The sequence below is a fragment of the Paenibacillus sp. JNU01 genome (assembly GCF_059130585.1).
The window spans coordinates 6,055,502-6,113,172 of record NZ_CP169723.1; the positions used below are offsets into that span (position 1 = coordinate 6,055,502).

A 57,671-nucleotide genomic window follows, 5' to 3' on the forward strand; every position below is an offset into this window, starting at 1 on the left:
CAAGCTCGCAGCCAGTTCCCGGGATGCCCAGGGTAAAATTCAGTCTAATCTAGAGCAGATCATGAAGAAACTAAGTAGTGTGCAGCAAGAGTCGGATCATACGTCTCGTGGAGCACGTAGCCAAGCTTCACGCTCGGCTGAACTGGCTGTATTTGCAACAACAATGGAGAAACTGTCTCTGGATTTGAAGAATCTGGAACAACAGGAATAGACGTTAAAAGCAATAGGAACCTTCCATACCGTTTCAGGCTGTTTTAAGCTATAATGGGTAGACAAACCTGCCGATGTTATGGAAAATGCAGCCGGAGACAGGGGATTTGAAAGAGGTTGAGGTGATCAGATGGCTTCTATCCATGATGTGGCCAAGGAAGCGGGAGTATCTGTTGCAACCGTTTCCAAAGTGATAAACGATTATCCTGATGTAAGTGAAAAAACACGCAAAAAAGTCAATATAGCCATCGAATTATTGAAATATCAACCGAATGTGGTCGCACGTGGACTTGTAAAACGCCGTTCATGGACGGTAGGTGTATTGTTGACGGTCCCATTTACAAACCCTTTTGTGTCGGAATTGCTGGAAGGGATTAAGACTGCGCTAGAGAACAGTGGTTATGATCTGGTCCGGTTGTCTACACGATTCGATGATCCGACGTACTCGTTCATCAAACATTGCCGCAGTCGTAATGTGGATGGTGTGGTGGTATTCGGGGAAGGCAGAGATAACGCGAGTATTCAGGAACTGGTGGATGCAGAGATCCCAACAATGTTTATCGATACGGACCTGTTGGGCAAACGCGCCGGTTACATTACTACGGATAACGCAAACGGCATCTCCATGAGTGTCAAACATCTGTATGAGCTCGGACACCGCAAGATTGCTTATATCTCGGGAACACTCGGACCTGCCGTAGCTAATCTGCGATTGGAAGGATATCGGGAAGGACTGCGAGAATGCGGCATTCCGTATTCTACGATATATCTGGAAGTTTGCGATTACTCATTTGATGGCGGTAGCAAGGCTGCAAGAAGATTGTTGGCACTTCAGGATCAACCGACGGGGATTGTCTGCGCATCAGACATGTCTGCCTTTGGGGCAATTCATGAAATTGAAAAGCATGGACTGAGTGTGCCAGAAGATATTTCTGTTGTCGGATTTGACAACACATATTATGCTGAAGTATTCAAACCGGGACTGACCACGGTGAATCAGAATATCTATTCGATTGGCATTAAGTCCATAGAATATCTGATTGCCATGATTGAGAATCCGTCTTATTCTCCACCCGTTGTGACGGAACCTTCCAATTTGGTCATCCGTCAGACGACAGCGCCTTTAAAAGTGTAATGACGTTTCACACGTAGCACAGCGAACAAGCTGTGCTTTTTGTCGTTCTATATTATGGTGAAGATTTTAGAAGAAGTCCTATAGTTTAACGGGTAAACAAAGTTTGCTGGCAATCGTATAATGAAAGTGCTTACAATTTCTGTTGAATAATGTCTATCCAATCCTGCCCAACGAACTTGTGAAGGGCGGACGCATGACAGAACAGAGGTTACTCTTCACAAACAACCAAGGAGGAGATCGGATGCATTTGAGAAAATGGTGGAGCTTGTGCTTGTCGGCGGTATTGATCTTCAGTTTGTTCCCGAGTGTGGGAACAGGAGGGACACGTGCTCAAGCGGCTGCTGACGTTAAAACGGGCGATGATGAAGTGCTGTTCGAGGCTAATTTTGAAGATGGTGCGTTGGGACAATGGCGTCCACGGGCGAGTGAAAAGCTTGATATCGTAGCGCAAGGTCACGACAGCACACGCAGTCTGAGAACCTCTTCCCGTACCGAAACGTTCCATGGACCCTTAATTGAAGTAATGGACCATGTACAGAAGGGCAGCACGGTTCATATTTCGTTTTGGGCCATGTACGATGAAGGACCTGACAGTCAGGTCATTAACGGTTCACTGGAGAAAGAGTACAATAACGACGCTTCAACTCGTGAATATGCTACATTTGCCTCTGCAACCCTGAATAAAGGACAATGGAAAAAAATCGAGGCGGATGTGGTGATTCCAGGGGAAAATAGTGGCATCACCGGATTCCGGATGTATGCAGAGACACCCTGGAAGACGTCAGCGGAAGTGACGCCGGCAGATACAATTACTTTTTACGTGGATGATGTTCTGATTACCGAAGCCGAAAAAATAGAGATAGAGCCGAACATTCCGAATCTAGTGGATGTCGTGGGAAAAAACTATGCCATGGGAGCGGCAATCGACCAGTCTGCACTGGATGCAGAAGATCCGCATTCCCAGTTGTTGACCAAACATTTTAATAGTATTACAGCCGGCAACTTTATGAAAATGGATGCGATGCAACCAAAGGAAGGGCAGTTTGTCTGGTCAGAGGCAGATCGTCTGGTGAACTTTGCCGAAGCAAATGACATGGAGGTAAGAGGTCATACCCTGTTATGGCATAGTCAGGTGCCGGACTGGTTCTTTACCGATCCGAATGATGCTTCCAAACCTGCCACGCGTGAACAGTTGCTTGCACGGATGAAAACTCATATTCAGACCATCGTGACTCGTTACAAAGGAAAGGTTCATACATGGGATGTCGTCAATGAAGTCATCTCGGATGGAGGCGGCTTGCGCAATCAGGCGAGTGGTTCCAAATGGAGAGATATTATTGGGGATGTGGACGGTGATGGAGATGACAGTGATTACATTGAGCTGGCTTTCCGATATGCACGCGAGGCTGACCCGGATGCTGTATTAGTGATTAATGACTATGGAATGGAGGGCAATGGAAACAAGGTGAATGATATGGTGAAGCTTGTAGAGAAGCTGCTTGCCAAAGGAACACCGATTGATGCGGTTGGATTTCAGATGCATGTGTCGATGTACGGACCGGATGTAAAGCTCATTCGTGAGGCTTTTGAGAAAGTGATCGCTCTTGGTGTGAACGTACAGGTTACAGAGCTGGACGTTTCGATCTATTCAAGTAATTCTGAGCAGGAGATGCCTGTTACGGATGAATTAATGTTGCAGCAAGCTTATCGTTATCGTGAGCTGTTCGATCTGTTTGACGACCTGGGAAAACGTGGTGTCATGGACAGTGTTACCGTATGGGGACTTGCGGATGACGGTACATGGCTTGATAATCATCCAGTCAAAGGACGCAAAGATGCACCATTGTTATTTGATCGTAAATTGAAAGCAAAACCGGCCTATTGGGCACTGGTGGATGCTACCACGCTTCCGATCTATCGTAATGAGTGGACAGCACTGAAGGCCAGCCCTACTTTTCCAAATCACAAAGGACAGGAAGATGTTCTATGGGGTGCTGTGAAAGGGCTTGGAATTAATCATCTGGCAGATGGTGTATCCGCAGTTACGGGTGAGGCTCGTGTAATGTGGGATGCCAAAAAAGTGAATTTACGAGTGGAAGTGAAGGATACCACACGTCGCAAAGGGGATCAGGTGCAGGTTTTCCTCGCGGAAGAAGTAAAGAGTACAGGCGCTGCCACTTCTGAAGCTGATCTAACTGCCAAGAAGAAAAATCCGCCGTCTGCAAATGGTCAATATACGTTCAAACGGGAAGGCGGTAAAGGCAAGGATAAGAATGCATACAACGTACAGGAGACAAAAACGGGTTATGTTGTATATGCATCCCTGCCGATGTCAGCTGCTTTACTTGCTGAAGGCCAGGTCTTGTCTTTAGATTTTCGGATTACGGATGAATATGCTGCGGGCAAGACAGCTACCATCGTCTGGAATGATATTTCCAATCAACAGCCTGATAAACCAGCCAACCGGGGGAAACTGAAGCTGGGTTCTGTATTGAAACAAACGAAAGTCACGTATGGCAAACCTGTAATTGATGCGAAAAAGGATGACGTATGGAAAAAGGCTGCATCTATTAAAACGGATGTCTGGGTCATCGGAAACTCAGGTGCAACGGCGACTGCACAGCTGTTATGGGATGAAAAATACCTGTACGTATTGGCAGATGTGAAAGATCCTCTGCGAAGCAAATTAAGTTCTAATGCACATGAGCAGGATTCTATCGAGATTTTTATTGACCAGAACAAAGATCAGACTACTTTCTATCAGGAGGATGACGCTCAGTACCGGGTTAACTTTGATAATGAGGCTTCTTTTGGAGGAAATGCACGGAAAGAAAACTTCAAATCAGCTACCCGATTAACAAGCGGAGGGTACACCGTTGAAGCGGCAATCCCACTAGATAGCGTTCGTGCTGAAGGGCAACGATGGATTGGATTCGATCTTCAAGTTAATGATGATGGCGCGGGGGATGGCAAGCGAAGCAGTGTGTCCATCTGGAGTGATTCATCAGGTAATTCTTATCAGGATACTTCCGGTTTTGGCAGTCTGTTACTGACTCGCAAATAGAATATTGAGCTGTGTATCAGAATATGAGAATGTCAGCTATTAAACCTCGTTTTTCTGGAAATAAGTGTTGATTTTAAAGGCTGGGACGTTTAGACTATATACATTCAAATAAACGGGTTCCAATGTATGACAACGGCTTCAACTGAGTCTGTGGTCACGAGTCAAATGATGCGGAGGGAGTGCCTGTCATCCAGACAGCGCACTCGCTTCTTTTTTACATTTTTGCATACATATGAGGCATTTCCCGGTTGAAAGGACAGAGTGAGTGGAGCACCTACATGGTACGTACAACTTAGAACTTGTTATTTTATCCTATATTATTGCATCGTTAGCTTCGTACGCAGCCCTTGACCTTGCAGGCCGTGTAAGTCAGGCTAGCGGGATGGCGCGGAACGTATGGCTTACCTGCGGTGCAGTCTCGATGGGGCTGGGGATCTGGTCCATGCATTTCGTAGGTATGCTGGCTTTTGTTCTGCCTACGCAAGTCTCCTATTCCACCGGTAAGGTTGTTTTATCTGTTCTACTTGCTATTGTCGCATCGGGGGTAGCCTTGAACATTGCGGGAAGACAATCGGGCAGGATTAGCAAGCTCATGATTGCTGGAGTGCTTATGACAGTCGGAATCAGCTCAATGCATTATGTGGGAATGGCAGCGATGTCGACTCCGGTTACATATGAACCTGGCAGAGTGATGTTATCCATTCTGATTGCAGCACTTGCTTCATTTGCGGCACTATGGCTCATGTTTTTCTTCCGATATCATCAATCCAGACATACCTGGGTTTACAAGATGGGCAGCGGTCTTATTATGGGTGTTGGAATCTCTGGCATGCACTATACTGGGATGTCAGCCGCACAGTTCCATCATTCACATGCCTCGATGGCAAGTTCAGGGATGCAGATTGAACCCGGTATTCTCGCCTACCTGATCGCATCGGGCACATTTATTGCCTTGGGCTTGACGTTATTCGGCATATTTATCAACCAGCGTATGTCCCAGAAGGATCGACGGATTCATGAGAACGAGCAATGGTATCAGGCCCTGTATCATAATCATTCGGATGCGATCATTTCAGTAGACAAGGAAGGCATTGTCAAAGGCATTAATGCTGCGGTAACAACAATCACCGGTTATCCTGAAACAAGGGTCATGAATCGTTCCATTGATGAGATTGTTCAGCAGATCGATATAGAATGGATCAGTGAATTCTATTCCATTGATTGGGATGATCATGGGATGGAGCAGATGCATTACATGGCCAAGATGAGAGACGTGCGGGGTGAACTTCTGGACCTTAGTATTGTTGTAGTCCCGGTTGTCATTGATGGTAATCATGTGGGCAGCCACATTCTGATCAAAGACATTACGGAGGAGAAGCAAGCTCAGGAGAATATTCGTCACCAAGCTTTGCATGATCCGTTGACGGGGCTGCCCAATCGGCGCAAGCTGGATGAGGTGCTGGCATGTACAATCCAATCTTCAGAAGAAAAAGGACATTCGTTTGCTGTTATGGTGATGGATATAGACCGATTCAAGATGATAAATGACTCTTTGGGACACTCCGTTGGAGATGTATTTCTAAGAGAAGTCAGCAACCGGATTATGAAAGCCATAGAGGCTTCTGATCCCTTGGCTATGGAGAATGTCATGCTGGCCCGCATGGGTGGTGACGAGTTCACACTCGTTGTGACCCATGATCAAGCGACAGAGGTAAGAGTGGCAGAACTTGCTAAACAGATTGTTGAAGCCATTCAGTTACCCTACCGCTTGAAGGAAAATGACTTTTACGTGACCGCCAGCATTGGAATTGCGATGTATCCCCATCATGGAGTGGGCGTCGATGCTTTGCTGAAACATGCGGACTCCGCCATGTATGAAGTGAAGAAGAATGGCAAAAATGGCTTCCAATTTTACACGGCCCAACTGGATTCGGAACTTTATGAACGCATTGAGCTGGAAGGATACCTGCGTAAAGCGTTGGAACGCGATGAGATGGTTCTGTACTATCAACCGCAGATTCGTACCGAGGATAGTCGTATGATTGGTGTCGAGGCTCTTATACGTTGGAACCATCCACTCAAAGGGCTGCTTGCACCCAATGTGTTCATCCCGCTTGCAGAAGAGACAGGTATGATCTATGAGATTGGGAAATGGACGCTGCGCGAAGCGTGCAGGCAGATGAAGCTCTGGCATGCCAGCGGTGGGCCGCTCATTCCGGTATCGGTAAACTTGTCCAGCCAGCAGTTCCATCAATCCAACCTGGTAGAACAGGTCAAGAATGCACTCTTGGAGACAGGACTGGAGGCACGTTATCTGGAGCTGGAGATTACAGAGAGCATGATGATGGATGCAACGGTATCTACAGCAATTCTGAATGAACTTAATGCACTGGGTGTCAAAATCAGCTTGGATGATTTCGGTACGGGATACAGTTCCCTGAGTTATCTGAAGCATTTCCCGATTCACAAGCTTAAGATTGATCGTTCATTCGTGACGGACATTACAGAGAGTCACAGCGATCAGGCGATTGTGGCGACCATTATATCGATGGCACAGAATCTCAAGATGGAAGTGATTGCCGAAGGCATTGAGACGAAAGGTCAACTCGATATTCTGATGCAGAATGACTGCCGGGAGATTCAGGGATATTATTTCAGTCGTCCACTGCCCGCAAGTGAAGTGGAACATGACTTTTTTGTGCCGCTGCGATTGCAGGGGACTGGTTCACCAGCGTTACCTTCCTAATTTTTTTGTATGCCAAGCGGCAAGTTCCCGTGTGTGTTGGGAACTTGCCGCTTTTTTAGTCTTATTTTTTATTAATCATTAATTTCATCCGTGATAAGAACATTTATATTTTCGTTTCCAATAATGATAATCCATAACCTCACATAAACTTGCGGTGATGCTTCTTACCATCATACGTAAACCAGATCGGTTTATCTTCCACACGTGTCTCTACATGTACCGTACGTCCCCAAAGGCGATACAGATAAGGCAGCGTGCGTTCCATGTATTTTAAATCCAGCTCGATGCCCTCATATTGATGTTTCAGTACGAGTTCACCGGTCCGCAGATAGTCAGCATCTTGCACGACCAGATAAGGTGATCCCCCGTTGACACGTGAAAATACGAGCTGATCCCGAATGTTCTCCCAGGACTTGTCGGTGATTTTCCAGTCCGGTCCTTTTTTCTCAAATACGTAGAGGTCGAGATCCTCGGTCAATTGCTTGGTCATGTAATTGCGGATAAAGGAGGTGTCGGAATCGAATTCACGTACCTCGAACATTTTGGCACGACCTTGCCCTGGTTTGCGGCCCCAACGTTCCTGTTCTTCACGGGTGGGGTTATCCCAACGCCGTTCAATATCCTCGAAAATCTTCAGTCCCAGATAATACGGATTCAGACTTTGTTTGGATGGCTGCACGACAGAGGAGTTGAGCTTCGCGAATTCAATCGTGTCTTCACTGTTGAGATCGAGTTCACGGATAATGCGTTGATGCCAGTAAGATGCCCAGCCTTCATTCATGATTTTGGTTTCCATCTGTGGCCAGAAATATAACATCTCTTCACGCATCATACTCATGATATCCCGCTGCCAGTCGGTCAATACTTCCGAGAATTCCTGAATAAACCACATGACATCCTTCTCCGGTTCGGGCGGAAAGTGATGAACCTGAATACCTTCGGCGGGTGTTTCTTCGGTCTGCACATCATCAAGTGACCACAGATCATCATAGCGACCTTCCGGCCGTGGTGCTTTCTCACCGCGCTGCTCCCGCATTTTCATCTCCATATAGCGTTGTTTGTCCAAATGGCGGGGTTTAATCAGCTGTGGGTCTACATGCTCCTGAATGGCAATGACAGCATCGATAAATGCTTCAACAGCTTCCGTTCCATACTCCATCTCATAATTGCTGATCCGGTCGGCCGTAGCGGCCATGCTTTCGACCATATTACGGTTGGACTTGGAGAAGCGGGCATTGTTTTTGAAAAAATCGCAGTGGGCCAGGACGTGGGCTACGATCAATTTGTTCTGAATCAGGGAATTGCCATCCAGCAGGAAGGCATAACAAGGGTTGGAATTGATGACAAGCTCATAAATTTTGCTGAGTCCAAAATCGTATTGCATTTTCATCTTATGAAAAGTTTTGCCGAAGCTCCAGTGACTGAAACGGGTCGGCATGCCATAAGCTCCAAAGGTATAAATAATATCCGATGGGCAGATTTCGTACCGCATGGGGTAATAATCCAGGCCGAATCCATTGGCAATCTCCATAATCTCGGCAATGGCGTATTCGAGGTCGCGAATCTCATCTGTCATCTAACGCTGCCTCCTTCCCTTTTCTGGAAAAAGCTGCGCAAAGCTTTGTACACTTCGCCTTTTTCTTTGATCACATAATACATGAACTGATCCATCTTGATATGACGGTAAGCTGACATCAGTGTGCTGCTGCGGTTGTACTGATTCACCTCGCCGTACCCAAACATGTTGCTGCGTTTCATTAACTCCCCGATCAGCTTCACACACCGTTCGTTATCCGAGGTTAGATTATCCCCGTCAGAGAAGTGGAAAGGGTAGATGTTGTAGCTTGAAGGTGGATAACGGCTGTCAATAATATCCAACGCCTTCATATATACAGAGGAGCAGATGGTGCCTCCGCTCTCGCCACGGGTAAAGAACTCTTCTTCAGTAACTTCCTTGGCTTCCGTATGATGGGCGAGGAAAACAATCTCGACTTTCTCATACTGACGGCGTAGAAAACGGGTCATCCAGAAGAAAAAGCTACGCGCGCAGTATTTCTCAAACGAACCCATGGACCCGGATGTATCCATCATGGCAATAATAACGGCATTGGATTGCGGAATAATTTTGTCTTCCCATGTCTTGTAGCGGAGGTCATCTGGACTGATATGATGGATGCCCGGGGTACCGGTCGTTGCATTGCGACGTAGATTCTCCAGAATGGTACGTTTCTTGTCAATATTGGACTGCATGCCTTTTTTGCGAATATCGTTGAATACCACCGTATGTGTCTCAATCAAGTCTTTATCTTTCTGCTTCAGATCGGGTAATTCCAGCTCAGCGAAGAGCATATCTTCCAATTCCTCAATACTAACTTCGGCTTCCACAATATCATGACCAGGCTGATCGCCAGCCTTTTCGCCTTTGCCGGGTTTCTGCGAAGCAGAGGGATCACGACCGATGACGTCTCCGACCTGACTGTCACCGTCTCCTTGACCGACATGTTTTTGCTTCTGGTAGTTATACACAAAACGGTACTCATCCAGACTGCGGATTGGTACCTTGATGATTTGTTTTCCATCAGACATGATGATGTTTTCTTCCGTAATCAGATCAGGCAGATTCTGCTTGATGACATCTTTCACCTTTTGCTGATGGCGCTGTTGGTCCTGGTACCCTTTGCGGTGAAGCGACCAATCTTCCTTCGACACGACGAACGAGTAAGGCTGGTGTGAATTTGACATGTAGGCACCCCCCATTGATTACGCGGCACAGTTTGGCCTGTCGGTAATTAAGTATATTCACGGGCGAGGACGATATGTGATGAGAGTGGATATAAAATGATACAATTACACAAGTTCACCTCAGAGGTAAGGTGTGTCGTCAGAACAGAACGGCTCCATTTTTTACATAAACAGTGAACAAGTGTGATATCCTTCCTTTACAATAGGAGAAAGACATTGATCTGGCATCTGATAGAAGTATTTAAAAAGTCCACTTTTGATTCTCTAAACACAGACTATAGAGATGCATGAAAAGGAAGGATGTATGTGAATAAAAAGGCGATCAAGGCTTGGATTATGTATGATTGGGCCAACTCGGCATATGCGACAACTGTGCTGGCAGCAGTACTGCCTGTATTCTATGCTTCGGTTGCTGCGGCTACGCTGGATACAGATACGGCCGCATCCTACCTGGCCTATACCCATTCCATTGGCATGTTGTGCGTAGCTCTGCTAACACCGCTGCTTGGCACGCTGGCTGATTTGTCAGGACGGAAGGGCGACTTCCTGCGTATATTTGCAATCATTGGTGTCCTTGCCACATTGGGATTCAGCGCAATCGGAGAAGGGGACTGGTTACTTGCTTCCGCATTACTGGTCATATCTACGATTGGTTTTGCAGGTGGTAATACCTTTTACGATGCCATGCTGCCGGATCTGGTACGTGTGGAACGAAGAGACATGATATCTTCCAAAGGTTATGCCTATGGTTACATTGGAGGAGGTTTGCTATTTGCAGTGAACATGCTGATGATTCAGCAACCGGGCTGGTTCGGGATGAGCAGTACATTGGCAGGCACAAGGCTAGCTTTTATCTCCGTGTCGCTGTGGTGGTTTTTGTTCTCAATACCGATCTTTCGCCATGCTCCGAGACGGCCAGCATCACCAGATCTGCCCGGCACGTGGAAAGGGTATGCTGCGGTGGGTGTTCGCAGACTACGGCAAACCTTTCGTCAGATGAGGCGTTTTCCCCAGTTAATCCGCATGTTGGTGGCTTTCTGGTTTTTTAATGACGGCATTAATACCATCATTCTGATGGCTACGATCTACGGGACAAGTATAGGCATAGGTACATCCGACTTGATGCTGGCGCTACTGTTAACCCAGTTTATCGGTTTCCCTTGCACCTTGTTACTGGGAGCCTGGGCACAGCGCTGGGGAGCGAAGCGGGTATTGATCTTCAGTTTATCTGTATACATATGTATCGTAATTCTCGGTTATTTCATGACACAAGCGATTCACTTCTATATGCTCGCTGGATTGGTTGGTGTCGTGCAGGGTGTAAGTCAATCCACAGCTCGTTCCATGTTCAGCAATCTGATGCCAGCTGGCAGAACAGGTGAGTATTTTGGATTCGTGAATATTACAGGCAAATTCTCTTCGATCTTCGGTCCCTTTGTGTTTGGTTATGTTGGGCAAATAACAGGTTCTACACGTTGGGGAATTCTGTCCCTCATTTTCTTTTTCGTCGCCGGAATTGCAGTATTGTTAACTGTAAACGTACAGAAGGGAATGCAGGATGCTACTTTTGCAGATGAGGAAGAAGGGCGTAAGGGGAGTGTCGGAACTCTGCTAGGCAAAGTTCAAATGTAGGGTCTACTGGTTAGTTTTTTGATAGGTGTCATATCCAACTTCTCGTTGGAATACTCATGGCTTCAGGCGTTGTTCTTCGCAGAACATGTCTGAAGCTTATTCGCATTTATGCAACTTTATTAAGATTGATAGGATGAAGTGATTAAACGACAGACAGCAGAATACAGTGAAAGAGTAACAATTTATGAAAAGGTGAAAATAAAAGATTGACATGATACATTTTGTATCATAGAGTAAAACTATGAATACATACTGTATCTGAGAGTTGTCGAATACAACCATGTGTTTTGCTTCATTGCCGTGTAAGATTCCGCCGGAATATTGCAAAATACTGACCAATAGCGTGCATGTTACTCGTTTTGCCAAACACAAAGGTAGAGTCTGGTCTATCCCGGCTACATATTTATACTAATGAACAGAGGAGAGGCTGCCATTGATCGATGCTCAAGGTAACGGACTTGTTTTCTTACTATGTGTTCCCCGCAGTGGTAGTTCCTTATCCACCGTCATGCTGCAAAATCACAGTCGTATATTTGCCACCCAGGAAATGTGGTTTCTGATGAATCTTGTCGATTTGCCCAAAGGTGATTCACGCGCTTATGGTGGTAGCTCCATCGTTCGTCAGTTCTACAATGCCATGGTACCCGAGGATGTCTTCGAAAAGGCGTGCCGAAGTTTTGCTCTCGAGATCTACAATGGATTCCTGGAGGGTAGCGGAGCAGACTTCATCGTAGATAAATCTCCACGGTACTATTACATGCTTGAATGGCTGGATCGTCTGTTCCCTCAGTCCAAGCGCATTCATCTCCAGCGTAATCCTCTGGCCATAGCTGCATCATTCAAAAAGGTAAACCGCCATACAGGAGAAGGATTCGACCTGATTCATAGTTTGCAGAGCCCCAAATTAAATATGAAATCTGTGGATCTCACACTTGGGATGCTCCGCTTGAATGATTATTTTGCCGAACCACACTCCAATGCGTATGAGTTGCAATATGAACAATTAGTTTCTAATCCTCAGGAAGAACTTGAGAAACTATGCGCATTTCTGGGAATTCGATATGAACAGGGTATGGAGCAATATGGACAGTTTCTGGACAGTCCGAAGTCTGACATGTTTTACAGTATGGGCGTGGGTGATCCATTTCTTTCTTCGCATCAAGAGGCACATCAGGGTTCTGTTAACAACTGGAAAAACATATTGGAGCCGGGTGAAGTTGAATTGTATTGCCGTGTGATGGGGGCAGATCTGTTCCACCGGATGGGATACAGTGAACAGCTCGCAGAAGCCGAACAATGGACGGGAGTCCATTATGATGCAAGTCCTGATCAAGAGGTTATCGACCGGATCACGCATCAGTTGACAGCAGCGACTGGTTGCCAGTGGCAACCGCAATACCGAATGCAGCCAGCAGATTCTGTCGTTCATGCTCCGCCTGGGACTCCTGATGACCAAGTTGTCGAAGAACCTGAAAAGACAGACCCTACACTGGCTGCACTGGTCACGATCAGACAACTGCAAGCTGCATTACGGGCGGCAGATCATCGTCTGGAACGGGGATACAGTGAGCGGGAACGCCTGAAAGTTCAGTTGGCTTCTGCTCAAAGCAAAATACAGCGTATCAAATCATGGGTACCATTTGGTCATCAGATCAGCGCCTGGGCTTCACAGCGCAAGATTCTACGGGGAGGAAAGTCATGAGCGCCATAGCGGGAATTGTTCATAACGATGGTCAACAGGCGCTATGGGAAGACAGCTGGCGCTTGTATGCAAGCCTGGGGCATGTGCCTGCGGACACAACAGGAGTGTGGAAAGGCAACGAGGCTTTTCTTAGCTGTCATGCCCAATGGATTACACCGGAATCGGTTAGCGAGAAATTGCCTTTATATGATGAGGAAAGTGGCCTGACGATCACGGCAGATGCCATTCTGGATAATCGGGAACAACTGGCAGATCAATTACAGATATCCAGAGCTGAACTGGCTATGTTGGCTGATAGTGAACTGATCTTGCGTGCCTATCAGCGCTGGGGAGACGATGTAGCTGTCCGATTGCTGGGGGATTTTGTATTCGCCATATGGGATGAGCGGAATCGCAAACTGTATGCAGCGAGAGACATTACAGGCATGAGAGCTTTCTATTACCGACACGATGGTTCACGATTTGCTTTCTGCACACTCATGAATCCGTTGCTCGGGCTTGAAGGGGTACATAAAGAACTTGATGAGACCTGGCTATCTGAGTTTCTTGCCATTCCCGACATGCATGATTCAGCAGATATCAATTCGACCGTATATCGTGGGGTAAGCCAGCTGCCTTCTGCACATACACTTGTCTTCCGTGACGGCAGGCTGGAGCTGAAGCAATATCATCGTTGGGATGAAGTGGAACCTCTACGGCTCAAATCCGACGGTGAATATGTAGAAGCGTTCCGAGAGGTATTCGCTCAGGCAGTCGGATCACGATTGCGAACGCACAGGCAGGTGGCTGCCGCATTAAGTGGAGGACTGGACTCGGGGGCCGTGGTAGGTTTTGCTTCCGGAACACTGAGAAGTCAGGGCAAACGCCTGCATGCCTATAGTTATGTTCCCGTACCGGATTTCACTGATTATACGTCAAAAACGTTGCTAGCCGATGAGAGGCCCTTCATACGTTCCACGATTAATCACGTCGGCAATATTACGGAGAACTACCTTGATTTTGAAGGCAGAAGCCCACTTAGTGAAATAGATACGTGGCTCGACATTATGGAAATGCCCTATAAATACTTTGAAAATTCATTCTGGATTCGCGGATTCTATGAAAAAGCAAGCCAGCAAGATGCAGGTATTCTGCTCACAGGCGCACGTGGTAATTTCACCATCTCCTGGGGGCCGGCTCTGGATTATTACGCCAGTCTGCTGAAAAGTGGCCGATGGTACCGCTGGTTCCGTGAGATGCAGCAGTATAGTGAACGGACTGGCATGCCCTTCTCCCGTATAGCCAAGATTACGGGGCGAAAGGCATATCCGGAATGGTTCAAGGCTCAGTCCAAGGGAGCAAGCAAGGCTGCATCTGTACAGTTGATCCATCCTGATTTTGCGCAAAGAACGGGTGTGCTGGAACGACTCAAATCTATTATTGTTCTGCAAGGCGGCGCGCAGGCGGATGCACTAAAGGTTCGTGCCGAGAAATTCAATAACCTGGCCATTGCGAATAAAAATGGTGCCGTAGCCACAAAATTTTCTCTCCGTTATCGGGCTTGGGAACGTGACCCGACCAGTGACATCAGAGTTATTCGATTCTGTCTGTCTGTACCGATTGAACAATATGTGAAGCACGGAACGGATCGTTCATTGATTCGCCGGGCGACTTCACCCGAGTTGCCCGACAAGGTCAGACTGAATCAGCGTGTACGGGGGGTACAACCGGCGGATTGGCTACATCGCATCATTCCAAATTGGGAGGCGTTTACGGCCGAGTTGCGTGCGTTGTGTTCTGACAGCAAGGTCGCTGGCATATTAAACACGGAGCGCATCCAATCTGCCCTGGCCAATTTTCCGAGTCCGAGACCGGAGCTCGCTTCACATCCGGATCTGCGATTGATGATGCATAGTCTGATCGTGTACCGTTTTATTCGCAAATTTTGACCATGTGCACATGAAGGGAGGTGAAAACAATGCAAAACGAAAAGAAAGAATGGCAAGCTCCAGCTCTTGAAGTGTTGGAAGTCAATCAAACGATGGCCGGTACTGGCTACAGACAAATTGACTGGGTAACTGATCACGATGCGGATCTGTACGATCCAACTTCCTAAGTTGTTAAGTTATTAAGTTTTAACCAGCGTCATCATACTTAAAGGGCGGAAATGGAACCAATCCAGATTTCGCCTCCGCCCTTATATTGAGCAACATGAATATAAGGGCTTTTTTTACATTTAATCACGAAGGAGGCGTCGTTCATTGTTGCTTGTGCATTATGTAGCGTATGGTCTGCGCTGGTCGAGCCAAATTCGAATGCCTGAACTTCAGATTGCACCCAAGCATGCCGAGACGGATTGGGATGTAGCGGATGTACACATCGAGTCTTCAGATTTGACCCCATTGTGGGAGGACTGGGATGTAGGCAACGACAACTTTGTGGCACGAGAGGGCAGCCTTTTTTTCAAAATCGAAGATACAGGTCTGTTTCTAATAGAGCAAGGAAAGCGCATTGTCGTGTCCCCTATATCGGGTGCAGATGAGAAAAAGGTCAGATTATTCATTCTGGGCACGTGTATGGCGGTCATAATGATGCAGCGTGGCATTCTTCCATTGCATGGCAGTGCAGTGGTTATTGATGGTTGGGCTTACGCATTTGTCGGACATTCGGGAGCAGGCAAATCAACACTCTCGGCCGCCCTGGCATCACGCGGATATCCGCTTCTCACCGATGATGTCGTTGCACTCACCTGGGGTGCCGGGGGAAGAGCCATCGTATCGCCTGGTTATCCACAACAAAAATTGTGGCAGCCCAGTCTGGATGGTTTCGGCATGAAGGAACAGGATTATGCAACGGTTCACGCGGAGATTACGAAGTATGCGATACCTGTTCAGCACTATTTTCATGAGATGGCCGTACCACTAGGCGGAATCTTCGAACTTGCTCCACAACCGGAGGCAAACTATTCGTCCGTTCAACTGGTTGAAGTGAAGGGGCTGGAACGATTGCATCTCTTATGCTCGCATACGTTCCGTGGTGGACTCGTTGCAAGACAGGGATTGGCACAGTGGCTGTTTGAGACGGCTTCAAGACTTTCAGCGAGTGTAGAGATTGGCAGATTGGTCAGAACGGGTGCTGAGTTTACAGCGTTTGAGATGGTAGATCGGATTACAGATCATATACGTAAAGGAGTGCACACAGGATAATGACAGCGACTACGCCGATGAATGTGGAAGACCGGGTAACCCGGAAGGAAGGCAATCTGGTGAGTGACATGGGCAGTGAGAAAGTCATGATGAGCATTAGCTCTGGAAAATACTATAATCTCGGAAGTACCGGAGGACGAATCTGGGATCTGATCGCAGAAGAACGCACGCTGGGTGAAGTTGTAGACGTACTCGCTGCGGAGTATGAGATTGAGCCGGATATATGTCGTGAGCAGGTAGTGCAGTTCCTGGAACATTTGTCCCGTGAAGGTCTGATCGACGTTACTCGCGGAGTGTAGCATGATGTTGCAAAAAATAAAGGCTTATCTCTCGCTCCCCCGGGCGATGCGTCGACTGATATGGGAGGCCTATCTCTTCCTTGGCTGGGCGCGCATACAGAAGGCTATGCCATTCGCCAAAATCGCCCCAGGTCTGGGTACACCCATGGTTGAAACGCCGATGACAGGAATTGATCGCAGCGAGGTCATCGCTATCCGGAATATTTCCAAAGCGATTTCGCTTGCTAGTAAATATACGTTATGGGAAAGCCGCTGCCTTGTAATGGCGATTGCCGGGATGAAGATGCTTGAGCGACGCAAGATAGAGAGTACGTTATACATGGGGACTGCGCGGAATAAGCAAGGACATATGATGGCTCATGCCTGGCTGCGAAGTGGTAAATTGATCGTGACCGGAGCTGATACTATGGACCAATATACGGTTGTCGGCGTGTTTGGCAAACGGTGTCCGGAGAAGGGATCTGGGGAGATTGTCTATGATACATGAAAGTGAACTCTATTCATCAGGGTTTCCGAAGGAACTTAAGCTGATTTTGAGCATCATTAGAGGTGATCTGACGGCTCTATCCCCTGAAGAACTCAAGGTGGGTTTACAAGGAACGGATTGGCAGCTCTTTCTGCGGCTGGTCTATCATCACCGCTTATACTCTGTCCTTTATTTGAAAATGAAAGAATTGAACACTGCGATCATTCCAGCAGATGTTATGGAGAGCTTGAGACAACAATACACGGCCAATACGTTCCGCATGTTACATCTGACAGCTGAAATGGAACAGGTGTGTGGAGCTTTCCGTGAACACGGCATCCGTAATATTACGCTGAAGGGGCCTGCGCTGGCCCATGATCTATATGGTGATGTATCCATGCGAACCTCCAAAGACCTGGATATTCTGATTCCGTTCGATGATGTGGAAGCGGCTGAAGGCATTCTGGCTACCCTTGGTTACGTATCCAAGGAAGGGGAGCGGGCACCTACGGTTCGCAGCTGGAAATGGCGGGAACATCATATCTGTTACATCCATCCGGTCAAAAGGACTCAAGTGGAGATTCATTGGCGTTTGAACCCGGATTCGGGCAAAGAAACCGATTTTGAATTGTTGTGGAAACGGAGCCGGTTCAGTTCATACACACAGACACCTGTTCGTATGCTTGAACAAGAAGATCTCTGGGCTTATTTGGTAACCCATGGAGCACGTCATGGCTGGTTCAGACTGCGTTGGTTGCTGGATATCGATCAGATGATTCGAAGCATGCCACTCGATGTGAAAAAAGTAGAACGGCGTCTGAAAGCGGAGGGACGTTTGTCCATTGGTTCACAGGCTCTACACTTGGCATCAGATCTGCTGAACACGCCACTGGATACAGAGTACAGGTCCTTGATGTCCTTGAGTGATCGTACAGGCAAACGATTAGCGAGTGAAGGCGCAGAGTTCATGAATGATATGCTGGAAAGTCCGGCTGATATGAAATCGTATCCGTCGTATCTGTTTAAACTCCGAAGTACGAAACAGAAGTGGTTTTTCTTTATTGAGCGGTTATATCCAAGTACATGGGATGTGGATCAACTGCCGCTTCCGCGTTCTTTGTTTTTTCTGTACTTTCCGTTACGTCCGTTTCTCTGGTTCTGGCGGCGAATTAAAAGGTATACGGTCACGGAGAGGGGTAAAGTATGATCTCGGAATTAAAGTATTTTATGCGAAAGCTGCATCATGTCACGGGGCCCATTTTATATTGGAATCTGCTAGGGATGATCTGTATCAGTCTCATGGAAGGGATCGGGATCTACATGCTTGTTCCGATGTTGAGTCTGATCGGTATATTTGAGATGGGCTCCGCTGGGTTGAACATTCCCTGGATTGGACAAATGTTGAATCGTTTTCCTGAGAATGGCCAATTGTTACTCGTATTGTTCACCTTTGTATTGATTGTCTCCGGACAGGCCTGGATGCAGCGTCTTCAGACGATCCGTAATACTCGAATCCAGCAGCAATTTGTACGAACGCTGCGCATGGAAACCTATGGTGCCATTATTATGGCGCAGTGGTCATTTTTTCTCCAAAAACGAAAATCCGATTTTAACCATATATTAACGACTGAGCTTGCACGTGTCAGCCAAGGCACAGGCATTGTACTGCAAATGACAGCCTCCCTGATCTTTACGGGCATACAGATTGGTCTGGCTTTCTGGTTGTCTGCGAAATTGACAGCACTTGTGTTGGTCTGTGGATTGCTGCTCTTTATGGTCTTGAGAAAATTCGTCAAGCGAGCCAAACAGATCGGGGATCAGACTTCTGAATTCTCGCAAAGTTATTATAATGGCATAACCGAGCATTTTAACGGAATTAAGGATATTAAGAGCAATATGCTTGAGCGATCACACATGAATTGGTTCGAGCGTATGTGCAGACAGATTGAACGCAATGTCATTCAATTTAGCCAATTGAACAGTGGAACACAGCTGATTCATCGGATGTCTGCGGCGATCATTATTGCGGCATTCATTTATCTTTCTCTTCGTGTAATGACGGTGCCACCTGCAAGTCTGCTGCTCATCATCCTTATTTTTTCCCGCTTATGGCCTAGATTTACAGCGATTCAGTCCAATCTGGAGTACATCAGCTCCATGCTGCCTGCGTTCCGTGTGGTAAGAGAAATGCAAGCTCAGACGGCGAAAAGTCGTGAGATTAGTGAAGAAGTGGCTTCAGCGGGAGAGACGGGGTCTCATGTGATTCAACCCATGGTATTTCAAGAATCGATCACATGTGAGGATGTCTGTTATCGTTATGAGGGAAGTGATACGTACTCCTTGAGGAATGTGCAGGCTTCGATTCCCGCAAGTGGCATGACCGCGATTGTGGGTAAATCTGGAGCAGGCAAGAGCACACTAATCGATCTGATTATGGGTCTTGTAAGGCCAGAGAGCGGTCGTATTCTGATTGACGGTGTTCCTCTGTCAGAAGAGCGTTTATTGAGCTGGAGAAGTTCTATCGGATATGTCTCCCAGGACCCCTTCCTGTTTCATACCAGTATTCGTGAGAATCTGCGTCTGGTTGATCCCAATGCAAGTGAAGAACAGATGTGGCAGGCTTTGCAGTTTTCCTCCTCTGCGGCTTTTGTACGGAAGCTGCCTCAGGGTCTGGATACGATTATTGGTGATCGAGGTATTCGTCTATCCGGTGGCGAACGTCAGCGATTGGTGCTTGCCCGGGCCATGCTGAGGAATCCTTCGGTATTGGTACTGGATGAAGCAACAAGTGCGCTCGATAGTGAGAATGAACAGTATATTCATGAGGCGCTGGAACGACTGAAAGGACATGTGACCATTATCGTGATTGCACACCGATTATCTACGATTCGAACAGCAGATCGTGTCATTGTGCTCGATGAAGGACGGGTGATTCAAGAGGGCGGGTACCAGCAGTTATCTACTGATCCGGTAGGCACGTTCAGCAAACTTCTGAATATGCAAGCGGGTGTTGTAGGACAGTAAGTAAGTTTTTCTGTATATTCGTTTATCGAAGGATAACCAGCAATTATTATGTTAAAAGGCGCGCCACTGCGGGCGCGCCTTTCATGTAAGTGGGCTAGTATAATGACAAGGATTAATGAACAAGTGCTGTATTGGAAGGGATCGGAAGCTGAAGAGCGCCGATCTGCTTCAAATGTTGTACAATCTCTTGCACGGCTTCCTCAATGGACGATTGCTCTGTATCGATGATGAATGAAGGAGATTTTGGTACATCATAGGGGGCCGAAATGCCTGTGAAATGCGGGATATCACCGTTGCGTGCTTTTTTGTAAAGACCCTTGGGATCACGCCGCTCACATTCTTGAATTGAACAGCGCACATAGATTTCAATAAAATCATCGGGTTCAAATAACTGTCTGACCATCTCCCGATCCTGTGCATCTGGAGAGATAAAGGCTGAAAGGACAAACAACCCGGCATCTACCATTAACTTGGACACTTCGCCAATACGCCGCAAATTTTCTTGACGATCCCCTGTTGTAAAACCGAGATCACGGTTCAGTCCATGACGAACATTATCCCCGTCCAGAACATAACAGCGTACGCCTTGGTCATAGAGATATTGCTCCAGGGCAAATGCAAGGGATGACTTTCCTGCACCTGATAACCCGGTAAACCAGATGGCACGACTACGGTGCCCATGTTGTTTCTCCCGGTCTTGTCTGTTGATGTTGGATGATTGCCAGGTTATATTGCGCTCTTCCTTCGACATGTGTATCCCGCCTTTTCCCTACCATGATATGTATAATATTTTAACATATTTACAAGATTATAGCACCTTACAGATTTCTTCAAAATAAGCGTGAATCGACAAAATATCGGGTATAGATGTAGTACATACATAAGCACTATGCATATATCCAAGGAGTATTTTGCATGAAATGATGTAGAGTGCTCACATCGCAGGAGGAACAAGGCCATGAACGAAAACATACAAAACATACAAGTTGGATTCAAATGCCCGGATTGCTATCAGGATGTTCGAGTGGAATTTATAGATGAACAGGTCAGCACTGTTCGTTGCAAAGGTTGTGACAGAGCATATACCCTGTTGAAGCCAACCATTGGTGATGAGATTCTTCTGGATTGGGAACAGGAGGCATTGTATCACAAGCTTAGGGCAGAACGCTCTGAACTGGATAATCACAATATGTCCGCCTTAATTATCAAAGTTATCGAGCTGCTTACATGGCGTGATCGGGGAGATGGACAGACTCGTGCCATACAGACCGTGAGGGAATGGCTTGCTTCCAGTGGCAAACCCCAGACCTTGCTTGAATTGTTCTATCAATCTCCGCCACAACCTGAAAATAAACGTTTTGATCGTTGATAATTTACATACATTAGCCGTTCCTGTGGCATATTACCTGAAGGTGTTCGTGTATGCAAACGACTAACCGAATTTTCAGGAACAGGAGCGGATGGAATGAAGCGAATGGTTCTATATATATTGGTGGCACTGTTATCCATCAGTATGGTACCGGCACAGACTGAAGCATCACCGGTTACCGGAGCATATCACTTTGGCTTCAAAAAGAGTCAAAACGGTCAGCTGCCCTCCATTGATCAGGAAGGCTTCAAATCGATCTTACAACATAACGATGCCATTTTCCTGGGGGATACAAAGCAAAAGGAATTGTATCTCACGTTTGATAACGGGTATGAGAATGGATTCACGCCTGCCATACTGGATGTTTTGCGTACCAAGAAGGTGCCAGCTGCTTTCTTTGTAACAGGTCATTATCTGAAAGATCAGCCTGAGTTGGTCAAACGCATGGCGGCTGAAGGTCATATCGTCGGTAATCATTCATGGAGTCATCCGGATATGACCCGTATCTCCAATGAAAAGCTTAAAGTGGAACTGGAGAAGGTCAAATCAGAGGTGAATCGTCTGACAGGTCAACAAGCGACCTTTTTGCGCCCACCGCGCGGAATCTTTAACAATCGCACGCTTGCAGAGAGTCATGCTCAGGGTTATGTGAATGTGTTCTGGTCTGTTGCCTATAAAGATTGGGATACCAATGTGCAACGTGGTGCACAATATGCTCATCAAGAGGTATTGAAGCAACTTCATCCAGGGGCTGTCATTTTGCTTCACTCGGTATCCAAAGATAACACGGAAGCACTCGGCTCCATTATTGATGAGGCACGCAAGCAAGGGTATGTATTTAAAAGTCTGGATGATTTGCGAACCAAAAGTTATTGATTCACGTCACATAAAGAACAATGGACCCCATGTGGGTCATTCAAAAGTGTAGCAAAATATGAAAGGGCATCCTGAGCGATTAAGCTCGGAATGCCCTTTTTGGCTATATCGTATATATCGTATGCCCAGTCCAAGTAGTGGATGTAACCATATTCAGATCCAGAAGAAAGGATTGGATAATACGATACGATGGTGCGTGTAATACTATAAAACAGTGTTATAGATGATTCCAATTGTTTTCGGGCCGCAGTGACTGCATATTACACACCCAGCCGTGGTTAGTTCCACCCGGGCCCCCGTCTGTTCCTGCAAAGATTTCTGCAAGTCCAACGCATCCTCTTCGGCCATGGTATGCACAACGATCAGCAGATCTGGATCGATCTGATCCTTCTGGCTAAGTGTATTAGTTAGCATTTGTTCCAGCGCTTTCTCCCGTTTACCGCGTACTTTATAAGCAGGTGCCATCTTGCCATCCGTTACCCGGATGACAGGGCGAATCTTGAGCAGGCTGCCAATCAGGTTCTGCATGCCCGAACAGCGACCGCCTTTATGCAGATACTCCAGGGTATCGATGACAAACTCGGTGCGTACATTTGGTTTCATCGCCTCAATCAGGTGTGTAATCTGATTCAGGTTTTGTCCTTGATCGGCAGCATATACAGCTTTCATCACCATCAGTGCAATTCCCGATGAGAGATTTTGTGAGTCAATAACCGAAATTCGACCTTCGGGGAACTCGGAACTCGCTAGTCGTGCATTTTGATAGGTAGAGGAAAGTTCAGAAGATAAGCTGATATATAGAATCTCATCCCCTTGATCTATGTAAGGTTGAAATGCCGTCATGAAATCAGCGGGGGAAGGTGCAGCCGTTTTGGGAAGACGCCCATCTTGGCTGACACGTTCATATAGCTGTTCAGGCTTGATCTCAGCACCATCTTTCAGTGATTCATCACCGAACACCACATATAAGGGGATAATGCCGATATCGTGCTGCTGGATCCATTCTGGAGCCAGATCACTTGTGCTGTCCGCAAAAATTTTGATTCGTGACATGTCAATCTCCTTTGAAAACAATGATTTTGGCAAAAAAATATAGATTATACTTATGTGTAGACCCATTCATTTTAATTATAAGGAAACAAGGCGCTGATGCAAACCGTTACATCATGTTCATGCCTATCACAATAAGTGCAACGAATAACAGAATCATCATTCCATTTAATATGGTTCCGATTATGGCAAAGACTTTCTTTCGATTCTTGAGGACAAGACCAATAATTCCAAGGATGCCTCCGGCGAGGTTGAGAATCAGACCGACCAAAATGGCTAATGAAGCCAGAACCACTGCTGGATGTAAGGCTATCTCTTCTGCCTGCAACGGGGTGAGCACTCCGATGGACTCGTTTATAGCCATGGTGGCAATAAAGAATATCAGAATGTAACCCAAAATCGCAACCAATCCTATGACAAAGCTGGCGATACCAGGTCCGGAATGTTTCAGTGGTACAATCGGTTGTCTCTCATGATCTGGTGGGTATGGATCATAACTGTTGTTATTGTATGGATCTGCATGGCCAGGGTTCTGATCCGTATTGTTATAACCTGAATTATAGGAATCGCGATTATCCATAATTGTAACTTGCCTCCCTTAAACATCTTATGAGTGTTATTAACCTAATTGATGAGTAATTATTAGCTTGTTCCCATCTTTCCGGTACTGAAACACCAACTTTTTTGGACTTGCACTTAAAATACAACGATGACATACCTGTTTACTTTTCCATAAATATCGATAAAAATCAAGGATTTACGCTTGTTTCCTACAATTTATAGGGCGGAGATAGAATTGTTAAGTATAAACAGACATATGATCTTTGAAGTCTCGTCCCGACTGGCAAAGGAGGAGTGGATTCGCTACAATGATAGGAGTGAAGAGTAGTTGAAATAAGGGAGAGAACTTACATGCAACGAAGATGGATGATGCTTGGAGCTGTAATGACCATGCTATCGGTGGCGATCGGCGCATTTGGTGCTCACATGCTCAAGGATACGATTGGGCCAGCGGCCATAGCTACATATGAGACGGGTGTGCAATATCACATGATTCATGCATTGGGCTTGCTCATTATTGGCTTGACGGCTGGTCAGCTTGGGGCATCGACGAAACTAAAGTGGGCAGCACGTTTGTTGTTTATCGGGATTATCGTGTTCTCGGGTAGTTTGTATGTGCTTAGCATTTCTGGTATCAAGATTCTAGGAGCCATCACACCGATTGGTGGGGTAGCCTTCATTGCTGGATGGTTGTTATTGGCATTAGATGTATGGCAGCGAGGTAAGGATCGCTCCTGATCGGGCCGAAGGAATCTCGGAGAGTTCAATCCTACATGAACCATCGAACTAAAAAAGCAACTTGCGTTAGAATGTCCCGTCATTCTAACGCAAGTTGCTTTTTGTTTTATTCCGATGAAGTAGGTTACAGAAACTCATCGATTTCATTGGTTCGGAACGTATACACCTGTTTTTCATCGACATGGTATATGCTCACAATACTAGTATCCCGATCAAAATTCAAAATGCGGCATGGAATGCTCTGATGTTTACCGTTCTTATTATTGACCACAATACGGGTAAGTCGATTCTCTTTAATGAGCGTGTCAATCCACGCATCAAACGAATTTCCTTCGGAAATATTGGATGTTTGAGTAGAGGTCTTTTTCTCAATAGCAGGTGTTTCTTGCTTGTTCTGTGTTTTGGCTGGAGCAGTTGAGGTAGGTGTCTGCGTAGAACCGGACGCCTTCTGTGCCGCGCTCACTTGTGATTTTTTACGTTCATTGTGAAGTGTGACGAAAGAGTCCTTCTTGGACTGGAGTGTCGCTTCAATAATTTTGCCTAGCTCTATGCCGGATTGAATCCGAAAGTCCGCAATTTGTTCCTCTTTGTTTATGAACTCCAACAGGGACTGCAGTGCCAATGCATTTGAGCGGCTCTTAATAAGTATATCGACATTAAATAAAAAGCCGATTTCCTCTTGATTGGATAAGGTTTCTTTCATTCATCCCAGCCCCGTTAAAAGATATGTCAGCTTAAAAAAACGCTTCAATCCACTATATCATTAAAAATGAATTTATCATAGTGCTAGAGAAGGGGAAATATGCCGATTTGAAATGAATCAAGACCCGGATTGCCCTTTAATTTCTCCCCATAATAGAACTAATATTCTTCTTTTTTCATCCCCTGATCATCCTGTTCACCTGCGTCAGTCGCGCGGGTCTACTCTATAATTTATTTAATCAGGACAGGAAGCAACAGGGGGAATCGGGAATGGGCAATGCATATCAGGATCGATTGAGATACGTTTATAAAATTACATCTTCCAGAATTAGAAAAGCGGATTATGATCTGCATCTTACTTATCAAGAAGCGACAGTTAATGGAGAAGTGGCATCTATTGGAAATCATCAGGTGTTTCGTTTCATAGATCGTATTCGAGGCTACATGGAAAGGGAACAGAATCTGGCTAGAATCAAGCTGGATATAGAGCAATTAAAAGTTTTGAAAACCAATGCCGAGCATAAAAGAACAATGAAGAAACGACATGAAGAACTGAAAAATCTGAAATTTGTCGATGATTACCTGCTGGTGGTCATTGAAAATAATAAAGACTACGATCGGCTGAATTCATCGAAAGCTTTCTCCATCAACGGTAAGAAATACAAGCGGCTATTGGCGACAACAGGTGGGGCCAAAAGTTCGACGGTCATCTATGTGAGTGAGGATATTCACCCGCTTTTGGAGAAAAGATTGAATAATGGCAGAGATCCCAATAAAGAACTGGTTCCTGCCAAACTGGAGGCATACAAGGCCTTGGCTTGTAGTACAAGCACCCCTGTATCACATCCTGAACGTGTGTTGGTTGTTCATGATTGTATAACCGAATTTGGAGCGGACATTATTCAGATTGATGATACCGAGACAGAGTACCCTCGCATTGAGCGCAGGAAAAATGAGTCTATTCAAATGAACATGAGTGACGGATTCGGTCTTATCTCTACTGCACTTAGTGAACGATGGGCAATCGAACTGGGGCATGCATATATCCCGAGTGGATTTTGTATTCGTAATAGCTTCTGTAAAGGAATGGTATTTACATTTGATTATCACGAATTTGCGGATCAAGTTGCAGGCAAGTATATGGTGGACGATGCCTGGGGTAACCCTGTGGATATCCGAGAAGTAGATCTGATCCTCACAACGTCGATGCTCAAACTATGGAGCTCGTATAACAGTATTGATGATTACCTGTTATGTTGCGGTTATTATGGCTACACGTTCAGCGTTACGAAAGTTACACCCGGAGAATTAGAGGATGAGCGTCATTTAAACTACCAGTTCATTCAGTCGCTTCAATTGGATGATAACGAGATTGGTGAACTCATTCGTCCCACTATTGACTCGATTACAGATGTACTGGGCGAGGACCATCGCAAGGCACTGTTATTTCTCAAAGGAATTCATATTCATGAGAATGACTACAGAAATAGTCCGGATGATTATATTAAAGGGCTGATGGTAGACCCGCGACTTATAGATGATCCTTTTGTGCGAAGCAAAATTCATACCTTAATACGTAAGCGAATAAATGAAGCAAAGATCGGGGTTCTGAGAGTCAAAGGAAATTTCAGCATTATATCTGGCGATCCCTATACATTGTGTCAGAGCATATTTGGCATGCCTTTAACTGGATTGCTAAGTTCAGGAGAGTTTTACTCCAGCTATTGGAATGAACGCCATGTGGACAGGGTGGCTTGCTTCAGGGCTCCAATGACTTGTCATAACAATATCAAGGTACTTCGTTTCAAGAATACGGATGAAATGCAACATTGGTATCGCTATATGAAGACGGTCACGATCTTGAATTCATGGGATACGACGACGCATTCTCTGAATGGTGCAGATATGGATAGTGATCAGATCTTAACTACGGATAACAAAACGATTCTTGGGGCAATTCAGGAGTTAGATGCGATTGTATGTGTGCAGAAAACTTCAGCCCAAAAAATTCCGGATGAGAAGGATCTAATCCAGGCCAACAAAGACAGCTTTGGAGATCTGATCGGTTTTACAACCAATAAAATCACGTCGATGTTCGATGTATTAGCCAATTATGAGGAGCATAGTGCAGAATATCAGGAAATGATGTACCGAATTCAATGTGGTCAGCATTATCAGCAAAATGCCATTGACCAAGCCAAAGGGATTGAATGTAAAAAGATGCCGAAACACTGGTATGATATTCGCGCTGCGGTAACGGATGAGTCAGCCTTGAAAATGGTAGCGCATAAGAAGCCTTATTTTTTCATATACAATGACCCGGAGCAGAAAAAAGAATATACCACCTATGTAGAAAAAACGAGTCAGAAGTGTTTGCAGTTATTTGGCTTGACTGTTGATGAATTGTATTCGAAGAAGGAACTATCACCGAATCAGGAACAGTTCCTGGCACAGTATGAACAGAGAATGCCTGTATCCAAGGCACCTTCCGTGATGAACCGGTTATGCCTTCAAGTGGAAGACGAGTTCAACAAGTTTAAGTTGAAACAGACCGCAAGGCCGTTTGATCATACGATATTGATGAGTACCAAAAAATACTCCCAAGCTCGTTATAAAGAGATTCAACGATTATATCAGATGCATAACGAAGAACTACGTAGCTATATGACCAATTTACGCAAGAGCAAGGTGAGGAAGGAAGAAAGATCAGCCCGATGGCAGTTGTTTGTTTCCCGCTTTAAGGAGCAGGCGCTGGAGATCTGTAATAATGAAGAAGATCTGTGCAATATGATTGTGGACATGTGTTATCGAAATGCCGAGAAATCGAAGCAATTTGTATGGGATGTGTCGGGAGATCAGATTATTCGCAATCTGTTGCATAGCAATGATCACATCATCCATTATCCGGTGAGAGACCCGGAGGGCGATATTGAATATGCCGGGAGAACCTTTAAAATGACTCAAATGCATGTGAAGGAGCAGCGCCCTTGAAAATCATTCTGAATGAACGTCAGCATGCCGAGCAGGCCATTGCACATGGGATCATGGATAAGAAGCCAACCAAAACGTTGATTTGTTTAGCTAAATATGGGCTTGAGAAGGGGAAGAACGTCGAAGATACGTACACGTTATTAAATCAGTTTATGACCCGATACTACCCAGACTACAATGCTGTCCAGTGGGATACATTCCTCAATCGTATCATTAAGCAGTCGCAGAAGTATATCAAGATAAGGGAGGATGCCAACAAGAGCACCCTAATCGAGATTGATCATGTACCAGTAATGCACGAAGAACTTCAAAAGATCAAACAACTCAAAAGTAAACGACTTGAGAGATTGGCCTTTGTTTTACTGGTCTATAGCAAGATCAACAATCAAATCAATAAAAATGATACGTATTGGATTAATAATCAATGGAAAGAAATCTATGGCGATACCCAAATGGCAGTAAGCAAAAAAGATCAGGGGCTATTAGTGTACAAACTTATTCAGTTAGGGTATCTCAAAGAAAGTAATCGCGTAGATTCGACTAATGTACAGGTTTTGTTCGCTGTGGAGCATGGTGAGGTCGCCTTCCAGTTAGTTCGCTTCGATGACTTTGTGTTGGAGTACTCCCGCTGGAAAGGAGAGAATATTAAAAATTGTACCGTATGCGGAAAACGGATGCTGGCAAAATCGAACCGAATGAAATACTGCAAGGAATGTAAAAAAAACGGCATTAATCCCATTAGAAAACTCCTCTAAAGCTAGACACAGCAATGCTTCGCATGGTTGTTCAAGAATTTCTTTAATGATAAGCCAGAGACAGGTTTCCTAGTTAGGGGGAGGTATCAACTTGGAAACTGTCTTACAAAGAAAGCTACATAACGCTTAGGTAGGTGAATTATGTCAAATGGGATAACTTTAGCACACGTAGAGTCTTTAATTAGAGAAGCAGTGAAACATAGTAGCCCAGGGCAGCCTGGGGAATCTGGCGAAATTGAACTTGCTATCAGGCGGGCACTGGATGCTGCTAGCGAAGCCATGCAGGCTGCCGGAAAAGCAAAAGAGGCTTATCAAACAACTCGACTTGTTTATCAGAGTCCAGTTGCTAATTTTGAGGAGCTAAGTATGCAGTACCCTTCTCCTGAAATAGGCTGGACGGTACAAACGTACAAGGATGGCAAACGATATCGTTACGATGGAAAGACATGGGTAGAGATTGATGTATTTGGTCAAAACCTTCAGGTGGTTAATTCCGATTTGGATGGGCTCATGAGTACAGCTGAACATCTGAAATTAAATGAGATTCCGTTGGAAGTACAGGATCGCGTTATGGTCTTTTGCAAAGAATCACGGGTGTACACGGAAGTACTGGGAATTTTAGCCCCCTTTCCATTCGATGGCGAGATTGTACATGTAAAGGGCTATTGTGGGGTTTCTGGAGATACCGCAACTGAGATCAGAATTGAACATTCCAAGGATCTCATTCACTGGCAGGATGTGATGGGAAGTTCACTGAAGTTTGAGGCACTTCAACATCAAGATGATGGTAAGGCTACATTTGAGATGAAAAAAGTGGAGGCTGGAGATATTTTCAGAATCAACATCATCGAAGCAGGTTCAAATATACAACATCTTACGATTCAATTAACAATCAGAACATAAATCAAAGGAGATGGATTATAATGACACAACCGATTATTTCATGGATGGATGCTACACATAGTAATGAGATTAGTGCACCGTTCGACTACAAGGTTATTGATGCAGATAGCAAAAGTGATATTTTTATCTTCAATGTATGGAACAATAAGAACGGTGCTTCGGACGTATCTAAAATGGAAGATTGCACGATTACTACGCGAGATATGACTGGTGGTACTGGTGACACAGAGGCTCATGATGTAGAAGTGGTGAAGAATAACTGGTTCCACGTTCAGGTTGACTCCTTGGGGGAGACAGACCTGGAAGAAGAAAGTTCACGAATTGGCAAGGATTTCTCTAAACCCATCGGAACAACAGGCAAGACAACTAAAGACCATACAGGAACCGCTTATGCAACACCATTTGCACCCGGGCCGAAAGAAATCTTGGGCGTGAGTAATAATGGAAATCCTCAAGATGCGGCTGGTAACTATGTGACCCTATCCATTCAATGTGTAGTACCGCTGAATGCAAAAAGTGGCAAGCAACAATTCAAAAAACGTATCTCTTATCGATACGTGTAAAAAAGAAACAATCATGAGGACAGGCTATTGCAGCCTGTCCTTTTTATTAAAAGGAGGAAGTCCTGTGATTCTAGGTAATACACAATTTACGCGCGCACCTGTATCTCAAGCTTATGTATGGATTGCAGATTATTATGATGGTACTTATTTAAGCGAATTTGATCTGCAGACTCAACAATCAAACAGTTTTTATAATATTAACAAAGAAAAGTTGGTCTCTTTCGGATTGATCGGGCAAGGATCTCACGTGTATCACAACGTTGCCAACGGTGTTTTTCATATTAATGCGGATCGGTACTCTGTATCTTACGTATGTGAAGAGCAAGAATACCCGCTAACGGGCAGGACCTTTCTATACAATGACATCATTCAATTCAAGAATGTTTCTTCAGATGTGAATATGAGTGGGCACTCAGGCCCTGGGAGTTCGGGGGCTTTCAATAATACGATTGAATGTTTTAACTTCGGATACAAAAAAACAATGAATTTGAATGATGTGCAGATTAACTTTCAATGTATTTGTTCCCTGCCTTTGAAAGAAACGGCCTTTCTCCAAATTAAAATTACCTCCAATCAGGACCTGCCTGGGCAATTGGTTATTCGTAAAAATGGATTTGTCATAGATCAAATCGTAGCTCCTCTGAAGGCGAATCATGCAGGGATCATAAACTGGGATATTCGTTGAGTTGGATTTTGACATGAGATAGGTGGTGATATTATGGCAATTCAAGAAATTGCACTAGAGATAGATCTATCGGTTGGTGTATTTCAAGATACCATATATGAGGATCAAAAGTTGAAACTAAGAGAGTTGAGCCAAGATGAGGACGGGAATTCAATCTATCCAGCTAATGGATCTTGGGAATCCACTCCCATTCGGATTCAGGATAAGATCGCTTCGTTTAAAGGTGTAGCTGCAAGTGTAGACGTAATGGGTGGAGCATCATACAAAATCTACTGGAGCACATCTGAGGATGGTTTTGAGTGGGGGGCGTATGAGGAGATCGTAACAGATGTAACTGCTCCTAAATCTCCAGCAAAGTATGCGAAGTTGAAAATTGAGATTGCAGCTGAGAGAGAATATTCGAATTTCTACATAGACGATTTCAAGGAGAAGGGAAAATACAGTAATCCTTTTATTGAAAGTGACTCGGGTTCACTAGGCTTAAAGAGAATATATCAATTGAACATGGAACGAGCAGCGGATACTCCAACAGGGATGGTGCTAAGTCAGAAGATTGAAAAAGCGAAATTTAAAAAAGTGGATAGAATCAGAGTGAGCAAGGGGTGAATTTATGGCAGTTCCAGCCACGACAGGGCAGTTGAGAGAGCGTGTGGAGGACATGGAGATTGGGGATTATATCAAATGTGGTGCAGTCAGAGGAAGTACTATCGCACTAACTACAGTATATAATTTTGGGTCTGGCGCTCCTGCGAATAGCGGAGAAATACCATTAGCCGGTTTAGGAACTACAGCAGGAGTGGGTGGAACGTTTTACTTTATTAAGGTAGACAAGGGATTACTCATTTCCGATAGAATGATTTTCAACTCTATCACATGGGATCAGCTCAACTCTAAAAATTGGATAGAAGGCGTTACATTTGAATCGGGTTCGATTCGCTCTTTAAGCGGAGGTGTATTATATGCCGATTCAAATGGAAATAAGTCAAATGCCGATTTGGGTTTTGGAGCCTTTCCCACAATTAATGAGTGGGACAAGTATCTCATTAATTTTCCTGTAAACAAGATTCTGTCAGGAAAAATTCTAGATGATGTTTTTCATCATTTAAGTAATTATAGCTGGTGCAAAGAAACACCGAATTATGGCACATGGAGAGACAAAGCTGGAAATTCGACTATAACAGCATCTAATAATCAGCGCATTGGAAGAGGTAGTAATACGAGAGCACAGTGGAGTGACATAAACTACTCTGCAAGTGGTGGTTCATATGCGACATGGGGATTTCGTCCAGTATTTGAATATAAGGAGGTGAGCAGATGGCAGTATTAGGAGATCAATTAGCTGTACCAGAAAGTGGATGGAGACGATATGACGATACACATGCAGGATTGAATTATACAGGAAGTTGGTACAAAGTAACTGGAGATAAGTATTTCAATGGCAGCGTGAATGTAACAACCAGAGCCGCAGATAACAACTATGTTTCATTTAGTTTTTATGGAACGAAGGTCAGGATCATATCTGACATTGCACAAGATAGACATTCTGATAATACGATTACTGTAGATGGTGTCACTGAATCATTTAATACATATAAATCGGGGACTGCTATATTAAATGCAATGGTCTATGAAAAAACGAACCTACCTCTTGGATTACACACAGTTACAATTACAGTAGGGCACAATCGTACCAATTTCATCATGGATGCAATAGATATTGATGAGTCAGGACATCTATATGGATATGCTCTAGCCACACCTGAAATTGGATGGCAGCGGTATGATGATACGAATGACATGATTGTGTACACAGGTACATGGTCAACAGAAACACTTGCTGGAAACTATAATGGAAGTGCAAAGTATACATCGACCAGTGGCTCAACGATGAGCTTTACTTTCTATGGAACGAAAGTAAGAATTCTTGGTGGTTTGTATACAGGTAGAACGACAACAGCTCAAGTTATTATTGATGGAGTAAATGTTGGAATAATTAATGAAGATTCAATAACTTCAAGAACGAAGGCTTTGGTCTTTGAAAAACTAGACCTGTCCCAAGGTAAACATGTCGTTCAAATTAAAACAGTAGACAACAAAACACTAATTCTCGATGCTGTTGATGTAGGTGAAGATGGTTATATGGCAAGAATCATTGGAGTCCCTTTAACTTCGCCTGATACAGGATGGAAGAGATATGATGATTCAAGTTCAGAGATAACATATGATGGATGGTTAAGATACCCTACGGGACAAACTGGCTCCTACAACAATTCATTCAGTGCTTCAAATAATACAGCTAACAAGAAAGCTACCTTTACATTTAAAGGCACTAAACTCAGGCTGATAACTATGACTCATTCAGACTCAACCACTATTGGAAAAATATCTATTGATGGTACTCCTTACGATGTTTCTTTTTATAGTAGTTCGGCTATAAATCAAGTTCTTGTTTTCGAGAAAACTGGGCTTGAAGATTCTCTTCATACAATTGAAATATATTCTCCTGAAGCCAAAAACATCAGAATAGATGCTGTAGACATTGACCTTGATGGACGAATGTTTCATCCTGATGAAGTAACTGATCCGATAGATCTCACTATTGGCAAACGGATTCGCTGTTACTACTCTACAAATAATGGAGTGGTGGGGAATTTTGCGTTCTTTGGTCAAGAGACAGCGCCATTTATTACAACTTCTGCTGGTGCAGGTGGAGACTTGTATTTTATTTGTGTAGACAAAGATCATGCTGGTCGATTGAAACTTATTGCAGATCGAAACATTCAGCATAGTATTAGCTGGGATACGATAAATGCAAGCGGTGTTGCTTCTGGTAGTGGAGTTCCACTTCCGAAGAAAGGATACTATATTAGCATGATTCCAACAATGACATCCAATACAACTCCCCAAGGTGTAGCGGCGGCAAGCACAACTTACAGTGCATCCCTTGAAGCATGGAAGGCTTTTGATAAAAACACCACTGATGCAGGATGGCTCATGGAGAGTGGCAAGTGGAACGGAGCTTGGATCAGCTATACATTTCCACAAATAACAGTTGTTAATAAATATGGCATAAAAGGTCCGAATTCTAATGCAAGTACGGATGGCGCTAAGAGTTGGAGGTTCGAGGGATCTAATGATGGAACTAGTTGGATTGTGCTAGACACCAAGACCAATCAACCAGCATGGTCAGCAGGAGAATATCGGGAGTATGTGTTTACGAATAAAGATACTTATAAAACATATCGCTTAATATTCACTGCAAATAATGGTGGAGCATACGTTCGAACGATGGCAGTTGATATGTTCCAATTGATCGAAGAGGACTCAATACCAAGTTTAGATTCACCAATTCTTCGACTTCTCACAGGCGGTATTAACACAACAGATAAGGACAATGAATGGGATAAATATATTGTTAACTCGACACTGAATGGAACGATCATTGCTGGTGACGACAACGTGTGGAATTATAGTGGTGGGTCTTCATGGACTTCCACAACTCATACCGCTGGTTCGGCAAACAGAACTGGGCGAGGTGCAAATGGCAATGCAGGAGCAAGTGGATATAATCCAACTTCTTATGTAGCGGCTGCAACTGCTACTGGATTCAGACCATTACTTGAAATTGAAATTCTTCCAATTAGCAGATCTTTCATCCATCATGATGGTGCGTATAAGGAATACCAAACTGAAGTTTTAACTTGGAATACAATTTCAGAAACTTTGCCATCAGAAGATACTTTTATTAATGATGGGATGGACGATTTATCAGTTCTAGATAGGAAAAAAGAAGATTTCATTCAGAATATGACTGCCAATGGATCAATAGGATCAGGAAAGCTATTCAAAGGAAGTATCGATCTGAAAAAATATTTCGAAATAACAAATATAAATGTGAAGTAGAAGAGTAAAATGCTCTACATCTTTTTGTTTATAGAATAATGATTTAATTAGAAAGGAGAGTTTAAAGATATGCATATATCGTGGAGAGCGTTTGACAATGTTTCTTTGAGTAACAATAATTTAACTGCCACATTACCTACGCATTTACAATCTACGATAGCAACAGGTAATGGAGTGTCTTCGGGGAAATGGTATTGGGAGGTGTTGGTTCAAAGTACAGGTGCAATTGTTGGAATAACTAGTACTACAGCAAGTGGACAGATATGGAATACTGTGAATCATAGAGGTTACTTTAGCGGAGCGGCAAAGTGGGGAGGAACTTCCGGTAGTTCTTATGGAACCACTTTTAGTATAGGAGATGTCATAAGTATACTATTAGATATGGATGCTGGAATAATAGAATTTTGGAAGAATGGTGTAACACAAGGTGTAGCTTTCACTAACGTTAAATCTCTTGGAACTGTATATCCCTTTTACGGAAACCCAACAGGAACTGGTATACCGTCAACTGCAACTGCTAGATTTGAAAGAAAAGCATTCTCTTATCAAGTTCCAGATGGATATTTACACTATGATATTAAAGATAAAATCTTTCTTTCATCTGGTTATAAAAACTATTGCCTTGAATATGTAGTTAGCAGAGAAAATGCTGTGCCAGTTATGACATCGGCTTCAAATATTAATGCAAAAGTAACTGCAAGTGCTTACAACGCTTCTGACTATCCTTGGTATGCGTTTGATGGAATTGTAAACGCCACAGCTAGACCGTTTTGGTATACAAATTCAACCTCACCAGAAGGAGGACATTGGTTACAAGTTGAATTTGAAAACCCAAAGGTAGTTTCAGGAATATCTTTAGTATCACTACTTATAACTGGGAGTTCATACTCTATCAAAGAGTTTGAATTGTATGGATCTAATGATGGTGCTGTATATGAGAAGCTATATATGAACACACAACCTAATGGAGGAACGAAGATATATTACGATTTTGAGAATACTAAAGCATATTCATCTTATCGACTAAACATTTTGAGTTCTTATCATTTAGTCACTACAGTTGGGGTAAGTGAAATGGAAATATTTCAGAAGAATAATGAGATTATGTACGTATTGGATACAAGTGATGAAATTAGCTTTAACAAGTATGGCATGAAAAGTAATAAATCATTTAATGGTGCGGTTGATAAGATCAAAGATGTCATTAAAACGAATTTTTCCTTAGATTCAGGTAAAACCTTTGAACACATAATTGATATGTTAAAACGCCGAGTAGATAAAATCACCCTCGGTTAATCTAGAACACCTCTATACGATGTGTTTTATTTATTTTTGGGAAGGAGATGCTCCATTTATGGAAATAATCCCAGTTACATTAAACCCAAACGATATGGGTTCAGGGTTCACTCTATCTAATGGTAACCTTACCATAGTCACCTCAACTGATTATCGTGCTATTCGTGCTACACACGGTAAGTCAAATGGTAAATGGTATTGGGAGGTTAAAAATGATGCTGGAGTAAAAAACGTCCATATTGGGGTTTCCAACAAATCATTCTCTTTAACAGGGAATATTGTTGCAGATAGCTCAATGTGGAGAACTTATTATGGTAACAGCGGGAACAAGTATCCAGAAAATACAGTATACAGTACAGTATGGGATGTTGGGACAGTTGTAGGTGTCGCACTTGATCTTGACAATGGAACATTAGAGTTTTTTAAGAATGGTGTTAGTATGGGCATTAGTCACACTAATGTAAAGGAATTAGGAGAAGTTTATCCTACTCTAGGCTCATTTAGTTCAAACAGTAAAACAGTGACAATTAATTTTGGTGTAAGACCCTTTGTACATAATGTTCCTTCTGGATATAAAGCGTACAACGTAGTTTACTCTAATAAATTTTTAATTTCATCAGAGGGCAAGCACTATAGCATTACAAATAAATACAAAGATAATGCTATACCTGCAATGACATCTAACACTACTCCATCAGGTGTTGTTGATGCAAGTTCGACTTACACAACATTTTATCCATGGAAAGCATTTGATAGAATTGTTGATCCGAATGGATGGGTTGCCGCTAGTGGAACTTTGGTGGGATGGTTAAGCTATGAGTTTCCTCAGGCCAAAGTGATATCTGCATATTCTATTAAAGCTGGAACAACTCCAGTCAACAGACCTCCAAAAACGTGGACATTTGAGGGATGGAATGGTACGAAATGGGTTATCCTTGACACCCGAATAAATGAGCCTAACTTTACTGTAGAAGAGTTCCGTCTTTACGGGTTTAAAAATAAAGTTGGGTTCAAGAAATATAGAATTAATGTTACTGCCAACCAAGGGGCTGGAGACTTCTTGGCGATTGGTGATTTGGGTATGTATGAAGCTGAAAGGTACATATCTTTCGTGGGAAATTCGGAAGGAAGTATTCTTGAACATGGGATGAGTAAAGGAATGATTATTGAGTTGGAGGATGAATTCAACGAAAGAAGATCATTGGTTAAAGATAGTGAAGAAATCGGTTCAGGGAAAGTTTTTATACAAAAAATCGACACTAGCAAAATGCCATTGAAGAAAGTATCGATCACTTAAGTAAGTAAAATGAAATTGTTTTATTTATATTTAGAAAGGAGATGGTATTATGGCAAAGCTTGTGAATATCGTACCTCCTATGACATCTTACACTTCACCTTCAGGAGTAGTAAGCTACAATGGTCAAAATGGTGCATACTACGCTTATAAAGCATTTGATAGAAGTCAAGGTACGTTCTACGGAACCTATCGTGTCACTAATACATGGATTTCTTACAGGTTTCCAACCTCTGTAAAATTGGCAGGGTACTCCATGTATTGCTTGGAAAATAACTCACCACCCCGATCTTGGGTTCTAGAAGCAAGTAATGATGCAGTTACATGGGACCTAATTGACACAAGAAATGATTATGTAGTCGCATCATGGGCAAGCAGTAGAAAAGTCACTTTTAATATCGCTCCCGCTAAAGCCTATCTCAACTATAGAGTTCGGGTAACAAGAAATAACACTTCTGAGGTAATCAATATTCATGAGATTGAATTCATGGATTTGGTCTATGACCATAAGTATTTAGTTCAAGACAGCTCAACCTACAAGTATTACGCAAGCGGACAATGGCAAGTAACTTCAGGATTACCCACCGAGCAGGATTATTTAAACTTTGGAATGGACGACATCTCCATCATACCTGAATCAGCATGGGCGCAACTTCAAGGCGAAGTAGAATTATGCTACTTCACCGACGACCCAGCCAAAACAGAAGCATCCTTCAACATTGAAACCGAACCCTTTACCCTAGCCGAAGAATGGGAAGACAAAGAGATCAAAATTATTGAATACACTGATGACCCCAACCAAACCGAATCAACGATTACAATTGAAACTGAACCTTTTACCATCTATGATGAATTAGGTGATAGTGTAGACGTTTTATATTACACAGACGATCCCTATAAAACGTCAGCTGAACTAAATATAACGGCTAACTACTCCCCATTGGATGAACTTGAGGGAGATTTTGACGTGGTTACGTGGACGAATGATGAAGAGGTTATTGCCGGTAATCGGGACATGATGCTAACGTATGACGCGCTACCGTTTGAGCAATTAATTGTGCAACCAACAGACATAGCGTTATATGGAGACGTGAAAAAGGTTGTCGCTACGAAAGTAACGGAGAACATTCCGGAAGGTATATTAAGAATGGCTGCTTCGTTCGATTCGGGGCTCACATGGAAGACATACCGTTTCAACAAGTGGATTAATATGGATATCCAGAATACCACCCTATTCAAAAGAAAAGGAATGGATCTGGAGATACTCAACGCTATTCCTGAAAAGGATTTAATCGGTTTGACACGAATTTCCTACTACTTCGATAGCAGCAAGCATTATGAAAACAGCTATTTGCTTGATGAAGTGAAGATGGTCGTTGATGCACCGCGACATGCAGTGGAGTTTAGAGATATGTCACTGCAACTGTTAAACATCACAGCCACAATTGACCTGACCTTCTCTGGTAACAAACTTACAGGTGTGCTGGATGATGCAGATCAAGGCAAGGTTAAGTACCGCGTGTTGTTGAACGGTAAAACGTATTATCCGGCGGATGGCAATTTTACACGACTAGCAGCTTCTCCATTCAATATCGAACTCAATATCGACGAGAGAAATGTACATTTTGGCGTAGAGAATACATTGAACGTTGAATTTCAGGATTATTGGGGTGCCGTAGACTCCTGGGAAACCAAGTTTATCGGATCGTATTCAGGATTAATGTTTATGGATGAGTCTGGAGACTTTCTGTCAGATACCTTTGGCGGAATTTTGAAACAACTCGATTATGGGGTGATTATTGCCGGACAGACGACGTTAACGAAGAAAGTCAGAATTAAAAACATGCTCGGATATGCTGTGGATCATGTTTACCTGGAGATGGATAAGAAATTTGAAACGGACGGTGTTGATGTCCAATTATCCAGACAGGCCGATCCGTTTCTTCCGATCGATTATCTGACCTATGGCCTGATCCAACCGGAGGATAGCATCGATTTTTATATTCGCATCGCAACGGATATTCATGCCAAGCCGAACCCGAATGGTAATTTTGAAATGAAGGTCACAGCAGACCGTGTATAGCTCTCAATACAATGAGACAGGAAGTGAGTGGAATTAATAACGAGGAGACTCTATTAGATAGTGTTATACATATTAAAAGTCCGGAAAATCGTTTTGCAGCAAAGTATATCCTTTACAATCAAGTCGATGAAGAACTGTCTTCGACCCTAATAGCTGCTACAAGAAAAGTATCCGAGGTTGTCTCTACTGTATCCGTACGTGTCAGACGGTCACAGGAATTGAGCAATTCGTTATATGTGATGTACAAGTCGCAAGGAGATCTGAGCGCAACCATTCAAGCGGCATCCAAAGTTGATCTTGAAGGCATGCTGTACGTTCGGCCACATAACCGTGCACACGGCAAATACGAATTATTGGAAGCACCTCGTGTGACTGTTGACCTAAAGCCTGTTGCTGATGCAACCACACGAAGTCAAACTCACCTGCAGACAATCAACTTTGGTGATACACAGCGCATGATGATCGGCAGCGACGAGATGGAACAATTCGAATCATTCATACATTTCGGTGATTTGGATACCAGAATACCTGATCTGTTATATTTGGAAAAAGCTAAATTGAGGTTGTATTATACAGGAACCCTGGCACCTGGAGCACATATTGAGCTGCATCAGCCGGATACATTGTGGCGGGAGTACGGAATTACGTATGCAAACAGACCTCATTCCATTCAGCTCTTATCGTCCAGTTATGTTATTAATACGACTGAACGTTATGTTGAGTTTGATATGATGGCTTTACTTCAGATGTGGAGAGAAGGCATGCTTTCGAATGTTGGAATGATTATTCAGTCTAGAGGTAACACGCCGATATATTTCAACACTCGCGAGTCTTCCAAACCACCTGTTTTGCAAATTAAATATATCACTTCTCAGATCTATTCCATCGGTCGAACCGAAATCGGAAGTGAAATTTTTATTTATGGTGCAGGTCGCAAAGATATAGCTTCATCGTTAGTTGTACACAGTGATATTGGGCTGGATTGGCTCAAATCTCAGTTGTACATCCACCGCTATGAGGATCACATGCACCATGATACACCTCAAGTCATCGCGGTCAGCCGTCCGGAACTGGATGCAGACCTGACTATAGCTAAACGTATAGATGCAGAACTGGATTCGAACATTTCTATTGTTGAAAGTAGAACAGAAGAGAAGGAAACATGGATTGCTGTTTCTAAACCCGAGCTTCATTCGCAGTTCATTACTGCTATACGAACAACTAAGGATACAGACGGTAATCTTGCGGTTAGAACAGGTCTGGACGACGCAAAAATTGTAGAAATCGCAGTTTCTCATCCTGACTTACCTTCAGTTATTACAGTAGATAGACAAATGTCTCTGGTCAGCACGTTAACGATATCACAGTTGTTTCATGATGGACGGGATACGAGTTTAATTGTATCCATACCTGATCTACATGCTTCATTGGATGTCTCCAATTATACAAAAGCAACTTCAACGTTGGGGGCTTTGCTAACGGTCATGTACGACGGTGATTCGACTGTCATTTCGGAGATTAAGGTTAATAAACCTGATCTGAATAGTGTTCTTCAAGTCAGAGCATTAGATCATGATGAGAGGGCAGCGAGTCTTGAGATTCCTTATTTGGAAGAACAGCCTGGGCAATTATATATCTCCAGACCTGATGTACTTTCGAGCATTGAGGTCAAGTATATGGATGTAATGGATGGCCACATTAGTATCAAAGAAAGAGAATACTTGGATGGTTATCTTCAGGTGCGAGAGTGGAAGGATATGCAGTCTACGGTAGATGTGAGACAGATTGTGGATATGGCTACTGAAATGACAATTTCCAAGCCTGATCTGGCCGCTTATGTCCTACCTAGAGTTATTGCGAATGAGGAGTTAGGTTCGATCACAAGTATCCGTAAACGGGATGCCAGTGATTTAGTGACTACAGTGATTGTGAAGAGTCCAGGGAATCAAGCGTATTTTTACATTTTATAAAATGAGTTAACTATCAAAGAGGGCGGTGGCCCTCTTTTTTTTGCGTTTAGGCTCATGCCCGACTCTAAGCATCTGTACTTTATTATGTAACAGTCCTCTTCTCGTTATGATACAATGTGTTTATCACATATTAAGGAATGAAGACCATGCGTCAAGAGGACAGTGTATTTGAACAAATTATGAAGCAGAAGAGATTGAGGACGATCAAGTCTGGAACTGATAATCTTCAAGTAGAGCCAATACATAAAAAGAAACTAGCTCAGGAGCAATTAAATGCATTGGATATTAAGTTCAAAAATTCGGTAGCTGAATCAGTAGACCGCAGTGTACTTCATAGACGTGTACTGGGAATTAGAAGAGAGTTAACGGAGATAAGGAAATTAAAGAATGATGAGCATACGTTTTAAGGTAGGTCCACTTTGACCAGTTAAAATAACTCGTCTTCTTAACTCGAGAAGCTGATTAGATGTTATCAAACACTCCGAGATAAACTTTTAGACACTTAAAAATGATTATTATGAGAGCTGCCTCATTTCTGAGGTGGCTTTTTTAATATTTCAAAGAAAACATACTTTTACATCTAAGTCTGCGAGAAGAATTACCAACAAAATATTCGAAAGATAAGTACCTACATTTTCTCGAACACGGCAGGTGTCCACACGACAATCCCGAATGAGGCATACAATTATCGTGACCTGTGGAAGAGGAGGTGGATCGGGAAATTATGGTGACGATGGAGCCCATTGTAGTTGGAGAGCATGTATTGGTTGGGGTAGAAGTCAAGCTGCCCAAAACAACGTTGTTGACCATTAATACATCCAAAGGATATATCATGTGTGGAGCACTCGATGTGGGATTACTTAATGAGAAGCTCGGGGATCGCAAAATTATTGCGGCTCGGGCGGTTGGTGTGCGTACACTGGAGCAGTTATTGCATGCACCTATGGAGTCGGTGACAACAGAGGCCGAGGCCATGGGCATTACGGTTGGCATGACGGGTGTAGAGGCTTTGTTGAAAATGATTTAATCACTAACAAAAGGGCTACCCATAAGGGAAGCCCTTCTTTAGCATCGTAATATTGGCCTGGCACATCGTAGGCACCAACGCTATACACGACACTCTCTTCTTGAATACTCTTATTAAGTTAAGCTTCTTCCTTTGCGAACAAAGCAGCCAAATTTTCCTTGAAAGGTGCGCGAACAACGCCTTTTTCCGTGATGATAGCTGTTACATATTCGTTAGGCGTTACGTCAAATGCTGGATTGAATACTTTAACACCTTGCGGTGCGGTACGTTTGCCAAATCCTTCAGTGACTTCTTCCGCTGCTCGTTCCTCAATCGGAATAAGATCTCCGGATGGAGTAGACAAGTCGATCGTCGACAATGGGCTGGCTACATAGAACGGAATGTTGTGAGCCTTGGCAAGAACGGCCACACTGTAGGTTCCGATTTTGTTAGCTACGTCACCGTTCGCTGCAACCCGGTCTGTTCCGACGATAACGGCTTGAATCCAACCTTTGGACATCACCATGCCTGCCATATTATCACAGAGCAACGTAACGTCAATACCGGCTTGCTGAAGCTCAAATGCAGTCAGTCGTGCACCCTGAAGTACAGGACGAGTCTCGTCTGCAAATACTTTCAAATGGATACCGCGTTCCTGTGCGAGATACATTGGAGCGGTTGCCGTACCGTATTTCGCTGTAGCCAGTCCGCCTGCATTACAGTGAGTGAGCACACCCATACCATCCTCGAACAAAGGTAGGGCATTCTCGCCGATCATGCGGCATACTTCTTCATCTTCCTTCTGGATCAACAGAGCTTCAACTTCAAGGGCATCATTGCCCTCTTCCAGGCTCAAGCCGGATTCAACGACCACATTTGCTCTTTGCATCATGCGATCCAGCGCCCAGAACAGGTTCACTGCTGTTGGACGGGAAGTCGCCAGATGAGCACAGATGGATTTTACATGATCCAGCCAGCCTTGAATGGTTGTTCCATCGTATGATTTGGCACCTAATACAACACCAAATGCAGCAGCAATACCTATCGCTGGAGCACCGCGTACTTTCATGGAGTGGATCGATTCCCATACTTCCTCGGGTGTATAGAGTTTCAGCATAAGAATGGTTTCGGGCAATAGACGCTGGTCAAGCATTTCAAGTTTGTCCTTTTTCCAGATCAGAGAGGACAGAGGCTGATATTCAGGGGTTGTCATGGGTGGTTCCTCCGTTCCTTGTGTTAAGCCTTAGTCGTAGTAACCGCTGTAGATACAATATCCAGTACTTCACCGATGGTATTCAAACGGCGATTGTTTTTGATTAACGCTTTACCAATGGCCAATGATTTACGCTGAGCACGTTCACGTTCAGTTGCATTCGGAATGGTATCTATATCCGCCACGTGAGCGAGTCCCACGATACGACGAACCATTTTGGCACCTGCGAAGCCGATCGAATCTCTGAACAATTGCTGCACATACAGCTCCTGGTACCCAGGCGTTTTTGCCATCGGATCCACCAGGTCGTTAGCCCAGAGGGCACGGAAACGGGATTCGAATTCAGTCCATACATCACGAACCATATTCAGCAAAAGCGTTTCACGCTCACGTAAAGCAGTCTCATCCTGAATCCATCCTGGCAGGGATGCGTAATTTAAGAGCAGGTTTGCAAGGACTGCACCGACATCGAATCCCATGGGGCCGTAAAATGCAAATTCGGGATCGATGACTTTGGTCGATTCAGGTGTAACAAAAATACTGCCTGTATGCAGATCTCCATGAAGCAATGCCTGTCCATGTGTCAGGAATTTTTCCCGCAGCAGGGCCACTTCAAGGTGGAGCTCCCCATCCGTGCGAAGGGCGTCAGCTTCATCTTCAATGGAAGCATCATAATTATTTTTTTCAGCGATCCGGTAGGGTTCATCAAAGATCAGATCTTCCGTTATTTTGCATTGGTCCGGGTTAATGAATCTGCCCTGTTGTTCCTTCTTCAATTGCTGATCCATACCCAAGTCGGATGTGAAGAACAGCGTTCTCGCCATGAATTCCCCAATATGCTGTGCAAAAAGAGGATAGGAAACACCTTCAATCAGACCCTTGCGCATGATCACATGATCACTCAGATCTTCCATAACGGTTAATGCGAGGTCATCATCGTAATGATACACTTCCGGTACCATCCCTGGACACAGACGGTACTCTTCTTGAAGAATCTCACGTTCAATTCGGGCACGTACAAGAGAGAGTGGCCATGATTCTCCAACCACTTTCGCATAAGGAAGCGCCTGTTTGATAATGATACTTTTATCGGAGTTCTGATCCGTGATGTGGAATACCAAATTCAGATTGCCGTCGCCGATCTCGTGACAATCCAGATTTGCATCTGCCGCAAATGGACCCGGTAATGTTTTGGCCAGTTCAATTGCATCCTGGGGGGTTAAAGGGCGATATTGGGACAAAGGTGCCACCTCCATATATATGAAGAAACAGGAAAACCCACTTCTTTGCTTGGTATATGTCAGTATATCGGAAATAGCGCGGTTTTTGAACTTTTTTTTGAGATAACCCAAGTTAATTCTGATTCGAACTTCCTGTTCAAGGGTAAAAACAAATAGGCCGGACAGTTGTGAGAAACGCTGATCATGAGCCTCTCCGCTACCAAGCGGTGACACATTATTAACTCTCTGTTATGCATTGCGGGACAACCTGCTTATCACGGCATGACAGGCTAATTTTAAATAAAAGGATGGGATTAATATGGCTACAAAAAACAAAACAGATCAAGCGAAATCGGTGGAACAAGTACTTAATCGTCAGGTAGCCAACCTGAACGTATTGTATGTCAAAATTCATAACTATCACTGGTACGTTAAAGGACCTAACTTCTTCACATTGCATGTGAAATTCGAAGAGTTCTACAACGAAGTTACCGTGCAAATGGATGAAATTGCGGAGCGTATTCTTACGCTCAAAGGTAGCCCGGCGGCTACAATGAAAGAGTATCTGGAGCTTTCCTCTATCCAGGAGGCAGCTGGTGGCGAAGACGCGAAGACAATGGTGCAAAACCTGATCGAGGACTTTGCTACACTTTCGAACGAATATCAGGAAGGTATTGAAGTTGCAGAAGCAGCCGAAGATCAACCGACATCCGATATGCTGACAGGCTTCAAGGCTGACCTTGAGAAACACATGTGGATGCTTCGCTCTTTCCTGGGTTAATACAAGCAAGATTTAATCTAATACAAGTATGATTCTTTCGTAAGCTTTCTGATCCCCGATCATGTTGTCAGAAACGCCCTGAGCGTCTATACTGCTGACAAGAACGATGGGGGAGGAACAGCTTATGTTAGAACCAACGATACCGGCTTTAAAAGAATGGGCCTCAGCAATCAAAGCACTGGAAACGGGTCGCCAAATTATGGTGATGCGCAAAGGTGGGATTGTAGAGGAAACCCGACATTTTGAGCTGAAAAGTCCGGCGTTTTACCTGTATCCGACTTATGAACATCAGCGTAAAGAACTGATTAAGTCCTCGGATCAATCCTTTGTTGAAGAATCATTGGCCGAATGGGTGCCCGAAGCTTCGACAATCCGCATTACTGCTTATGCCGAAGTAACGCAGGATCTGGAGATACGAGATCAGGAGATGCTGGATCGACTTCTTGACTTTCATATGTGGACAGCGGATTTTGCCGAAAACCGTTTGAAATGGAAACGGAAAGATCCGCTCCATGTATTGATTTTACGTGTGTACCTTTTGAAAGAACCGATGGAAATCCCCGTATTGCCTGAATATAATGGCTGTCGCTCATGGATTTCTATTCCGAATGGTCCGGTGCCGCGCGAAATGACGCCAGTGGTGGACGTTGCGGATTTTGACGAACAGGTACAGAAGATTAACGAGATGCTCAAATTGTAATATTATTAATGAAGGGGCTTGTCCATAATATGGATAAGTCCTTTTTTGGATTAGTGTGCAGCAGATATGATAAAAGCTTGATTTTCTGTGATTTTTCTCACTGTCCATCTCGGCAGAAGATGTTTTCTCATTTGATTCAATCTGGTATTTATTATAGAATCAGAAAGAATAATGTTTCCTTCAAGGAATATACACTCTTAGGAAATAGCTTGATTATCATTGAGAATCAGTTTAGAATTATTCTAAAGTGTTCTTGCTTTGAAGATTCGAGTACAAGAGAAATTCAGGGGAAGCCCTGTTCAGATATAATAGGCGCTTTTTCGTTTTCGACAGCAAACATCAATTTAATCAATGGAGGGAAACAATACACATGGCTACGAATTTCGTCATTGAAGGTCTGAAAGCGACGATCGAAGGTAAGGAAATCCTGAAAGGCATCAACCTGGAAATGAAAGGTGGAGAAATCCACGCAATCATGGGTCCGAACGGAACAGGTAAATCAACTTTGGCTTCTGCATTGATGGGCCATCCGAAATATGAAGTAACCGACGGTACAATTACACTTGATGGTGAAGATGTATTGGATATGGCAGTAGATGAGCGTGCACGTGCAGGTCTCTTCCTGGCTATGCAATATCCAAGTGAGATTGCTGGTGTTACTAACTCCGACTTCTTGCGTAGTGCAATTAACGCACGTCGTGGCGAAGGTAACGAGATCTCCCTGATCAAGTTCATTCGTCAAATGGAAGGTAAAATGAAAGAACTCGACATGAACCCTGAGTTCGCTCACCGTTACCTGAATGAAGGTTTCTCCGGTGGTGAGAAAAAACGTAACGAGATTCTGCAAATGATGCTGCTTGATCCGAAAATCGTAGTACTTGATGAAATTGACTCCGGTCTGGACATCGATGCTCTGAAAATCGTGGCAAACGGCGTAAATGCAATGAAGAGCGAAGATCGTGGTTTCTTGATCATCACTCACTATCAACGCCTGCTTAACTACATTACTCCTGACTATGTACACGTTATGATGCAAGGTCGTATCGTGAAATCCGGCGGACCTGAACTGGCACACCGTCTGGAAGCTGAAGGATATGACTGGGTTAAGGAAGAGCTGGGAATTACAGACGAAACTGTAGGTCAAGAAGCGTAAAGACAAAACGGAGGAGGATTAATTAATGACTACACAAACAATTCTTCCGGTTGAATCTGAAGCGCTTCGCGCCTTGTCGGAAAGCAACAATGAACCCGGCTGGTTGACCGAACAGCGACTCGAAGCTTTGAAGCTTGCGAGTGGGCTTGCGCTTCCTAAACTGGAAAAACAAAAAATCGAACGCTGGAATGTCAGCGAGTACGGAACATATAAAGCAAGTGAAGCTATTTCTTCTTTGACAGAAGTACCTGCTTCTATCAAAGATCTGGTTCAGGATCAAGCTGAAGGCAGTCTGGTTATCCAGCGCAATTCCGGTGCGGTATATTCTAAAGTGTCTGCTGAACTGGCGGCAAAAGGAGTTATCTTCACGGATCTGGCTACTGCGGTTCGCGAACACAGTGATTTGGTAAAACCATATCTGAACACAGCAGTGAAAGCAGATGAGCATTCCCTTGCTGCACTTCATGCGGCACTTTGGAACGGCGGGGTGTTCCTGTATGTTCCGAAGAATGTTGAAATTGAAGTACCACTGCAAGCAGTGCTGCTTACGGATGATGCATCTGCAACGTTTGCACCTCACGTACTCGTGGTTGCAGAAGCAAACAGCTCAGTAACTTATGTGGATAACTATGTATCCGGCGAACTGTCCGCACCTGTATTCCATAATGGTGTTGTGGAAGTATTCGCAAAATCTGGTGCTAAAGTACGCTATGCATCGGTTCATCAACTGAGTGTGAATGTAACTGATGTTTCATTCCGTCGTGCAGTCTTGGAGAATGATGCTTCGATCGAGTGGATCGTTGGTGAAATGAACAATGGCGATACAGCAAGTAACACGATGACTGTGCTTAAAGGCAATGGATCAAGTTCCGACTCCAAAGTTATCGCTGTAGGTTCCGGTTCCCAGAAAATTAACTACACCACAGAAGCTCGTCACTTCGGCAAGAATACGCCAAGTCAGATGATTACACGTGCAGTTATGCGTGAAGAAGCTTCTGCAATCATCAACGGCATCACGAAGATTGAGAAAGGCGCTACCAAAGCTGATGGACAGCAGACAGAGAAAGTATTGATGCTGAGCCCTAAAGCACGTGGAGACGCTAACCCAATCCTTCTGATTGATGAGGATGATGTAACAGCAGGTCACGCGGCTTCTGTTGGTCAAGTCAATGCCGAGCAGATTCATTACTTGATGTCGCGCGGAATTAACCGTACGGATGCCGAACGCCTGATCATCTATGGCTTCCTGGCTCCGGTGGTGGCGGATATTCCTCTGGAAGCACTGCGTACCCAATTGCAGTCCCTGATTGAGAAGAAGCTGGGACAATGAACCCGTCCATTCGCGAGCAGTTCCCGATCCTCCACCAGGAAATCAACGGACACCCGCTCGTATATTTAGATAGTGCTGCAACTTCACAAAAGCCTCGTGCTGTGATTGAAGCGGTCAAACGTTATTATGAGTATGAGAACTCCAACGTGCATCGTGGTGTTCATACCCTTGGAAGCCGTGCAACGGACGCTTACGAAGGCGCACGTGAGAAGGTAGCCAAGTTTATCAATGCACGTAGTACGCAGGAGATTATCTTTACCCGCGGGACAACGACAGCCCTGAATCTGGTGGCTTCATCATACGCCCGCGCCAATTGCAAAGAAGGCGATGAAATTGTTATCACGCAAATGGAGCACCATAGTAATCTGATTCCTTGGCAGCAAGTTGCCAAGGAGACAGGTGCAACATTGAAATACATCCCGCTTCAGCCTGACGGTCATATTGAACTGGCTGATGTCGAGAAGACGATTACGAACAATACTAAAATTGTAGCAATCGCTTATGTATCCAATGTTATGGGTCTGATTCATCCTGTGAAACAAATTGCTGAAATTGCACACCGCAATGGTGCTGTCATCGTTGTTGATGGCGCACAAAGCACACCTCATATGAAGGTGGACGTGCAGGATCTGGACTGTGATTTCTATGCATTATCCGGTCATAAAATGTGCGGACCAACCGGAATCGGTGCACTCTACGGCAAAAAGGCGCTGCTGGAGTCCATGGAGCCTATTGAGTTCGGCGGTGAAATGATCGATGATGTGGGTCTATACGAATCCAACTGGAAAGAGCTTCCCTGGAAGTTCGAAGGTGGAACCCCGATTATCGCAGGTGCGGTAGGATTGGGAGCTGCCATTGATTTCCTGGAACAGATTGGTATGGATGAGATTGCACATCATGAGAGTGTGCTGGCAGCTTATGCAACAGAACGTCTGGCCGAGATCGATGGGTTAACCATCTATGGCCCAGCGAAGCGGCATGTGGGTGTTGTTACCTTTAATCTGGGGGATGTTCATCCGCATGATGTGGCAACCGTACTGGATGCGAGTGGCGTAGCCATTCGTGCCGGACACCATTGCTGTCAACCGCTAATGCGCTGGCTTGAAGTTAGCTCAACAGCTCGTGCCAGCTTCTATCTATACAATAACGAACAAGATGTAGATCGGCTTGTCAGCGCCTTAATCCAGACAAAGGAGTACTTTGGCGATGCAACTTGATGATCTGTACAGACGTGTTATAATGGACCACTACAAAAACCCGCGTAACCGCGGAACATTTGATAATGACGCTGTCACGGTGAATTTGAACAATCCAACGTGCGGCGACCGGATTTCACTGCAAATTTTGCTGAAAGACGGAATCGTTCAGGAAGCCAAATATACGGGTGAAGGCTGCTCCATCAGCATGTCCTCTGCATCAATGATGACGGAGGCCGTCAAAGGCAAAACGATGGAACAGGCACTCGATATCGCTAACCGTTTTTCCTCACTGATGAAAGGTGAAGAAGTCGATTTCGACGATTATGAAGATCTCGAAGCCCTATCCGGTGTGAACAAGTTCCCTGCACGCATCAAATGTGCCACTCTGGCCTGGAATGCATTACGCAAAGGGATTGACGAAGAGAACAAAGTACAATAACGATAGGGAGGTAGAGCAAGATGGCTAAAAAAGCACCAGAAATGGAAGAGTATAAATATGGTTTCCGCGACGAGCACAAATCCATCTTTCAAACCGGTAAAGGTCTGACTGCAGAAGTAGTTACCGAGATTTCCCGGATTAAGAACGAACCGGAATGGATGTTGGAATTCCGTCTGAAATCCTTGAAGCAATTCGAAAAGATGCCGATGCCGAAATGGGGCGGAGATCTCGACGGATTGGATTTCAACGATATTCAGTACTACGTTCGTGCTTCTGAAAAACAAGGGAAAACATGGGAAGAGGTCCCTTCTGAAATCAAGGAAACCTTTGATAAATTGGGTATCCCTGAAGCAGAGCAAAAATTCCTTGCAGGGGTATCGGCTCAGTATGAATCTGAGGTTGTATATCACAACATGCAAAAGGAATTGGAAGACCAAGGGGTAATCTTCATGGATACGGATACGGCTCTCAGAGAGCATCCGGAAATCCTGCGTGAATATTTTGCAACAGTTATTCCGCCAGCAGATAACAAATTTGCTGCATTGAACAGTGCGGTATGGTCTGGAGGAAGCTTCATCTACGTGCCTAAAGGCGTTAAATGTGAAGTGCCTCTGCAAGCCTACTTCCGGATCAACTCCGAGAATATGGGGCAATTCGAGCGTACACTTATCATTGCGGACGAAGACAGCTTTGTTCACTATGTAGAGGGCTGTACAGCTCCGATCTACAGCACAAACTCACTGCACAGTGCGGTCGTTGAGATCATCTGTAAGAAAAATGCTCGTGTTCGTTACACAACGATTCAAAACTGGGCACCAAACATCTACAACCTCGTTACGAAACGTGCGGTTGCAGAAGAAAATGCAACGATGGAATGGGTCGATGGTAACATCGGTTCCAAACTGACGATGAAATATCCAGCGGTTGTACTGAAAGGTCGTGGAGCTAAAGGTTCCGTACTCTCCATCGCTGTAGCTGGTAAAAACCAGCATCAGGATGCAGGTGCGAAAATGATCCACTTGGCTCCGGATACAACATCTACGATCGTATCCAAATCCATCAGTAAACATGGTGGTAAAGTAACGTACCGTGGTTTGGCTTCCTTTGGACGTCAAGCTGAGGGCGCGAAATCCAACATCAAGTGTGATACACTCATTCTCGATAATGAGTCCACATCAGATACAATTCCTTACAATGAAATCATGAATGATAACATCATGCTGGAGCATGAAGCTACGGTATCCAAAGTGTCCGAGGATCAGCTCTTCTACCTAATGAGCCGCGGTCTGACGGATGCAGAAGCTACACAAATGATCATCATGGGCTTCATTGAGCCATTCACGAAGGAATTGCCAATGGAATATGCTGTTGAGATGAATAGATTGATCAAATTCGAAATGGAAGGCTCTATTGGTTAATCCCATTCAAAAAGGATTATTCAGCAGATCGGGACGTTCTCGTCCTGAATCCGACCTAACTTAAATCATGTAATACTAAAAAAGATCGAGGTGAATTCCTCGGTCTTTTTTTTATACTGTTCTGTTCATTTATTGTACATATTAATGATCAGATTCTAGTATAGAACGAAATATAAGGGAAAAGAATTTGACTAAAAAAGCATACTGCTATGCTTAACCCTAGTCTGAGCAATGCTTATTTGTAATAAAATAAGACCAATAGCACAAGCCATTTCATAGATTTAAGCATGTAATGATAGAAAAGGATGTGAGTGTATGAGCGTTAACCCTTTCGAGGGATATCGGATTACAAGTTCATTCGGCTATCGCATTCATCCCATTCATGGTGGACAAACATTTCACCGCGGAATTGATCTCGTAACAGAGCCGTGGAATGGCCCTGTCTATGCCTTTATGGAAGGCAGGGTACGTTTTGCTTCCGAAGGAGTTACAGGCTCCGGATTCGGCGGTTATGGGCTTACAGTTGCCCTTCAAGATCATCGAGGCTACTTGCATTGTTATGGTCATCTTTCTCGCATTGCCGTAACAGTTGGACAGTTGGTGAAACGAGGCCAGCTGATCGGTAATCAGGGAAGCACGGGTCAGAGTACTGGTCCGCATGTACATTATGAGATTCGTAAAACAAGTGCACCTTCTTACGGGTATACAGCCAGTGAAGATGGTGTGACGGAACCCGCTGCATATCTGGCGGCCGAATACGGAACTGCGACTCAGGAACAGGAGGCTCCGCCGATGACCGCTGAGCAGAAGAGAATATTTGAAGACATGCAGAAGACGCTGGAGATTCAAGGGGAATGGATTCAGCAACAAAAGCAACTTTCCAATATGGATTGTCCCACATGGGCGCAACAAGCTTATGATTATTATCGTCCGTTTATTATGAACGACAAAGGCAGTTATGAATTTTGGAGATTACTTGTTATCATGCACCGTAAGGAAAAAGGCATCCAGGTTCATTCGGATTAGAATATATAGATCATTCGGAACGACAGGATTTATTTTTATGAATAGTTCGAATCCTCGGGGCAGAACCAGGCAGACAACCAATTGTGGAATGTTGCCACTTCGCCCGGTTCATTAGGTCGATAAACGTCATATGTTAGGGTATACCTGATGAAGAGGAGGCAATCACATGAGCGAAGTAGGATATGGCTGTGGAGGCAACGTAGGCGGAGTAGGTGGCGTTGGTGGATACAATATGTTCACTAACACGGGTGCAATCCTGGTACTGTTCATTCTGTTGGTTATCATCACAAAAGCATTCTGCGTGTAATCCAATATGATCGAATAGAAATACACAAAGGGAAGCCGATTAAGGCTTCCCTTTGGTCATAATTAACTTATTAAGTTTGCTATGCCTATCTAAGCTACTTTTTGGTTCTTCGTATGCATGTTTGTACAATGAACAGTTACTGTACATAGATCTCAACGATAGCAATATCTCTTTCTTTCGCTAAATCAATAAAGGCCGTAGAGGTCTGAACGAGTGGGCGGAAGTAATCTGCAGGATTATTCATCACAATTAGTCCCGTCTGACCCGTGGAGAGCAGAACCCGTTTACCGATAAAATTAGGCAACATGTGCTTGATCAGTTCCTGCGTGGCTTCACCATTTAACTGACCGAAACTGAGACTGTACAGTTCACACAGAACAGAGATTAGTTCCTGTTTGGTTTGATACACCCGATTGGTCGTCATGGCGCTGTAAACGTCCGCTACAGCCGTTATACGGGAATATGGGTGGATCTCGTCCCCTCGCAGTCCATGGGGATAACCACTTCCATCCTCGCGCTCATGATGCTGAAGAGCAACCGTTGCCAGAATTTCATCCTGCGTGGATTCTTTAATGATATCGTACCCATAGAATGTGTGTTTCTTCATTTCGTCAAATTCTTCCGTGGTCAATTTACCAGGTTTATGTAACATTTCAGAAGGAATCTTGGACTTGCCAATATCATGAAGATATCCTGCTTTGGCTACCGTTAGACATTCCTCGGGGTTATAACCCATCCAGCCGGCGATATAAAAAGCGAGCATTCCGACTTGCAATGAATGGTTATACGTATAATCGCTATCCCCGTCCAGCATAAGCAACAAGGAGACAACATCTTTCTGTTTTTCCAACTGTCCCGTTAGGGTAATCAAAATCTCATCGACTTGTGTCTCATCAATAAAACCCTTCTCCATCGCTTGTTGAAATAGAGACTCAGTACCTTTGATCGTATCGTTAAACAGATTAGTTAACAGACGGGTTTGATCGGAAGGTAAGGTTTGTGCATCAGAGTGTAGGTCGGATGTTGTATGTTCTACATCTGCGTAATCGATTCCATGTTGCAGCAGCTTGGACAGGTCATCTTCACTGAGGGTGGAACCTTTCATCAGGATGTGGAGACCCGAACTGTTGTATACATCATTTTTTAACAGGTCGCCAGGTTTGAGATCAGTAACATGCACTCTCACGTATAAACCACCTTTTCCTCGACTAATATCGACATATATCATTATAATAACAAGAAAAAAATGGGTTGACAACGACTTATTTACTATTAACCCACTCTGTCTAAAAAGGTGTAAAGGCTCATTGTTTAGTTCTCCATGGGGTTCCATGGTCCTAATTGATGACCCTTCCATTCTGATCCATCTTCCCAGATTTCCTTTTTCCAGATCGGAACGGTCTGTTTGAGTCTCTCTATGGCGTAGCGGCTTGCATTATAGCAATCGTTGCGATGAGGTGAGGATACGGCAATGACTACACTAATCTCTGCCACATCCACTTTGCCAATGCGGTGACTGATTGCACACAACACACCAGGCCATCGATCGGAGATTTCCACACCAATAGCCGCCATCTGAGAAAGGGCCATTGGCACATAGGCCTCATACTCCAGATGGACGGTGCGCTGTTCACCAGTCATTTCACGAGTCGTACCTACAAAAGTAAGAGCTGCCCCGTGATTCGGGGTAATCACTAGCGCCGTTGTTGCTTCTACAGACAAGGTGGACTCTGTAATCAGGAATAAGCCATCTTCCGTCCGATGCTCAGGAAAAGTAGATTGATGCTCATTGGATATATCCGTACCATCGCCTCCCGAGACTGGAGGTATTAAGGCAAGTTCGTCTTCTGATCTAATTATAGTATCGGCAGGAGCGTACTGTTGGTTAACGGCCAAAAAGGATGACCTTATCTGAGAAGCTGCCTCAGGGTAAGCCAGACTCAGTTTTTCTTTTATCTCGGCAGCGGTTGGAATGCCTTCAATATATTCAAACTCCAGAAGGGATGTATTTAAGCGTTCAGCAATGCCTGCAAATAGTTGAATTGTCAATTTCATGGATATGGTCCACCTCTTTTTGGTCTTTAAACCCTTTAAATATATCATAACGACGTGGAAAATGTTATGCTTATCCATTAGAAGAATGAACGTTTATTCAAGAGCAGGGGAGGCGGTGTGATGAGCACCAGGGAGAAGCAAACGTTAACGATTCTACACACCAATGACATTCATAGCCACTTTGGCTCCATGAGCACCATCGCCGCTATGATCAATGAGGAACGGGACCAAGGTGGCAACCTCCTTGTATTGGATATCGGTGATCATATGGACCGGATGGCCGTTGAAACAGAGGGAACACTGGGTACGGCTAATGTTGATGTCATTAACCTGACGGGCTACGATGCCATTACAATCGGTAACAACGAAGGACTCACGTTTACGCCAGATCAGCTCGCGCAGTCCTATGCTGGCCTTCTGTGTCCTGTGGTATGCGGCAATGTTGTGGAGCAAGATACTGGCCTTCCGCCAGTCTGGATGAAGCCTTCTCTGATTGTGGAGAAAGGTCCATTTCGCATTGGTCTGCTGGGGGCAACTGCGCCTTTCACCACGTTTTACGAACTTCTTGGGTGGGATGTTCTGGACCCTCTGGAGTCACTAAGTGCTCAAGTAGAATCGTTACGTGATGAAGTGGATGTGGTGGTTATTCTTTCACATCTGGGACTTTCCACAGATCGGAGACTGGCGGAGCAGATCACTGGAATTGATGTTATTCTCGGTGGACATACCCATCATGTTCTAGAAGAACCATTAGTCATAGGCCAGACCGTGCTGGGCGCAGCTGGGAAATTTGGACAATGGCTTGGGAAAGTGGTTCTGGAACGAACAAGCGGGGGAGAACCTCTTCAACTGGTAAGTAGCGGTTGTATGGCTGCCAAGAGTATATTACTGGATGATCAGGTCGCGCTGGCAATCGCTACGGATCGTGCGGAAGCCGAAAGGGCACTTAATCAGACGGCAGTGATAACAGACCGGGTACTGCCCATCGCGTATGACAGGGAATCGCCGCTAGCAACATTGCTTGCACAAGCTGTTCGTCATTTCACGGGGGCACAGCTATCGTTGGTGAACGCAGGTCAGCTTCTCGGAGATCTTCCACAAGGTAATATTACAAAAGGAATGTTGCATTCCCTATGTCCATCTCCTATAAATGCTTGTACAATATGCTTGAGTGGAAGTCATATTCGTGAAGCACTTGAACAGTCCTTGCTGGACGAATTTTCAGGTAAGCCTATTGTCGGCTTTGGTTTTCGTGGTCAAATTCTAGGTACGTTATGTATGGATGGAATGGAAGTTCAATACAATCCGCATGCGCCTGCCTATGAGAAGATCCAGACCATATCCATTAATGGGGAGCCTATGGACGAACAGCGTGAGTATATCGTTGGAACACTGGACATGTTTACGTTCAATGTCGGGTATCCTCCTCTGGCTCATGGAACCCGTACGCTCTATCATCTTCCCGAATTCATACGTGATCTGCTGGAAACGGAAATTAAACGACCAGGGGCTCTGGACGACAGCCTGCGAGCCCGCTGGCATCAAAGCTAAATTAAAGGACTTGCCTTCTGCTGAAGCGGCGGCTAGTGGTAATTACATCTACGGAGCGGGAGAGGATAGGCTGTGCGTTTAGTACATATAAACCTATTGCAGCCTGGCATGAAGCTGGGGAAACGAATTTATAGTGAAGAAGGCCTGGTATTACTTAGTGAGGATGTAGAGCTAACCAGTCGATTGATTGGGCGGCTCAAAGATCTCGGGGTTGGTTATGTGTATATCAAAGATGCTGCGACTGAGGATATCATCGTTCCTGATATGTTGCAGGAAGAGACCAAGAGGAAGGCATTGGTAGAGATCAAGCAGCAATTTCAGAGTATGTC

Annotated in this window: 51 protein-coding genes (2 of these 51 running past the window's edge); 41 read left to right on the forward strand and 10 right to left on the reverse strand. The window is 44.4% G+C overall.

Translation table 11 applies throughout. The annotated features are described in order from the left end of the window. The 4 genes from NLBNIHML_RS26630 to NLBNIHML_RS26645 form a co-directional block, all read left to right on the forward strand. Positions 1–211: the final stretch of a protoglobin domain-containing protein gene (locus NLBNIHML_RS26630; protein ID WP_339260068.1), read on the forward strand. The gene continues 797 nt to the left of window position 1, outside the view; 211 of the gene's 1,008 nt are visible here — the last part of the coding sequence; its start codon lies beyond the left edge, outside the window; its stop codon occupies positions 209–211. 129 nt (positions 212–340) lie between these two features. Next, on the forward strand, positions 341–1,345 hold the full coding sequence (locus tag NLBNIHML_RS26635; protein WP_339240906.1) for a LacI family DNA-binding transcriptional regulator: 1,005 nt from the start codon (positions 341–343) through the stop codon (positions 1,343–1,345). Between the two features lie 241 nt (positions 1,346–1,586). Next, positions 1,587–4,409, forward strand: coding sequence for an endo-1,4-beta-xylanase (locus NLBNIHML_RS26640; RefSeq protein ID WP_494353189.1), 2,823 nt, complete (start codon positions 1,587–1,589; stop codon positions 4,407–4,409). A gap of 265 nt (positions 4,410–4,674) precedes the next feature. Beyond that, entirely contained in the window at positions 4,675–7,155 is a 2,481-nt protein-coding gene (locus tag NLBNIHML_RS26645; protein WP_494353190.1) for an EAL domain-containing protein, read from the forward strand. A 139-nt stretch (positions 7,156–7,294) separates the two neighbouring features. Here NLBNIHML_RS26645 and NLBNIHML_RS26650 read toward each other — a convergent pair whose 3' ends face one another. Further along, a complete protein-coding gene (locus NLBNIHML_RS26650; RefSeq protein WP_339303226.1) occupies positions 7,295–8,731 on the reverse strand; it encodes a SpoVR family protein in 1,437 nt (478 codons plus the stop codon). Next, complete coding sequence (yhbH, locus tag NLBNIHML_RS26655) at positions 8,728–9,897, reverse strand: sporulation protein YhbH (RefSeq protein ID WP_036609998.1); 1,170 nt, start codon at positions 9,895–9,897, stop codon at positions 8,728–8,730. The genes NLBNIHML_RS26650 and yhbH overlap by 4 nt, the downstream gene beginning before the upstream one ends. 306 nt (positions 9,898–10,203) lie before the next feature. Between yhbH and NLBNIHML_RS26660 the strand changes: the two genes are divergently transcribed. The 9 genes from NLBNIHML_RS26660 to NLBNIHML_RS26700 all read left to right on the forward strand — a co-directional run bounded on the left by NLBNIHML_RS26660 (position 10,204) and on the right by NLBNIHML_RS26700 (position 20,205). Further along, on the forward strand, positions 10,204–11,529 hold the full coding sequence (locus NLBNIHML_RS26660) for an MFS transporter (RefSeq protein ID WP_494353191.1): 1,326 nt from the start codon (positions 10,204–10,206) through the stop codon (positions 11,527–11,529). Positions 11,530–11,962: 433 nt separating this feature from the next. After that, positions 11,963–13,231: a sulfotransferase family protein gene (locus tag NLBNIHML_RS26665; protein ID WP_494353192.1), complete on the forward strand. Its 1,269-nt coding sequence runs from the start codon at positions 11,963–11,965 to the stop codon at positions 13,229–13,231. After that, positions 13,228–15,159: an asparagine synthase-related protein gene (locus tag NLBNIHML_RS26670; protein ID WP_494353193.1), complete on the forward strand. Its 1,932-nt coding sequence runs from the start codon at positions 13,228–13,230 to the stop codon at positions 15,157–15,159. The genes NLBNIHML_RS26665 and NLBNIHML_RS26670 overlap by 4 nt, the downstream gene beginning before the upstream one ends. 29 nt (positions 15,160–15,188) lie before the next feature. Next, the gene (locus NLBNIHML_RS26675) at positions 15,189–15,326 is read left to right on the forward strand and encodes a paeninodin family lasso peptide (RefSeq protein ID WP_339240916.1); all 138 of its coding nucleotides are present in this window, start codon (positions 15,189–15,191) and stop codon (positions 15,324–15,326) included. 145 nt (positions 15,327–15,471) lie between these two features. Then, positions 15,472–16,416 carry an aldolase gene (locus NLBNIHML_RS26680; protein ID WP_339240918.1) on the forward strand — a complete coding sequence of 315 codons (945 nt, stop codon included), beginning with the start codon at positions 15,472–15,474 and terminating at the stop codon, positions 16,414–16,416. Further along, on the forward strand, positions 16,416–16,715 hold the full coding sequence (locus tag NLBNIHML_RS26685) for a lasso peptide biosynthesis PqqD family chaperone (protein ID WP_339240920.1): 300 nt from the start codon (positions 16,416–16,418) through the stop codon (positions 16,713–16,715). The genes NLBNIHML_RS26680 and NLBNIHML_RS26685 overlap by 1 nt, the downstream gene beginning before the upstream one ends. 4 nt (positions 16,716–16,719) lie before the next feature. Further along, positions 16,720–17,202 (forward strand): lasso peptide biosynthesis B2 protein, encoded by a 483-nt coding sequence (locus NLBNIHML_RS26690; RefSeq protein ID WP_339242983.1) that lies wholly within the window; start codon positions 16,720–16,722, stop codon positions 17,200–17,202. After that, positions 17,192–18,388, forward strand: a complete 1,197-nt coding sequence (locus NLBNIHML_RS26695; protein ID WP_494353194.1) for a nucleotidyltransferase domain-containing protein — start codon at positions 17,192–17,194, stop codon at positions 18,386–18,388. The genes NLBNIHML_RS26690 and NLBNIHML_RS26695 overlap by 11 nt, the downstream gene beginning before the upstream one ends. After that, positions 18,388–20,205, forward strand: a complete 1,818-nt coding sequence (locus NLBNIHML_RS26700; protein ID WP_494354766.1) for an ABC transporter ATP-binding protein — start codon at positions 18,388–18,390, stop codon at positions 20,203–20,205. Before NLBNIHML_RS26695 ends, NLBNIHML_RS26700 begins: the two co-directional genes overlap by 1 nt. Before the next feature lie 112 nt (positions 20,206–20,317). Here NLBNIHML_RS26700 and cysC read toward each other — a convergent pair whose 3' ends face one another. Continuing rightward, complete coding sequence (gene cysC, locus NLBNIHML_RS26705; RefSeq protein WP_339303221.1) at positions 20,318–20,956, reverse strand: adenylyl-sulfate kinase; 639 nt, start codon at positions 20,954–20,956, stop codon at positions 20,318–20,320. Positions 20,957–21,163: 207 nt separating this feature from the next. Between cysC and NLBNIHML_RS26710 the strand changes: the two genes are divergently transcribed. Beyond that, a complete protein-coding gene (locus tag NLBNIHML_RS26710; protein ID WP_494353195.1) occupies positions 21,164–21,574 on the forward strand; it encodes a hypothetical protein in 411 nt (136 codons plus the stop codon). Between the two features lie 96 nt (positions 21,575–21,670). Then, positions 21,671–22,450 (forward strand): delta-lactam-biosynthetic de-N-acetylase, encoded by a 780-nt coding sequence (gene pdaA / locus NLBNIHML_RS26715; protein WP_339240926.1) that lies wholly within the window; start codon positions 21,671–21,673, stop codon positions 22,448–22,450. Between the two features lie 204 nt (positions 22,451–22,654). On the opposite strand, the gene NLBNIHML_RS26720 is transcribed toward pdaA, so the two are convergent. Both NLBNIHML_RS26720 and NLBNIHML_RS26725 read right to left on the reverse strand, forming a co-directional pair. Next, the gene (locus tag NLBNIHML_RS26720) at positions 22,655–23,503 is read right to left on the reverse strand and encodes a DegV family protein (RefSeq protein ID WP_342572429.1); all 849 of its coding nucleotides are present in this window, start codon (positions 23,501–23,503) and stop codon (positions 22,655–22,657) included. Positions 23,504–23,609: 106 nt separating this feature from the next. Continuing rightward, entirely contained in the window at positions 23,610–24,080 is a 471-nt protein-coding gene (locus NLBNIHML_RS26725; RefSeq protein ID WP_342572430.1) for a hypothetical protein, read from the reverse strand. A gap of 332 nt (positions 24,081–24,412) precedes the next feature. Between NLBNIHML_RS26725 and NLBNIHML_RS26730 the strand changes: the two genes are divergently transcribed. Continuing rightward, positions 24,413–24,799, forward strand: coding sequence for a DUF423 domain-containing protein (locus NLBNIHML_RS26730; protein WP_091032639.1), 387 nt, complete (start codon positions 24,413–24,415; stop codon positions 24,797–24,799). Between the two features lie 124 nt (positions 24,800–24,923). Here the strand turns inward: NLBNIHML_RS26730 and NLBNIHML_RS26735 are convergent, their stop codons facing one another. Next, on the reverse strand, positions 24,924–25,502 hold the full coding sequence (locus tag NLBNIHML_RS26735) for a hypothetical protein (RefSeq protein WP_339240930.1): 579 nt from the start codon (positions 25,500–25,502) through the stop codon (positions 24,924–24,926). Between the two features lie 269 nt (positions 25,503–25,771). Here NLBNIHML_RS26735 and NLBNIHML_RS26740 point away from each other — a divergent pair, with 269 nt between their 5' ends. The 14 genes from NLBNIHML_RS26740 to NLBNIHML_RS26805 all read left to right on the forward strand — a co-directional run bounded on the left by NLBNIHML_RS26740 (position 25,772) and on the right by NLBNIHML_RS26805 (position 42,971). Further along, entirely contained in the window at positions 25,772–28,492 is a 2,721-nt protein-coding gene (locus NLBNIHML_RS26740) for a hypothetical protein (protein WP_494353196.1), read from the forward strand. Further along, the gene (locus NLBNIHML_RS26745) at positions 28,489–29,247 is read left to right on the forward strand and encodes a hypothetical protein (protein ID WP_494353197.1); all 759 of its coding nucleotides are present in this window, start codon (positions 28,489–28,491) and stop codon (positions 29,245–29,247) included. The genes NLBNIHML_RS26740 and NLBNIHML_RS26745 overlap by 4 nt, the downstream gene beginning before the upstream one ends. 141 nt (positions 29,248–29,388) lie before the next feature. Then, positions 29,389–30,150, forward strand: coding sequence for a hypothetical protein (locus tag NLBNIHML_RS26750; RefSeq protein WP_494353198.1), 762 nt, complete (start codon positions 29,389–29,391; stop codon positions 30,148–30,150). Positions 30,151–30,170: 20 nt separating this feature from the next. Next, complete coding sequence (locus NLBNIHML_RS26755) at positions 30,171–30,713, forward strand: hypothetical protein (protein ID WP_339240935.1); 543 nt, start codon at positions 30,171–30,173, stop codon at positions 30,711–30,713. 64 nt (positions 30,714–30,777) lie between these two features. After that, positions 30,778–31,398, forward strand: a complete 621-nt coding sequence (locus NLBNIHML_RS26760) for a hypothetical protein (protein WP_494353199.1) — start codon at positions 30,778–30,780, stop codon at positions 31,396–31,398. Positions 31,399–31,431: 33 nt separating this feature from the next. Next, a complete protein-coding gene (locus NLBNIHML_RS26765; RefSeq protein ID WP_494353200.1) occupies positions 31,432–32,004 on the forward strand; it encodes a hypothetical protein in 573 nt (190 codons plus the stop codon). Between the two features lie 4 nt (positions 32,005–32,008). Next, the gene (locus NLBNIHML_RS26770; protein ID WP_494353201.1) at positions 32,009–32,725 is read left to right on the forward strand and encodes a hypothetical protein; all 717 of its coding nucleotides are present in this window, start codon (positions 32,009–32,011) and stop codon (positions 32,723–32,725) included. Then, complete coding sequence (locus tag NLBNIHML_RS26775; RefSeq protein WP_494353202.1) at positions 32,713–35,301, forward strand: hypothetical protein; 2,589 nt, start codon at positions 32,713–32,715, stop codon at positions 35,299–35,301. The genes NLBNIHML_RS26770 and NLBNIHML_RS26775 overlap by 13 nt, the downstream gene beginning before the upstream one ends. A gap of 69 nt (positions 35,302–35,370) precedes the next feature. Beyond that, on the forward strand, positions 35,371–36,597 hold the full coding sequence (locus tag NLBNIHML_RS26780; RefSeq protein ID WP_339240941.1) for an SPRY domain-containing protein: 1,227 nt from the start codon (positions 35,371–35,373) through the stop codon (positions 36,595–36,597). Between the two features lie 58 nt (positions 36,598–36,655). Next, positions 36,656–37,894, forward strand: coding sequence for an SPRY domain-containing protein (locus NLBNIHML_RS26785; protein WP_494353203.1), 1,239 nt, complete (start codon positions 36,656–36,658; stop codon positions 37,892–37,894). 484 nt (positions 37,895–38,378) lie between these two features. Beyond that, entirely contained in the window at positions 38,379–39,974 is a 1,596-nt protein-coding gene (locus tag NLBNIHML_RS26790; RefSeq protein ID WP_494353204.1) for a hypothetical protein, read from the forward strand. A gap of 23 nt (positions 39,975–39,997) precedes the next feature. Further along, positions 39,998–41,944 (forward strand): DNRLRE domain-containing protein, encoded by a 1,947-nt coding sequence (locus NLBNIHML_RS26795; RefSeq protein WP_494353205.1) that lies wholly within the window; start codon positions 39,998–40,000, stop codon positions 41,942–41,944. A gap of 146 nt (positions 41,945–42,090) precedes the next feature. Next, positions 42,091–42,351: a hypothetical protein gene (locus tag NLBNIHML_RS26800; protein WP_339260091.1), complete on the forward strand. Its 261-nt coding sequence runs from the start codon at positions 42,091–42,093 to the stop codon at positions 42,349–42,351. Between the two features lie 317 nt (positions 42,352–42,668). Next, positions 42,669–42,971, forward strand: a complete 303-nt coding sequence (locus tag NLBNIHML_RS26805; protein ID WP_017689545.1) for a YunC family protein — start codon at positions 42,669–42,671, stop codon at positions 42,969–42,971. A 118-nt stretch (positions 42,972–43,089) separates the two neighbouring features. Here NLBNIHML_RS26805 and mtnA read toward each other — a convergent pair whose 3' ends face one another. Continuing rightward, entirely contained in the window at positions 43,090–44,163 is a 1,074-nt protein-coding gene (gene mtnA, locus NLBNIHML_RS26810; RefSeq protein WP_339240946.1) for an S-methyl-5-thioribose-1-phosphate isomerase, read from the reverse strand. A gap of 23 nt (positions 44,164–44,186) precedes the next feature. Continuing rightward, the gene (mtnK, locus tag NLBNIHML_RS26815) at positions 44,187–45,404 is read right to left on the reverse strand and encodes an S-methyl-5-thioribose kinase (protein ID WP_472478973.1); all 1,218 of its coding nucleotides are present in this window, start codon (positions 45,402–45,404) and stop codon (positions 44,187–44,189) included. Positions 45,405–45,702: 298 nt separating this feature from the next. Between mtnK and NLBNIHML_RS26820 the strand changes: the two genes are divergently transcribed. From NLBNIHML_RS26820 to NLBNIHML_RS26860, 9 genes are all read left to right on the forward strand, one after another. Next, positions 45,703–46,164 (forward strand): Dps family protein, encoded by a 462-nt coding sequence (locus tag NLBNIHML_RS26820; RefSeq protein WP_095359041.1) that lies wholly within the window; start codon positions 45,703–45,705, stop codon positions 46,162–46,164. Between the two features lie 124 nt (positions 46,165–46,288). Next, positions 46,289–46,864 (forward strand): DUF1802 family protein, encoded by a 576-nt coding sequence (locus NLBNIHML_RS26825; protein ID WP_494353206.1) that lies wholly within the window; start codon positions 46,289–46,291, stop codon positions 46,862–46,864. Between the two features lie 370 nt (positions 46,865–47,234). Then, complete coding sequence (gene sufC, locus NLBNIHML_RS26830) at positions 47,235–48,017, forward strand: Fe-S cluster assembly ATPase SufC (RefSeq protein ID WP_062833524.1); 783 nt, start codon at positions 47,235–47,237, stop codon at positions 48,015–48,017. Positions 48,018–48,042: 25 nt separating this feature from the next. Then, the gene (sufD, locus tag NLBNIHML_RS26835; protein ID WP_339260096.1) at positions 48,043–49,347 is read left to right on the forward strand and encodes a Fe-S cluster assembly protein SufD; all 1,305 of its coding nucleotides are present in this window, start codon (positions 48,043–48,045) and stop codon (positions 49,345–49,347) included. Continuing rightward, entirely contained in the window at positions 49,344–50,564 is a 1,221-nt protein-coding gene (locus tag NLBNIHML_RS26840) for a cysteine desulfurase (protein ID WP_494353207.1), read from the forward strand. The genes sufD and NLBNIHML_RS26840 overlap by 4 nt, the downstream gene beginning before the upstream one ends. Then, positions 50,554–50,985, forward strand: coding sequence for a Fe-S cluster assembly sulfur transfer protein SufU (sufU, locus tag NLBNIHML_RS26845; RefSeq protein ID WP_017689537.1), 432 nt, complete (start codon positions 50,554–50,556; stop codon positions 50,983–50,985). The genes NLBNIHML_RS26840 and sufU overlap by 11 nt, the downstream gene beginning before the upstream one ends. A 20-nt stretch (positions 50,986–51,005) precedes the next feature. Further along, positions 51,006–52,403, forward strand: a complete 1,398-nt coding sequence (gene sufB, locus NLBNIHML_RS26850) for a Fe-S cluster assembly protein SufB (RefSeq protein WP_339240954.1) — start codon at positions 51,006–51,008, stop codon at positions 52,401–52,403. 315 nt (positions 52,404–52,718) lie between these two features. After that, positions 52,719–53,429 (forward strand): M23 family metallopeptidase, encoded by a 711-nt coding sequence (locus tag NLBNIHML_RS26855; RefSeq protein WP_494353208.1) that lies wholly within the window; start codon positions 52,719–52,721, stop codon positions 53,427–53,429. A 166-nt stretch (positions 53,430–53,595) separates the two neighbouring features. Next, on the forward strand, positions 53,596–53,736 hold the full coding sequence (locus NLBNIHML_RS26860; protein ID WP_017689533.1) for a hypothetical protein: 141 nt from the start codon (positions 53,596–53,598) through the stop codon (positions 53,734–53,736). A gap of 136 nt (positions 53,737–53,872) precedes the next feature. On the opposite strand, the gene NLBNIHML_RS26865 is transcribed toward NLBNIHML_RS26860, so the two are convergent. Together NLBNIHML_RS26865 and NLBNIHML_RS26870 are read right to left on the reverse strand one after the other, a co-directional pair. Next, positions 53,873–54,922, reverse strand: coding sequence for an HD-GYP domain-containing protein (locus NLBNIHML_RS26865; RefSeq protein WP_339240956.1), 1,050 nt, complete (start codon positions 54,920–54,922; stop codon positions 53,873–53,875). Between the two features lie 125 nt (positions 54,923–55,047). Beyond that, entirely contained in the window at positions 55,048–55,791 is a 744-nt protein-coding gene (locus NLBNIHML_RS26870; protein ID WP_494353209.1) for a molybdenum cofactor biosynthesis protein, read from the reverse strand. 120 nt (positions 55,792–55,911) lie between these two features. Between NLBNIHML_RS26870 and NLBNIHML_RS26875 the strand changes: the two genes are divergently transcribed. Continuing rightward, positions 55,912–57,342 (forward strand): bifunctional metallophosphatase/5'-nucleotidase, encoded by a 1,431-nt coding sequence (locus NLBNIHML_RS26875; RefSeq protein WP_494353210.1) that lies wholly within the window; start codon positions 55,912–55,914, stop codon positions 57,340–57,342. Between the two features lie 72 nt (positions 57,343–57,414). Beyond that, positions 57,415–57,671, forward strand: the beginning of a protein-coding gene (locus tag NLBNIHML_RS26880; protein ID WP_339240959.1) for an HD-GYP domain-containing protein. Its footprint extends 865 nt past the window's final position; 257 of the gene's 1,122 nt are visible here — the first part of the coding sequence; the start codon lies at positions 57,415–57,417; the stop codon falls past the right edge of the window.

Coding starts and splice junctions, on each gene's coding strand:
- NLBNIHML_RS26635 (WP_339240906.1), top strand. CDS start 341: ATGGCTTCTATCCATGATGTGGCCAAGGAAGCGGGAGTATCTGTTGCA.
- NLBNIHML_RS26640 (WP_494353189.1), top strand. CDS start 1,587: ATGCATTTGAGAAAATGGTGGAGCTTGTGCTTGTCGGCGGTATTGATC.
- NLBNIHML_RS26650 (WP_339303226.1), bottom strand. CDS start 8,731: ATGACAGATGAGATTCGCGACCTCGAATACGCCATTGCCGAGATTATG.
- yhbH (WP_036609998.1), bottom strand. CDS start 9,897: ATGTCAAATTCACACCAGCCTTACTCGTTCGTCGTGTCGAAGGAAGAT.
- NLBNIHML_RS26670 (WP_494353193.1), top strand. CDS start 13,228: ATGAGCGCCATAGCGGGAATTGTTCATAACGATGGTCAACAGGCGCTA.
- NLBNIHML_RS26675 (WP_339240916.1), top strand. CDS start 15,189: ATGCAAAACGAAAAGAAAGAATGGCAAGCTCCAGCTCTTGAAGTGTTG.
- NLBNIHML_RS26685 (WP_339240920.1), top strand. CDS start 16,416: ATGACAGCGACTACGCCGATGAATGTGGAAGACCGGGTAACCCGGAAG.
- NLBNIHML_RS26690 (WP_339242983.1), top strand. CDS start 16,720: ATGTTGCAAAAAATAAAGGCTTATCTCTCGCTCCCCCGGGCGATGCGT.
- NLBNIHML_RS26695 (WP_494353194.1), top strand. CDS start 17,192: ATGATACATGAAAGTGAACTCTATTCATCAGGGTTTCCGAAGGAACTT.
- cysC (WP_339303221.1), bottom strand. CDS start 20,956: ATGTCGAAGGAAGAGCGCAATATAACCTGGCAATCATCCAACATCAAC.
- NLBNIHML_RS26710 (WP_494353195.1), top strand. CDS start 21,164: ATGAACGAAAACATACAAAACATACAAGTTGGATTCAAATGCCCGGAT.
- pdaA (WP_339240926.1), top strand. CDS start 21,671: ATGAAGCGAATGGTTCTATATATATTGGTGGCACTGTTATCCATCAGT.
- NLBNIHML_RS26720 (WP_342572429.1), bottom strand. CDS start 23,503: ATGTCACGAATCAAAATTTTTGCGGACAGCACAAGTGATCTGGCTCCA.
- NLBNIHML_RS26725 (WP_342572430.1), bottom strand. CDS start 24,080: ATGGATAATCGCGATTCCTATAATTCAGGTTATAACAATACGGATCAG.
- NLBNIHML_RS26730 (WP_091032639.1), top strand. CDS start 24,413: ATGCAACGAAGATGGATGATGCTTGGAGCTGTAATGACCATGCTATCG.
- NLBNIHML_RS26735 (WP_339240930.1), bottom strand. CDS start 25,502: ATGAAAGAAACCTTATCCAATCAAGAGGAAATCGGCTTTTTATTTAAT.
- NLBNIHML_RS26740 (WP_494353196.1), top strand. CDS start 25,772: ATGGGCAATGCATATCAGGATCGATTGAGATACGTTTATAAAATTACA.
- NLBNIHML_RS26750 (WP_494353198.1), top strand. CDS start 29,389: ATGTCAAATGGGATAACTTTAGCACACGTAGAGTCTTTAATTAGAGAA.
- NLBNIHML_RS26755 (WP_339240935.1), top strand. CDS start 30,171: ATGACACAACCGATTATTTCATGGATGGATGCTACACATAGTAATGAG.
- NLBNIHML_RS26765 (WP_494353200.1), top strand. CDS start 31,432: ATGGCAATTCAAGAAATTGCACTAGAGATAGATCTATCGGTTGGTGTA.
- NLBNIHML_RS26770 (WP_494353201.1), top strand. CDS start 32,009: ATGGCAGTTCCAGCCACGACAGGGCAGTTGAGAGAGCGTGTGGAGGAC.
- NLBNIHML_RS26775 (WP_494353202.1), top strand. CDS start 32,713: ATGGCAGTATTAGGAGATCAATTAGCTGTACCAGAAAGTGGATGGAGA.
- NLBNIHML_RS26780 (WP_339240941.1), top strand. CDS start 35,371: ATGCATATATCGTGGAGAGCGTTTGACAATGTTTCTTTGAGTAACAAT.
- NLBNIHML_RS26785 (WP_494353203.1), top strand. CDS start 36,656: ATGGAAATAATCCCAGTTACATTAAACCCAAACGATATGGGTTCAGGG.
- NLBNIHML_RS26790 (WP_494353204.1), top strand. CDS start 38,379: ATGGATTTGGTCTATGACCATAAGTATTTAGTTCAAGACAGCTCAACC.
- NLBNIHML_RS26800 (WP_339260091.1), top strand. CDS start 42,091: ATGCGTCAAGAGGACAGTGTATTTGAACAAATTATGAAGCAGAAGAGA.
- NLBNIHML_RS26805 (WP_017689545.1), top strand. CDS start 42,669: ATGGTGACGATGGAGCCCATTGTAGTTGGAGAGCATGTATTGGTTGGG.
- mtnA (WP_339240946.1), bottom strand. CDS start 44,163: ATGACAACCCCTGAATATCAGCCTCTGTCCTCTCTGATCTGGAAAAAG.
- NLBNIHML_RS26820 (WP_095359041.1), top strand. CDS start 45,703: ATGGCTACAAAAAACAAAACAGATCAAGCGAAATCGGTGGAACAAGTA.
- NLBNIHML_RS26825 (WP_494353206.1), top strand. CDS start 46,289: ATGTTAGAACCAACGATACCGGCTTTAAAAGAATGGGCCTCAGCAATC.
- sufC (WP_062833524.1), top strand. CDS start 47,235: ATGGCTACGAATTTCGTCATTGAAGGTCTGAAAGCGACGATCGAAGGT.
- sufD (WP_339260096.1), top strand. CDS start 48,043: ATGACTACACAAACAATTCTTCCGGTTGAATCTGAAGCGCTTCGCGCC.
- NLBNIHML_RS26840 (WP_494353207.1), top strand. CDS start 49,344: ATGAACCCGTCCATTCGCGAGCAGTTCCCGATCCTCCACCAGGAAATC.
- sufU (WP_017689537.1), top strand. CDS start 50,554: ATGCAACTTGATGATCTGTACAGACGTGTTATAATGGACCACTACAAA.
- sufB (WP_339240954.1), top strand. CDS start 51,006: ATGGCTAAAAAAGCACCAGAAATGGAAGAGTATAAATATGGTTTCCGC.
- NLBNIHML_RS26855 (WP_494353208.1), top strand. CDS start 52,719: ATGAGCGTTAACCCTTTCGAGGGATATCGGATTACAAGTTCATTCGGC.
- NLBNIHML_RS26860 (WP_017689533.1), top strand. CDS start 53,596: ATGAGCGAAGTAGGATATGGCTGTGGAGGCAACGTAGGCGGAGTAGGT.
- NLBNIHML_RS26870 (WP_494353209.1), bottom strand. CDS start 55,791: ATGAAATTGACAATTCAACTATTTGCAGGCATTGCTGAACGCTTAAAT.
- NLBNIHML_RS26875 (WP_494353210.1), top strand. CDS start 55,912: ATGAGCACCAGGGAGAAGCAAACGTTAACGATTCTACACACCAATGAC.